Source organism: Bradyrhizobium sp. NDS-1 (genome assembly GCF_032918005.1).
GTDB classification, from domain to species: domain Bacteria; phylum Pseudomonadota; class Alphaproteobacteria; order Rhizobiales; family Xanthobacteraceae; genus Bradyrhizobium; species Bradyrhizobium tunisiense.
Window position 1 is genome coordinate 5,911,002 of sequence record NZ_CP136628.1, and the last position, 55,858, is coordinate 5,966,859.

Annotated in this window: 54 protein-coding genes (1 of these 54 running past the window's edge); 30 read left to right on the forward strand and 24 right to left on the reverse strand. The window is 64.1% G+C overall.

The window, feature by feature from the left end:
• From RX330_RS27530 to RX330_RS27540, 3 genes are all read left to right on the forward strand, one after another.
• A protein-coding gene (locus tag RX330_RS27530; protein ID WP_317240554.1) for an SDR family NAD(P)-dependent oxidoreductase crosses the window boundary here: on the forward strand, positions 1-544 show its 3' portion. It extends 200 nt beyond the left edge of the window; only the last 544 of its 744 coding nucleotides appear in the window; its start codon lies beyond the left edge, outside the window; the stop codon is at positions 542-544.
• Positions 545-642: 98 nt separating this feature from the next.
• Positions 643-1,074 (forward strand): pyridoxamine 5'-phosphate oxidase family protein, encoded by a 432-nt coding sequence (locus tag RX330_RS27535; RefSeq protein ID WP_317240555.1) that lies wholly within the window; start codon positions 643-645, stop codon positions 1,072-1,074.
• Positions 1,075-1,085: 11 nt separating this feature from the next.
• Entirely contained in the window at positions 1,086-1,361 is a 276-nt protein-coding gene (locus tag RX330_RS27540; protein WP_212081032.1) for a hypothetical protein, read from the forward strand.
• A 54-nt stretch (positions 1,362-1,415) separates the two neighbouring features.
• Here RX330_RS27540 and cax read toward each other — a convergent pair whose 3' ends face one another.
• Entirely contained in the window at positions 1,416-2,519 is a 1,104-nt protein-coding gene (gene cax, locus RX330_RS27545; RefSeq protein ID WP_317240556.1) for a calcium/proton exchanger, read from the reverse strand.
• A gap of 411 nt (positions 2,520-2,930) precedes the next feature.
• Between cax and RX330_RS27550 the strand changes: the two genes are divergently transcribed.
• Positions 2,931-4,319, forward strand: coding sequence for an MFS transporter (locus tag RX330_RS27550; protein ID WP_317240557.1), 1,389 nt, complete (start codon positions 2,931-2,933; stop codon positions 4,317-4,319).
• A gap of 16 nt (positions 4,320-4,335) precedes the next feature.
• Here the strand turns inward: RX330_RS27550 and RX330_RS27555 are convergent, their stop codons facing one another.
• Entirely contained in the window at positions 4,336-5,937 is a 1,602-nt protein-coding gene (locus RX330_RS27555) for a B12-binding domain-containing radical SAM protein (protein WP_317240558.1), read from the reverse strand.
• Between the two features lie 302 nt (positions 5,938-6,239).
• Here RX330_RS27555 and RX330_RS27560 point away from each other — a divergent pair, with 302 nt between their 5' ends.
• The 7 genes from RX330_RS27560 (at position 6,240) to soxA (ending at position 12,408) form a co-directional block, all read left to right on the forward strand.
• A complete protein-coding gene (locus RX330_RS27560; RefSeq protein WP_317240559.1) occupies positions 6,240-6,689 on the forward strand; it encodes a (2Fe-2S)-binding protein in 450 nt (149 codons plus the stop codon).
• An 11-nt stretch (positions 6,690-6,700) separates the two neighbouring features.
• Positions 6,701-8,887 carry a xanthine dehydrogenase family protein molybdopterin-binding subunit gene (locus RX330_RS27565; RefSeq protein WP_317240560.1) on the forward strand — a complete coding sequence of 729 codons (2,187 nt, stop codon included), beginning with the start codon at positions 6,701-6,703 and terminating at the stop codon, positions 8,885-8,887.
• Positions 8,888-8,941: 54 nt separating this feature from the next.
• Positions 8,942-10,213 carry an NAD(P)/FAD-dependent oxidoreductase gene (locus RX330_RS27570; protein WP_212081026.1) on the forward strand — a complete coding sequence of 424 codons (1,272 nt, stop codon included), beginning with the start codon at positions 8,942-8,944 and terminating at the stop codon, positions 10,211-10,213.
• Positions 10,214-10,424: 211 nt separating this feature from the next.
• Positions 10,425-10,844 carry a sulfur oxidation c-type cytochrome SoxX gene (soxX, locus tag RX330_RS27575; RefSeq protein WP_249153031.1) on the forward strand — a complete coding sequence of 140 codons (420 nt, stop codon included), beginning with the start codon at positions 10,425-10,427 and terminating at the stop codon, positions 10,842-10,844.
• A gap of 3 nt (positions 10,845-10,847) precedes the next feature.
• Positions 10,848-11,315: a SoxY-related AACIE arm protein gene (locus RX330_RS27580; RefSeq protein ID WP_212081025.1), complete on the forward strand. Its 468-nt coding sequence runs from the start codon at positions 10,848-10,850 to the stop codon at positions 11,313-11,315.
• Positions 11,315-11,632 carry a thiosulfate oxidation carrier complex protein SoxZ gene (soxZ, locus tag RX330_RS27585; protein WP_212081024.1) on the forward strand — a complete coding sequence of 106 codons (318 nt, stop codon included), beginning with the start codon at positions 11,315-11,317 and terminating at the stop codon, positions 11,630-11,632. Before RX330_RS27580 ends, soxZ begins: the two co-directional genes overlap by 1 nt.
• Positions 11,629-12,408 (forward strand): sulfur oxidation c-type cytochrome SoxA, encoded by a 780-nt coding sequence (soxA, locus tag RX330_RS27590; protein WP_317240561.1) that lies wholly within the window; start codon positions 11,629-11,631, stop codon positions 12,406-12,408. Before soxZ ends, soxA begins: the two co-directional genes overlap by 4 nt.
• Positions 12,409-12,461: 53 nt before the next feature.
• On the opposite strand, the gene RX330_RS27595 is transcribed toward soxA, so the two are convergent.
• From RX330_RS27595 to RX330_RS27605, 3 genes are all read right to left on the reverse strand, one after another.
• Entirely contained in the window at positions 12,462-14,129 is a 1,668-nt protein-coding gene (locus RX330_RS27595) for a regulator (protein WP_212081022.1), read from the reverse strand.
• 10 nt (positions 14,130-14,139) lie between these two features.
• On the reverse strand, positions 14,140-14,838 hold the full coding sequence (locus RX330_RS27600; protein WP_317240562.1) for a cysteine hydrolase family protein: 699 nt from the start codon (positions 14,836-14,838) through the stop codon (positions 14,140-14,142).
• 311 nt (positions 14,839-15,149) lie between these two features.
• Positions 15,150-16,103, reverse strand: a complete 954-nt coding sequence (locus tag RX330_RS27605) for a hypothetical protein (RefSeq protein WP_317240563.1) — start codon at positions 16,101-16,103, stop codon at positions 15,150-15,152.
• A 162-nt stretch (positions 16,104-16,265) separates the two neighbouring features.
• Between RX330_RS27605 and RX330_RS27610 the strand changes: the two genes are divergently transcribed.
• Positions 16,266-19,742: an indolepyruvate ferredoxin oxidoreductase family protein gene (locus RX330_RS27610; RefSeq protein ID WP_317240564.1), complete on the forward strand. Its 3,477-nt coding sequence runs from the start codon at positions 16,266-16,268 to the stop codon at positions 19,740-19,742.
• A gap of 62 nt (positions 19,743-19,804) precedes the next feature.
• On the opposite strand, the gene RX330_RS27615 is transcribed toward RX330_RS27610, so the two are convergent.
• The 4 genes from RX330_RS27615 to RX330_RS27630 all read right to left on the reverse strand — a co-directional run bounded on the left by RX330_RS27615 (position 19,805) and on the right by RX330_RS27630 (position 24,817).
• Complete coding sequence (locus RX330_RS27615) at positions 19,805-21,532, reverse strand: FAD-dependent oxidoreductase (protein WP_317240565.1); 1,728 nt, start codon at positions 21,530-21,532, stop codon at positions 19,805-19,807.
• 111 nt (positions 21,533-21,643) lie between these two features.
• Complete coding sequence (locus RX330_RS27620; protein WP_212081017.1) at positions 21,644-22,669, reverse strand: S1C family serine protease; 1,026 nt, start codon at positions 22,667-22,669, stop codon at positions 21,644-21,646.
• Between the two features lie 92 nt (positions 22,670-22,761).
• Complete coding sequence (locus RX330_RS27625) at positions 22,762-23,211, reverse strand: hypothetical protein (RefSeq protein ID WP_317240566.1); 450 nt, start codon at positions 23,209-23,211, stop codon at positions 22,762-22,764.
• Positions 23,212-23,218: 7 nt separating this feature from the next.
• A complete protein-coding gene (locus RX330_RS27630; protein WP_317240567.1) occupies positions 23,219-24,817 on the reverse strand; it encodes a GMC family oxidoreductase in 1,599 nt (532 codons plus the stop codon).
• Positions 24,818-25,017: 200 nt separating this feature from the next.
• Here RX330_RS27630 and RX330_RS27635 point away from each other — a divergent pair, with 200 nt between their 5' ends.
• Positions 25,018-25,806, forward strand: a complete 789-nt coding sequence (locus RX330_RS27635) for a thermonuclease family protein (protein WP_317240568.1) — start codon at positions 25,018-25,020, stop codon at positions 25,804-25,806.
• A 247-nt stretch (positions 25,807-26,053) separates the two neighbouring features.
• On the opposite strand, the gene cyoD is transcribed toward RX330_RS27635, so the two are convergent.
• The 4 genes from cyoD to RX330_RS27655 are packed head-to-tail and all read right to left on the reverse strand — an operon-like array spanning position 26,054 to position 29,901.
• Entirely contained in the window at positions 26,054-26,440 is a 387-nt protein-coding gene (gene cyoD / locus RX330_RS27640; RefSeq protein WP_317240569.1) for a cytochrome o ubiquinol oxidase subunit IV, read from the reverse strand.
• Entirely contained in the window at positions 26,437-27,078 is a 642-nt protein-coding gene (locus RX330_RS27645; RefSeq protein WP_317240570.1) for a cytochrome (ubi)quinol oxidase subunit III, read from the reverse strand. The genes cyoD and RX330_RS27645 overlap by 4 nt, the downstream gene beginning before the upstream one ends.
• Complete coding sequence (gene cyoB / locus RX330_RS27650) at positions 27,078-29,078, reverse strand: cytochrome o ubiquinol oxidase subunit I (RefSeq protein WP_317240571.1); 2,001 nt, start codon at positions 29,076-29,078, stop codon at positions 27,078-27,080. The genes RX330_RS27645 and cyoB overlap by 1 nt, the downstream gene beginning before the upstream one ends.
• On the reverse strand, positions 29,068-29,901 hold the full coding sequence (locus RX330_RS27655) for a cytochrome ubiquinol oxidase subunit II (RefSeq protein WP_317240572.1): 834 nt from the start codon (positions 29,899-29,901) through the stop codon (positions 29,068-29,070). The genes cyoB and RX330_RS27655 overlap by 11 nt, the downstream gene beginning before the upstream one ends.
• A 256-nt stretch (positions 29,902-30,157) precedes the next feature.
• Here RX330_RS27655 and RX330_RS27660 point away from each other — a divergent pair, with 256 nt between their 5' ends.
• On the forward strand, positions 30,158-30,958 hold the full coding sequence (locus RX330_RS27660; protein ID WP_317240573.1) for an SDR family NAD(P)-dependent oxidoreductase: 801 nt from the start codon (positions 30,158-30,160) through the stop codon (positions 30,956-30,958).
• 174 nt (positions 30,959-31,132) lie between these two features.
• Here the strand turns inward: RX330_RS27660 and RX330_RS27665 are convergent, their stop codons facing one another.
• Positions 31,133-31,492, reverse strand: a complete 360-nt coding sequence (locus RX330_RS27665) for a hypothetical protein (RefSeq protein ID WP_212081008.1) — start codon at positions 31,490-31,492, stop codon at positions 31,133-31,135.
• 87 nt (positions 31,493-31,579) lie between these two features.
• Between RX330_RS27665 and RX330_RS27670 the strand changes: the two genes are divergently transcribed.
• The 4 genes from RX330_RS27670 to RX330_RS27685 are packed head-to-tail and all read left to right on the forward strand — an operon-like array spanning position 31,580 to position 34,417.
• A complete protein-coding gene (locus tag RX330_RS27670; protein ID WP_317240574.1) occupies positions 31,580-32,578 on the forward strand; it encodes an ABC transporter substrate-binding protein in 999 nt (332 codons plus the stop codon).
• A gap of 1 nt (position 32,579) precedes the next feature.
• Positions 32,580-33,317 (forward strand): ABC transporter permease, encoded by a 738-nt coding sequence (locus RX330_RS27675; protein WP_317240575.1) that lies wholly within the window; start codon positions 32,580-32,582, stop codon positions 33,315-33,317.
• Positions 33,307-34,017 (forward strand): ABC transporter ATP-binding protein, encoded by a 711-nt coding sequence (locus RX330_RS27680; protein WP_317240576.1) that lies wholly within the window; start codon positions 33,307-33,309, stop codon positions 34,015-34,017. Before RX330_RS27675 ends, RX330_RS27680 begins: the two co-directional genes overlap by 11 nt.
• A 46-nt stretch (positions 34,018-34,063) precedes the next feature.
• Entirely contained in the window at positions 34,064-34,417 is a 354-nt protein-coding gene (locus RX330_RS27685; RefSeq protein ID WP_317240577.1) for a hypothetical protein, read from the forward strand.
• Positions 34,418-34,445: 28 nt separating this feature from the next.
• On the opposite strand, the gene RX330_RS27690 is transcribed toward RX330_RS27685, so the two are convergent.
• From RX330_RS27690 to RX330_RS27710, 5 genes are all read right to left on the reverse strand, one after another.
• Positions 34,446-34,655 (reverse strand): hypothetical protein, encoded by a 210-nt coding sequence (locus RX330_RS27690; RefSeq protein ID WP_212081003.1) that lies wholly within the window; start codon positions 34,653-34,655, stop codon positions 34,446-34,448.
• 185 nt (positions 34,656-34,840) lie between these two features.
• Positions 34,841-35,743: a hypothetical protein gene (locus tag RX330_RS27695; protein WP_317240578.1), complete on the reverse strand. Its 903-nt coding sequence runs from the start codon at positions 35,741-35,743 to the stop codon at positions 34,841-34,843.
• Positions 35,744-35,767: 24 nt separating this feature from the next.
• Complete coding sequence (gene pqqA, locus RX330_RS27700; RefSeq protein WP_008562446.1) at positions 35,768-35,848, reverse strand: pyrroloquinoline quinone precursor peptide PqqA; 81 nt, start codon at positions 35,846-35,848, stop codon at positions 35,768-35,770.
• A gap of 236 nt (positions 35,849-36,084) precedes the next feature.
• A complete protein-coding gene (locus RX330_RS27705) occupies positions 36,085-36,414 on the reverse strand; it encodes a hypothetical protein (RefSeq protein WP_317240579.1) in 330 nt (109 codons plus the stop codon).
• Between the two features lie 140 nt (positions 36,415-36,554).
• Positions 36,555-36,947 carry a calcium-binding protein gene (locus tag RX330_RS27710; protein WP_317240580.1) on the reverse strand — a complete coding sequence of 131 codons (393 nt, stop codon included), beginning with the start codon at positions 36,945-36,947 and terminating at the stop codon, positions 36,555-36,557.
• A 330-nt stretch (positions 36,948-37,277) separates the two neighbouring features.
• On the opposite strand from RX330_RS27710, the gene RX330_RS27715 reads away from it, so the two are divergent.
• The 5 genes from RX330_RS27715 (at position 37,278) to RX330_RS27735 (ending at position 42,022) form a co-directional block, all read left to right on the forward strand.
• On the forward strand, positions 37,278-38,942 hold the full coding sequence (locus RX330_RS27715; protein ID WP_212080999.1) for a methanol/ethanol family PQQ-dependent dehydrogenase: 1,665 nt from the start codon (positions 37,278-37,280) through the stop codon (positions 38,940-38,942).
• Between the two features lie 11 nt (positions 38,943-38,953).
• On the forward strand, positions 38,954-39,310 hold the full coding sequence (locus RX330_RS27720; protein WP_212081841.1) for a c-type cytochrome: 357 nt from the start codon (positions 38,954-38,956) through the stop codon (positions 39,308-39,310).
• A complete protein-coding gene (locus RX330_RS27725) occupies positions 39,307-40,236 on the forward strand; it encodes a substrate-binding periplasmic protein (protein WP_317240581.1) in 930 nt (309 codons plus the stop codon). The genes RX330_RS27720 and RX330_RS27725 overlap by 4 nt, the downstream gene beginning before the upstream one ends.
• A 229-nt stretch (positions 40,237-40,465) precedes the next feature.
• Positions 40,466-41,467, forward strand: coding sequence for a Bug family tripartite tricarboxylate transporter substrate binding protein (locus tag RX330_RS27730; protein WP_317240582.1), 1,002 nt, complete (start codon positions 40,466-40,468; stop codon positions 41,465-41,467).
• Between the two features lie 129 nt (positions 41,468-41,596).
• Positions 41,597-42,022: a hypothetical protein gene (locus RX330_RS27735; RefSeq protein WP_317240583.1), complete on the forward strand. Its 426-nt coding sequence runs from the start codon at positions 41,597-41,599 to the stop codon at positions 42,020-42,022.
• Positions 42,023-42,083: 61 nt separating this feature from the next.
• Here the strand turns inward: RX330_RS27735 and RX330_RS27740 are convergent, their stop codons facing one another.
• A complete protein-coding gene (locus RX330_RS27740; RefSeq protein WP_212080995.1) occupies positions 42,084-43,052 on the reverse strand; it encodes a helix-turn-helix domain-containing protein in 969 nt (322 codons plus the stop codon).
• Positions 43,053-43,566: 514 nt separating this feature from the next.
• On the opposite strand from RX330_RS27740, the gene xoxF5 reads away from it, so the two are divergent.
• The 7 genes from xoxF5 (at position 43,567) to RX330_RS27775 (ending at position 51,458) form a co-directional block, all read left to right on the forward strand.
• The gene (xoxF5, locus tag RX330_RS27745) at positions 43,567-45,375 is read left to right on the forward strand and encodes a lanthanide-dependent methanol dehydrogenase XoxF5 (RefSeq protein WP_212080994.1); all 1,809 of its coding nucleotides are present in this window, start codon (positions 43,567-43,569) and stop codon (positions 45,373-45,375) included.
• A 71-nt stretch (positions 45,376-45,446) separates the two neighbouring features.
• The gene (locus tag RX330_RS27750) at positions 45,447-45,977 is read left to right on the forward strand and encodes a c-type cytochrome, methanol metabolism-related (RefSeq protein WP_249153027.1); all 531 of its coding nucleotides are present in this window, start codon (positions 45,447-45,449) and stop codon (positions 45,975-45,977) included.
• Positions 45,978-46,037: 60 nt separating this feature from the next.
• A complete protein-coding gene (locus RX330_RS27755; RefSeq protein ID WP_317240584.1) occupies positions 46,038-47,147 on the forward strand; it encodes an S-(hydroxymethyl)glutathione dehydrogenase/class III alcohol dehydrogenase in 1,110 nt (369 codons plus the stop codon).
• 34 nt (positions 47,148-47,181) lie between these two features.
• Positions 47,182-47,745, forward strand: coding sequence for an S-(hydroxymethyl)glutathione synthase (gfa, locus tag RX330_RS27760; RefSeq protein WP_212080992.1), 564 nt, complete (start codon positions 47,182-47,184; stop codon positions 47,743-47,745).
• Positions 47,746-48,376: 631 nt separating this feature from the next.
• On the forward strand, positions 48,377-48,829 hold the full coding sequence (locus tag RX330_RS27765) for a (2Fe-2S)-binding protein (RefSeq protein WP_212081837.1): 453 nt from the start codon (positions 48,377-48,379) through the stop codon (positions 48,827-48,829).
• 1 nt (position 48,830) lies between these two features.
• Entirely contained in the window at positions 48,831-51,143 is a 2,313-nt protein-coding gene (locus RX330_RS27770; protein ID WP_317240585.1) for a xanthine dehydrogenase family protein molybdopterin-binding subunit, read from the forward strand.
• Positions 51,144-51,197: 54 nt separating this feature from the next.
• On the forward strand, positions 51,198-51,458 hold the full coding sequence (locus tag RX330_RS27775) for a hypothetical protein (protein ID WP_212080990.1): 261 nt from the start codon (positions 51,198-51,200) through the stop codon (positions 51,456-51,458).
• Between the two features lie 107 nt (positions 51,459-51,565).
• Here the strand turns inward: RX330_RS27775 and RX330_RS27780 are convergent, their stop codons facing one another.
• The 4 genes from RX330_RS27780 to RX330_RS27795 form a co-directional block, all read right to left on the reverse strand.
• The gene (locus tag RX330_RS27780; RefSeq protein WP_317240586.1) at positions 51,566-53,290 is read right to left on the reverse strand and encodes a methanol/ethanol family PQQ-dependent dehydrogenase; all 1,725 of its coding nucleotides are present in this window, start codon (positions 53,288-53,290) and stop codon (positions 51,566-51,568) included.
• Positions 53,291-53,420: 130 nt separating this feature from the next.
• The gene (locus RX330_RS27785) at positions 53,421-54,074 is read right to left on the reverse strand and encodes a ubiquinol-cytochrome c reductase iron-sulfur subunit (protein ID WP_317240587.1); all 654 of its coding nucleotides are present in this window, start codon (positions 54,072-54,074) and stop codon (positions 53,421-53,423) included.
• A 253-nt stretch (positions 54,075-54,327) separates the two neighbouring features.
• Positions 54,328-54,792, reverse strand: a complete 465-nt coding sequence (locus tag RX330_RS27790; protein WP_317240588.1) for a group III truncated hemoglobin — start codon at positions 54,790-54,792, stop codon at positions 54,328-54,330.
• A 137-nt stretch (positions 54,793-54,929) separates the two neighbouring features.
• On the reverse strand, positions 54,930-55,781 hold the full coding sequence (locus RX330_RS27795; protein WP_212080986.1) for a 3-hydroxybutyryl-CoA dehydrogenase: 852 nt from the start codon (positions 55,779-55,781) through the stop codon (positions 54,930-54,932).
• Positions 55,782-55,858: the final 77 nt, after the last annotated feature.

A 55,858-nucleotide genomic window follows, 5' to 3' on the forward strand; every position in this document is an offset into this window, starting at 1 on the left:
CGCCGCCGAGACCATCGCAGCGTTCGCGCTCAAGGAGTTCGGCCATGTCGACATCCTCGTCAACAATGCCGGCGGCAGCCGTCCCCTGCCCGTCGATGCGCCCGACGGCAAATGGGACGAGGCGATCGCGCTCAACTTCACCAGCTACCGCCGGATCGCCCATGCGCTGCTGCCGCAGATGATCGCGCGCAAATGGGGTCGCATAGTCAACATCACCGGCAAGTCCGAGCCGGAGGGCCTCAACGCCGCCTTCGCCGCCAAAGCCGCCGTACACGCCTGGGCCAAGGGTCTGTCACGCGAGATCGGCAAGCACGGCATCACCATCAATTGCATCCCGCCCGGCCGCATCATGAGCGAGCAGATCCGCCGCAATTACCCTCCGGATTATCGGGAGCGCTTTGCCGAGGAGGAGATCCCGGTCGGCTATTGGGGCGAGCCGGAAGATCTGGCCGCCCTCGCGGTGTTTCTGGCCTCGCCGGTGGCACGGTACATCACGGGCACGGTGATCCCGGTGGATGGCGGCCTGCGGAGGTATCAGTTCTAGGAGTTCATGCGATGCGTTCGGCGGCGCGGACTTCGTCCTCAGCTTCAGGGAACATGGGCCCAATCCAGTCGTTGCCTCCACTCACTGGAGGAAAGTTCATGCCAAAGACATCGCGCGCTGAGATCGCAAAGGCGATGGCCGGCATCGACATCGCCATTTTGTCGACCCATACCGAGAATGGCGAGATTGCCAACCGTCCCATGAGCAACAACGGCGACGTCGCCTACGACGGCACCTCGTACTACTTCACCTACGAACAGGCACGAACGGTATCGGACATCCAACGAAATCCCAAGGTAGCGCTCGGATTCTCCTCGGAAGCTGGCCTTTTCTCTGAGGGTATCTACGTCGCCGTAGAAGGGACTGCGGAACTGATCCGGGACAAGGCGGCCTTCCAGCAGCACTGGACCAGCGATCTCGACAAGTGGTTCGACCGCGGCATCGATACGCCAAGCATCGTTCTGATCAAGGTGAAGGCCAACCGCGTGACCTACTGGAAGGGCCGCGAAGAAGGCGAGGTCGCGCTCTGATCGGCTGGGTCGTGCGGCGCCTGTTCGATTGCCTCTTCCGTAACCGCGAAACCGGCGCGATCACCATCGCTCAGTGGCCCAACCTCGTTCTTTGGACCGTGATCTTCGCGGCAGTTCTGCTTTGGATCTGGCCGTCCGCGGGCAAGGCCAGCCTCGGCCTGACGATCATCGTGAAAGGCGGGCTCATCATCTGGGGCGCCGACGAGATCATCCGCGGCGTGAATCCCTGGCGGCGCTGTCTGGGCGCCGCCGTCATCGTCTATCAGGTTGTGACCCTCCTGCCCTGAAAGCGGGAAGTCATCGCTGGGCGGCGCCTCTCGCCTATGACGGTCGAGCGAACATCATCCCTGGCCCGCCGGCGGGACGACATACAGCGTCAACGCAAAGACCGCGTAGATGAGAATCATCAGCGCGCCGACGAACCAGGCCGAGCGCCCGCTGGACGTGATGAAGGCCGATGTCACCGTCGCGATCATTATCATGGTGACGGCGCCCGGCCAGAACTGCAGGTCCATCGGCTTCGGCCCCACGACATAGCTGAGCAGCACCAGCGCTGGTGCGACGAACAGCGCGATCTGCGAGGCGCTGCCGAGCGCGATGCTGACGGCCATGTCGAGCCGGTCCTTGCGGGCCGCGGCGAAGGCCACCGCGAATTCGGCGGCGGCGCCGACCAGCGAGACGACGATGAAGCCGACGAAGGCCGGGCTCATTCCGAAGGTTTCCGCCGCCTTCTGCACCGATTCAACGAAGATCTCGCTGACCAGCGCGACCAGCACGGTGACGACCAGCAGCGTGCCGACGGCTATTCCGATCGGCCAGTGCACCTCCTTGTTGTCGTCGCCGTGACCGGCGCTGGCGAACAATTCCTTATGCGTTCGCAGCGAAAACAACAGGCCGAGCCCGTAAGCAACGATGAGCAGGACCGAAATGCCAAGGCTGAGCTTGTTGAGGGTGCCCCCGCCCTGCGGCAGGTGGTCGAGATCGGCGACCGCCGAGGGCGCAAGCAGGGCGACGGTCGCCATGAGCAGCAGGCCGGACGAAAGCCGCGCACCAGCGCGGTTGTATTGCTGCACGTGATAGCGCAGGCCGCCGAGCAGCAGGCAGGCGCCCAGCATGAACACCGCGTTGGTGACGATCGCACCCGCGATCGAGGCCTTCACCAGCATGTACTGGCCGGCCCGCAGGGCCGTAATGGCGATGATCAGTTCGGTCAGATTGCCGAGGGTAGCATTGAGCAATCCGCCCACGGCATCGCCGGTCTTGGCGGCGACCGCCTCGGTGGCGTGGCTGAGCAGCGCCGCCAGCGGGACGATGGCCAGCACCGCGAGCACGAACAGCAGCGTGTGGGAATGCGGCACCACCGCCTCGGCTATCAGCACGATGGGCACGAAGCCCAGCATCCAGAGCAATGGGGTATTGCGGATTTCCCTGAGCAGAGTCTGCATGTGGCCCCTTCCAACGATGCGCTGATGGAAAGGTCGGGCGGCCGCACAGGTCGAGTGTTGATCTGTCTCAACGTCGGCGTGGTGGAGACGGCGCGCGCAGGCGCGCATGCGGTCTGCTGCCGGCCGATCGCCGGCACGTTCGAATCCTGCCAGTGTTTTGCCCGACGTGTCAATTTGATTGCGACCGCGCTCGACGTTGCGACCCGGCGGGAAAATGCTTTATCGATCAAAGGGCCTCCTACTGTGCATGGGGTTGTTTTTCGATTTTTGTTTTGGCCTCGCCCTGCACTCGCAGCGCCGCAGCATCGCCTGACCTTCGCGCATACACAGCATGCAAGCGTGCGCCTGTGGAAGCCGGCGCCGCCGTAGTACATGCCGAACGTCCCGCCGCCGGAGCAGCGCGCCAACGAAATGACAATCACGTTACCTGCCGCCGCGCGCGAGCCCAATCCTCCCAGCACCGATGGCCTCCCGGCCGCGCAGCGGCGCTGGGCGATCGCCGCGATCTTCACTGCGCTGGCGATGGCCTCGCTCGACACCGCGATCGCCAACATCGCCCTGCCCGCGATTGCCGCCGACCTGCACGTCACGCCGGAGCAGTCGGTCTGGGTGGTCAACGTCTACCAGATCGCGTTGGTGGCGACGCTGCTGCCGCTCGGGGCGCTCGGCGAGATCGTCGGGCACCAGCGCATCTATCTCGGCGGCCTCATCCTGTTCACCATCGCCTCGCTGTTCTGCGCGGTGGCATGGTCGCTGGACAGCCTGCTCGTCGCGCGCACCCTGCAGGGCTTGGGGGCGAGCGGCATCATGAGCGTCAACACGGCGCTGGTACGCTTCGTCTATCCCGGAAGGATGCAGGGCCGCGGCTTCGGCTATAATGCGCTGGTGGTCGCGACCGCCTTCACCTTCGGACCCTCGATCGCCTCGGCGATCCTGGCGCTCGGCCCGTGGCCGTGGCTGTTCGCCGTCAACATCCCGTTCGGCCTGGTCGCGATCGGCATCGGCTTTGCGATGCTGCCGAAGACACCGCGCGCGGATCACGGTTTTGACTTTCTCGGCGCGATTCTCGCCTCGGCCTGCCTCGGCCTGTTCATCACCGGCATCGGCAGCGCCGCGCATAATCTGTCGCCGGTGGTCGTGGGCATCGAGCTGGTCACGGCACTCGTGCTCGGAATCATCCTGACGCGCCGCCATGCCGACCATCCCGCGCCGATGCTGCCGATCGATCTGTTCAGCCGGCCGATGTTCGCGCTGTCGGCGGCGACGGCGGTGTGCTCCTTCGCGGTGCAGGGTCTCGCCTTCGTCTCGCTGCCGTTCTATTTCGAGGACGTGCTTGGCCGCTCCCAGGTCGAGACCGGCTTCTTCATGACACCATGGCCGCTGGTGGTCGGCATCATGGCGCCGATCGCCGGACGCCTGTCCGATCGCCACTCAGTCGGCCTGCTCGGCGGCATCGGGCTCGTGCTGCTCGGCCTCGGCATGGCGCTGCTCGCGACGCTGCCGGCCAATCCCGCCATCCTCGACATCATCTGGCGAATGATGATCTGCGGCATGGGATTCGGCTTCTTCCAGGCGCCGAACATGAAGGCGGTGATGGGAAGCGCGCCGCCGCATCGCAGCGGCAGCGCCTCCGGCATCGTCGCCACCGCGCGCTTGACCGGGCAGACCACGGGCGCCGCGCTCGCGGCGGCCTGTTTCGCGCTCGCGGGCCACGAGGGCGCGACATTGGCGCTGGCCCTCGGCGCGGGCTTTGCCGCGCTCGGCAGCGTGATGAGCTTTTTGCGGCTGGCGGTGAAGTAAGCTCTCGAGCCAGGTATCAAGCCGCCGTCACATCGACCGTCGCCGGCGCGGTTTCGTCGTCCAGCGCCGCCAGGCGCTCATCGATGGCAGCGATGACCTTGCGCGAGAACGGTCCGAGATGGGCGTAGGCGGCGATCATCTGCACGGCAATGCGCGCGGATGTCGTGTCGCGCTTGGCGCAGTTCATGAAGGTCTGCCACAGCGGTGCACGCGCCTCGGGAAGGGCGGTGACCACCTTGTGCACCGTCTCCATCGCACCGATCTTGGCGCGGATATCGCCTTCGGCGAGCTCGTGACGCTGCCTGGAACGGTCGAGCAGCGTCATCAGGCGGTCGACCCGTCCTGCATAGGCCGCCGGGCTGTAGACGTGCTCCAGCACCCGCTTGTAGTCCGTCAGGATGTCGCGCAGTGGGCGCACTGGATCGAAGTTGATCCCGGCCGTGCACTGATCCGCGCCGATTGTCGGCGCCACATCGTGGCCCGGATGCAGCCGGCCTTCGCGCTCCAGACGGCGCGTCAGCTGCGTGTTCGGCAGGGCATAGAGCAGTCCGACCATGCTGACGGGGATCGCCGCCTCTTCGATGAAGTCGATCATGGCGTCCGCCATCGAGACTTTCTCATTGTCGAATCCGACGATGAAGCCCGCGGTGACGAGCATGCCGGCGGCGTAGATTTTGTGGATGCTCTCGGCAATGTTGCGCCGCGTGTTCTGCTTCTTGCGCATCGCGATCAGCGTCGCCGGATCCGGACTCTCGATGCCGACGAAGATGGCGAAGAAATTCGCCGCCCCCATCAACTCCAATAGCTCGGGATCATCGGCCAGATTGACCGAGGCTTCGGTCGATAATTCGAACGGATAGCCATGGGTGCGCTGCCATTCGGCAAGCTTGGGCAGGAATTGCCGCAACGACTTCTTGTTGCCGATGAAATTGTCGTCGACGAAATCGAGATGGCCGCGATAGCCCATCTTGTAAAGCCTCTCGAGCTCCACGAACATCTGCTCGACCGTCTTGGTGCGCGGAACGCGTCCGTACAACTCGATGATGTCGCAGAACTCGCAGGTGAACGGGCATCCGCGGGAATATTGCACACCGAGATAGAGGTAGTCCTCGAACTTGAGCAGGTCGAAGCGCGGCACCGGCGTCTTGGTGACGTCGGCCTGGAACTTCGGCGCGGTGAAGGTGCCGGAGCGTGCCCCGCCCTCCCAGGCCGCGATGAAGTCGTCGATGACACTCTCGGCCTCGCCGAGCACCCGGAAGTCGGCCCGCTCATAGAGGTGGGGGCTGGAGGTGGGATCGGGACCGCCGACGACCACCGGCTTGCCGGCCGCGCGGCAGAGCTCGATCAGACGCAGCGTATCGGCTTGCTGCGGCATCATTCCGCCGGTGAAGACGACGTCGGCCCAGGCGATATCTTCGTCGCCGAAGGAGGCCGTGTTGCAGTCGATCAACCGGACCGTCCAGCTCTCGGGCAGCATGGCGGCAACGGTGATCAGGCCCAAAGGGGCCGCAGGGCGCTTCACGCCCAACACTTTGCAGGATTCACCGAAGGTCCAGAAGGACTCTGCTGAGAACAGCGGATAGAGCATCAGCACGTTGCAGGGGGTCGGCACCTTCATGGAACTCCTTTTGGCGTCAGCCCTAGTGTACCAAAGCGCCCAGATCTTGCACCCCGGCAAAAGGGACAAACTGTCGCCTGTCGGAACCGTCGCGCCAAGCCGCATGATCGGCGTTCAGGGAGGGGGGTCGCCGCCAGCCGCAATTTCCGGCAGCATGCGACGCCATCCGATCCAAAATCCTCTCGCGGCCGCGACAATCTTCGCCGGCCAACCCTCGGACTGTTGATTTGAACGGTTCCAGTTGGCCGGACAAAGTGCGCCCTGAGTTCAATCGGTGGATTGGGCCAATCAGGGGACTTGCGATGGCAAATCTAACAATCAACGGAAAAACCTTCACCCTCGACGTCGAGCCGGATACGCCGCTGCTCTGGGCGATTCGCGAGAATGCCGGCCTGACCGGCACTAAATATGGCTGCGGCATCGCACAATGCGGCGCCTGCACTGTTCACATCGACGGCGTGGCAATGCGTTCCTGCGGCATATCGGTCAGCGAGGCCGCAGACAAGAAGATCACCACGATCGAAGGGCTCGCCTCGGGCGATTCCCTGCACAAGGTGCAGGAAGCCTGGATCGCCCAGGACGTGCCGCAATGCGGTTATTGCCAGAGCGGCATGATCATGGCGGTGGCAGCGCTGCTGAGCGAAAAGCCGAAGCCGACCGATGCCGACATCGACGAGGCCATCACCAATATCTGCCGCTGCGGCACCTTCGCGCAGGTGCGCGAAGCGATCCACACGATCGCAAGCGCGTAAGGAAATCCCACATGAACAAGCATGTTTCGCCGCGGCTCAACCGCCGCGCCTTCGTCATCGGCACGGCCGCAGTCGGCGCCGGCCTGGCCATCGGCCTCGACATTCCCTTCGGCGGCCCCGCCGTGGTCCGCGCCGCCGACGGCTCGCCCGAGATCGGGGCCTGGGTCGTGGTCAGGCCCGATGACACCGTCGTGATTCGCATCGCCCGCTCCGAAATGGGCCAGGGCTCACTGACAGGCCTCGCCCAACTCGTCGCCGAGGAACTCGAATGCGACTGGACCAAGGTCACGACTGAATATCCGACGCCCGGCCAGAGCGTCGCGCGCAAGCGCGTTTGGGGCGATTTCTCGACCGGCGGCAGCCGTGGCATCCGCTCCTCGCAGGACTATGTCCGCAAGGGTGGCGCCACCGCGCGCGTGATGCTGATCCAGGCCGCCGCCGACGCATGGAAGGTGCCGGTCTCCGAATGCAAGGCTGCCAACAGCGTCATCACCCATACGCCATCGGGCAGGACCACGACTTACGGCAAGGTCGCCGAGGCTGCGGCGAAGCTGACGCCGCCGGCCGAGGTCAAGCTGAAGGATCCGAAGGACTGGCAGCTGATCGGCAAGGGCGTGAAGCGGCTCGACACCGTCGACAAGACCACCGGCGCCATGATCTACGGCGCCGACGTCAAGCTACCGGGCATGCTGAATGCCGCGATCAAGGACTGCCCCGTCTTCGGCGGCAAGCTGAAGAGCTTCGACGAAGCCAAGATCGCAAGCATGAAAGGCGTCAAGAAGGTCGTCAAGGTCGGCGATACCGCCGTCGCGGTCGTTGCCGACACCTGGTGGCACGCCAAGACCGCGTTGGAGGCGCTGCCGATCGTCTGGGACGAAGGCGACAACGCCAAGGTTTCCAGCGAGTCGATTGCGAAGTGGCTGGCCGAAGGCCTCGATGACAAGCAGCCGGCCTATGTCGGCAACAAGAACGGTGATGCCAAGGCGGCAATTGCCGGTGCCGCCAAGAAGGTCGAGGCCGTCTATTCCTATCCCTACCAGAACCACGCCACCATGGAGCCGATGAACGCCACCGCGCTCTACACCGCGGACAGATGCGAGGTCTGGTGCGGCACGCAGAATGGTGAGGCGGCGTTTGCCGCGGTGCTGGAGGCATCCGGCCTGCCGGCTGAGAAGTGCGACGTGCACAAGGTGATGCTCGGCGGCGGCTTCGGCCGGCGCGGCCAGACCGACTATGTCCGTCAGGCGGTCCTGATCGCCAAAGAGATGCCGGGCACGCCGGTCAAGCTGTTGTGGTCGCGCGAAGAGGATATGGCGCATGGCCGTTATCACCCGATCACCCAGTGCAAGATGACCGGCGCGTTCGACGCCAACAACAACCTGGTCGCGCTGCACTACCGGCTGTCCGGGCAGTCCATCCTGTTCTCGCTTCGCCCCGAAGCGTTGCAGAACGGCATGGATCCGGCGGCGTTCCAGGGCGTCGCCCAATCCGGCGAGGCCGCGTTCGGCTATTCGGTGCCGAACCTGTTAGTCGAGCACGCGATGCGCAACCCGCACGTTCCTCCGGGCTTCTGGCGCGGCGTCAACGTCAATCACAACGCGATCTACATGGAATGCTTCATGGACGAGCTGGCCCAGGCCGCAGGCCAGGACCCGCTCGAATTCCGCCGCAAGCTGATGGGCAATCATCCCAAGCATCTGGCGGTGCTCAATGCGGTCGCCGAGAAGATCGGCTGGACCACGCCAGCACCGCAGGGCATCTACCGTGGCATTGCCCAGGTCATGGGCTATGGCAGTTATGTCGCCGGCGCCGCCGAAATCTCAGTGACGGACGGCAGCAAGATCAAGGTGCATCGCATCGTCGCCTCCACCGACCCCGGCTACATCGTCAATCCGGCGCAGGTCGAGCGGCAGATCGCGGGCTCCTTCGTCTATGGCCTCTCTGCGCTGTTCTATGGCGGCTGCACCGTCAAGGACGGCAAGATCGAGCAGACCAACTTCGACACCTACAACTCGATGCGCATCAACGAGATGCCGAAGGTGGAATCGGTGATGGTGCCGAGCGGCGGGTTCTGGGGCGGCGTCGGCGAGCCGACCATCGGCGTTGCCGCGCCGGCCGTGCTCAACGCCTACTTCGCCGCGACCGGCAAGCGCGTCCGTTCGGTGCCGCTGCGCGACCAGAACATCACCTTTGCGTAAATGAGCGCTGCGGCTGCCAAGACGGCAGCCGCAGCATTTTTCCGGACAAGACTCATGAATGTGCCGGTGACACGACGGAATGCCGTCCTCGGCATTACCGGCGCGGCCACATCGCTCGTCGTACCGTCGTTCCTGCACGCGCAATCGGCGGGCCGCATCGTCGTGGTCGGCGGCGGCTTCGGCGGCGCCGCCTGCGCACGGGCGCTCAAACGCGCCGATGCGAGATTGCAGATCACGTTGATAGAGCCGAACAAGACCTTCATCTCCTGCCCGCTCAGCAACGCCGTGATTGCAGGCCTGCGGGAGATGGAGGCGCAGCATTTCGGCTATGACAAGCTTGCCGCCGACGGAATCGCCGTCGTCGCACAGGCTGCAACGGGCATCGACACGCAAAAGCGTAGCGTGACGACGGCCGATGGATCTGCGTTTGGCTATGACCGTCTCGTGCTATCGCCCGGCATCGACTTCCATCTCGAAGCCCTACCCGGCTATGACGACGCCGCATCGGAAAGGATGCCGCACGCCTGGAAGGCCGGCGCACAGACCCTTTTGCTGCGCAGGCAATTGGAGGCGATGGCCGACGGCGGCACGGTCGCCATTGCAATCCCGGCCAATCCCTCGCGCTGCCCGCCTGCGCCTTACGAACGCGCCAGCCTGATCGCGCATTACCTGAAGACGAACAAGCCGCGCTCGAAAGTGCTGATCCTCGACGCCAAGGACAGTTTCTCCCAGCAGCGGCTGTTCGAAACGGCCTGGAAGGAGCTTTATGGCGACATGATCGAGCGCATTGCGCTGTCGCAAGGCGGCCGCATGACTTCGGTTGATCCGGCGACCATGACCATCGTCACCGAGTTCGGCAACTACACGCCCGACGTCGCCAATGTCATCCCGCCGCAACGTGCGGGACGCATCGCCGAGATCGCGGGTGCTACGGATGCGACCGGCTGGTGCCCGATCGATCCCGTGTCCTTTGAATCAAAGCTCGCCCGGAACGTCCACATCGTCGGCGATGCATGCCTCGGCGGTGGCATTCCCAAATCGGCGTCGGCCGCAAGCGGACAAGGCAAGGCCTGCGCCGCCGCGATCGTCGCTTTGCTCGCGGGCCGAGCGCCGGAGGCACCACGGCTCACGGGCGTCTGCTACAACACCGTCGCCCCCGGTTACGGTTTTTCACTCGCCGGCAACTACCAGCCAAAGGGCGACATCTTCGCCGAGGTCGAGGGCGGCGCGACCAGCCCGGTCGATGCACCGCGCGAACTGCGGGCACGCGAGGCCGCGGAGACGGAGCGCTGGTTCGAAACCATCACGGCGGACACCTTTGGCTAGAGCAATGATGGGATCAGGCTGTCGCCATGCACGCAGTGCGCTCCCTTCCCCGCCTGCGGGGGAGGGTTTGGAAGAGGGTGTCACCACTCGCGAGAACCTCCCAGAGCAAAGAGCCCTCACCCGCGTCTTCGGCGCGGCCTCTCCCGCAAGCGGGAGAGGTAAGAGGAGCCCGCGGCTCGATCTCTCGTCTCACGCCCCTGTCGCTGCGCTGTTGGCCCTCAGTCTTGCACTTGCCACGAGCGCCACGGCGGACACGCTCGCGCCCTACAAAATCGTCGGCGACGGCATTCCGGCCTCGCTCACCGGCTCGCCCGGTGATGCCGCCCGCGGGCGCGCACTGGTACTCGCGCGCACGACGACCTGCATCCTCTGTCATTCCGGACCGTTTCCGGAGACGCGGTTCCAGGGAGACCTCGCGCCCGACCTCGCCGGCGCCGGGAACCGATGGACAGTGAGCCAGTTGCGGCTTCGACTGGTCGATGCGTCGCGTTTCAACGCACAGACCATCATGCCGTCCTATTATCGCAACGACGGCCTCGCGCGAGTCGGACGAAATTTCGCCGGCAAGCCGATCTTGTCGGCCACGGAGATCGAGGACATCGTGGCTTTTCTTGCAACGCTTCGGGACTAATTCATGCCAACCACGCGACGACAATTCCTGAACCTCGCCGGAGGCGTGACGGTCGCCGGGACCATCCCGATCGCGACGCTGCGACCGCTCGACGCCACGCCGGCCATGCTCACCACCGCGATCCGCAATGTCGTCGGCGAAGCGCAATTGCGCACCGGCAAGGTCAAGCTCGACATTCCGCCGCTGGTCGAAAACGGCAACACCGTGCCGATGACGGTCAGCGTCGCAAGCCCCATGACCGCGGATGACCACGTCAAGAGCATCCACGTTTTCAACGAGAAGAACCCGCAGCCGAACATCGGCAATTTCTATTTCGGTCCCTTCGCCGGCCGTCCCCAGGTCTCGACCCGAATCCGGCTCGCCGACACCCAGAAGGTGGTCGCGATCGCCCGCCTCTCCGACGACACTTTCTGGCAGGTTGCCGCAGAGGTCGTCGTGACGCTGGCCGCCTGCACCGAGGAGATGAACTGATGCCCGCGCTCATCAACGTTCCCGCAAAGGCCAAACGCGGCGACGTCATCGAGATCCGCACGCTGACCTCGCACATCATGGAAACCGGCTTCCGCCACACGGTGGACGGCAAGCTCGTGCCGCGCGACATCATCACGAGCTTTACCTGCCGCTACAACGGCGCCGAGGTTTTTCGCGCCGATCTGTTTCCGGCGATCGCGGCCAATCCTTATTTGTCGTTCTTCACGACCGCCAGGGAGAGCGGCAAGTTCGAATTCGAATGGATCGGCGACAACGGCTTTTCGTCCACCGCGTCGGCATCGATCATTGTCGAATGAGCGGTTGGCGCGCGATAGCAGCGGCAGCATTGTTCTCCGCGGCGCCTGGCCTGCTCGCCGGTGAACTCCCGCCCGAGGCGCGCCGGTCCGGTTATTCGTTCATGGGGCCGGAGACGCGCGCCATGCAGGATGACGACACGGCCAATCCGGGTATGCTGTTCGTGCTCGACGGCGAGGCGCTGTGGGGAAAGAAGACCGGCAATGCCGAGAAGGCCTGCGCAGATTGCCATGGCGATGCGCGCAGCAGCATGAAGGGCGTCGCCGCGCGCTACCCCGCCATCGACAAGGCGCTGGCGCGCCCGGTCACGCTCGACCAGCGCGTCAATCTGTGCCGCACCAATCACCAGCAGGCTACACCTCTGCCTTACGAAAGCCGCGACCTCCTGGCGCTGTCCGCTTTCGTCGCCCATCAATCGCGCGGCGCTCCGATCACCGCCGGCGATGATCCGGACCTCAAGCCCTACGTGGACCAGGGCCGTGACCTCTTCATGCAGCGCGAGGGACAGCTCAACCTCGCCTGCACCAATTGCCACGACGACAATTTCGACAAGCGCCTCGCGGGCGCGCCGATCACGCAAGGACAGCCGACCGGCTATCCGATTTACCGGCTGGAATGGCAGACGCTGGGATCGCTGGAGCGGCGCTTACGCAGTTGCATGAGCGGCGTGCGCGCCCAGGCCTATGATTACGGCTCGCCCGAGCTGGTTGCGCTCGAGCTCTATCTGATGTCGCGGGCGCATGGCCTGCCGATGGAGACGCCGGCGGTGCGGCCCTGAACGAGAACGGCTGGGATCACCCAGCCGTTCCGCAAGGAGCTTGACCTCGTTGACTACTCCGCCGGCGCGGCCGACATCTCCGTATGCGCGGCATAGTGTTCGCTGGCGCCGAGCTTGCTGGCCGCGAAAAGTCCGGCAGCCATCACGGCATAGGCCAGCGCGACAGCGGGCGTCACGCCAAATCCGCCGCCGATGCCGACGGCCTCGCCGTGCATGAAGCCGAAATAGGTCAGGACCGCACCGACCAACGCGAAGGCCGATGCCTTCTCGAAGTCACGCTCGATGATGAAGACACCGATCGCTCCCAGGATGAGGCCACCGAGGATGGAGCCGCCGCCCATCACCTCCAACCCGTGGTAGAACACACCCTGCTGCGGCAGCGCCGCGATCGCGGCGGCCTTGACCGCGTCCGCCTTGTCGGCAGCGAGCCCGCCGACAGTTGTCGCCGCCATCATGGTCGAGCCCAGCATGGTGTCGATCTGCAGCTTGGCCCAGGCGGCGAGATGCGGCGTCAGCGCCAGCACAACCGCGGGCGCGTGCTTGACCGGCGTGGTCTGGAACGCCTGCGCGCCGATCAGCATGCCGATATAGAGCAGGATCGGCGAAATCGCGACGACAGGCACCAGCGCCAGCAGCACCGAGATGATGCCGAACCAGGACAGCAGGACGACCATGACCCCGGTCGCGGCCGAATAGCCGATCCGGCCGCCCATGGCCTTCCAGCCGGGATGGCCGATATAAACCGCGTTGATGAAGGGATTGCCCATCAGGCAGCCGATCAGGCTGACGACACCGTCGGCCGTGAGCACCCGCGTGGTCGGATATTCGTCGCCGGCGGCTTCCGCGCTCTCGACATTGTCCATGGCCTCGACGAGGTCGTAGATGCCGAACGGAATGGCGGTGACGAGAATGATGCCGAGGAATTCGAAGCCGGAGAAGACGTAGCCCAAGGCGGGAATCGGCACCGAGAAGCCGAAGTTTGCGAAGGCGTCACCAACGCCCTTGATGCTCAGCCCGCCGAGACCGAGGCCGAACAGGTTCGAGCCCCAGGCGATGACCATGCCGACGGCGATCGCAACGAGGCCGGCCGGAATGCCGCGCCAATACTTCACGCCACCGAACCAGCTCACCAGGATAATGGCGAAGCAGACGAGACCGATCTGCGGCGTCATGTACATCTCCAGCGCCGGCCGCATCGAGATGAAGGTGACGGAGACGCCGGCGAGCGTGCCGAGCAGCGCCGCCCGCGGCGTGATCTTGCGGATGAACGGCGCGATGAAGCCGCCGATCATGAGAATGAAGCTCTGGAAGAACACCCAGACCAAGCCGGCCGACCAACCCTTGAGGGGGTCACCGGTCTTGATCGTGATCGGCAGCATGATCACGAAGGTGACGATGAACATGTGCGGCACGCTGACGCCTGACGGCAACGCGCAGACGTCGCTGCGGCCGGTCTTCTGCGCCAGACGATAGGCGAGGTACGCATAGTAGAAGGTGGAGAGACACATCATCAGCCCAAGCGCGGGCAGGATGCGACCGAACACAAGGCTGTCCGGCATCTTCAAGACGAAGCGCAGCAAGCCCGTGAGCACCAGCATGTTGACGAGGATGTTGGTGCCGAAGCCGAAAAACGCATTCCAGTCGCCCGAGGTCCATAGTGCCGGCTTGAACCCGGACCGATCGATTTCAGATTTGCCGGCCATCCCCGTCAATGCGCTCATGATACTGCCCCTATGTTGTCGAAATCCTCATTGCTTCCAACACTGCGGCGGAGTCCGTAACCCAGCCGAAGATGCCGCCCTGGGCCTTGATCATCTTCAGGCCCATCTCGTGAAACTCGGGAAAGTAGGACGCGCAACCGTCCGACATGACGACGCAGCGATAGCCGCGGTCGTTGGCCTCGCGCACCGTGGTGTTGACGCACACTTCGGTGGTGACGCCGCACACCAGCAGGTTCTCGATGCCGTATTTCTCCAGCACGTCAGTTAGCTCGGTGGCGTAGAACGCGCCCTTGCCGGGCTTGTCGATCACGATTTCGCTGTCGAGCGGATAGAGCTCGGGAATGATGTCGTGACCGGCCTCGCCGCGAATGAGAATGCGGCCCATCGGGCCGGGATCGCCGATACGCAAGGACGGCGCGCCGCGCTCGACTTTCGCCGACGGCGCATCGGAGAGATCGGGCAGATGGCCCTCGCGGGTGTGGATCACCAGCATGCCGGTGTCGCGCGCCGCCTGCAGCACGGCACCGATCGGCTTCACCGCGCGCGCAAGCTGGCTGACATCGTTGCCGAGAGTCTCGCCGAACCCCCCGGACTCCATGAAGTCGCGCTGCATGTCGATGATCAGGAGCGCGGTGGCGGGCCAGTCGAGCGTGATCGGCTCAGGCTCGGCGCTGATGACACCCAATGTCGGCTTGCTCGAACTCAGCATGACGGCCGCCCCTCGCGAGAACTGCGCCGGGAGTTCTGCAAGCGGCGTGCCATTGTGTACAATTGCGGTGGAGCGTGGGCGGCGAGAGAATTCGCTGCATGCTCAGAAACTTACGCGGGCGACCGATACCTGCTTATTCCCTGTGCGACGGCTTTGCGACGTGCATCTGCTCAAAGGATGAGCGGCAATCCGCGGTCATTCCGGGGCGACCCTTGAGCGTCGAACCCGGAAATCCATCCGGCCGCAGAACGTGAGGCGAAATGGATTCCGGCCTCGCGCTACGCGCCCCGAAATGACCGCAGAGTGTGATGCTACCGCCCCGCCCCATACAGCTGCCGATACTCGTCCTCATACGGCGCGTAGGAATCCTTCAGCGTCGCCATGTTCAGCAGCATGGTCGCCACCAACGTGCCCGCCTTGTCGAACACGCGCGTCCTGGCCCAGGCGCTTTCGGTACGGCGGCTGCCGGAGAGCGCGACCACCTCGCGCTCGACCTCGTAGTCCTCGTCGACGAAGAGCGGCCCCTTCACCAGCCTGATTTCCTGATCGGCGAACAGGCCGACGGCCGGTCCCTTGGCCGGCAGCGGATCGTCCTTGGAGCGGTACTGGAACAGCACGCTCAGCATCTCCATCGGAATGATGGGCTTGCGCCACGGATTATCGGCGCCGGAATAATATGGCGAGCCCTCGGTGATCACGGCGAGCTTCTGCCGGAGGGTGAATGGATAGAGATCGCCCATGTTCTGGTCGAAGGCCATGCGGACCGACTGCCGCCTTCCGGTGTGGGCCACCTTCACGTCGCGGAGGATCACGGGGTCCGTGAGCGGCTTGAGCTCGGCGAGACGCGCCTCGAGCGCGGTCGCTGCGTGCGGCTCTCCGACCGAGGCGGTGCCGCGCAGCACCTCGGTGCCGTCGCGCTTGAGCATCTGGACCTGGCACTGGCTTGTGCCGGGCAGCGGCTTCGACAAGATCGCCTGCACCTCCTCGCCTTCGTAGCAGACGCTGCGGTAATGCGCGGAGAGACACCCCGTCTCGAACCAGTCGCGTCCCCAGAGCCGTTCGCCGAGCGGCGCGAACTGGCTGAAATGGGTCGGCCCCTCGATGGTGCCGCCCTTGAAGCCAAGCTTCTGCGCGGTGGCGTCGTCATGGATGGAGGCGTGCGCGTCGTAGGTTTGCGCCTGAAGCATCTGGCGCGGCCCACGCCACGGCCCGATCAGGGCCTCGGCCGTCTCCGTGATCTCGGTGTCGAATGCGTTTGCCATCATGGTTCTCTCCACAGGCAGCCATGACTAGCAGGACCGCCACGGATGCGGCCAGCGATATTGACTTCGCTGGCGCATGCTTTTGACTGTCACAATTCGCGTCGCGCAGCCGTAATCCCTCCCGCAGCGCAAACCCACGCTCGAACGTAAACCGAGGACTTCCGAATGACGCTGTTGCAGGTCGAGCTGGACGACAAATACCGGCTCGAATCGAAGCGGATCTTCCTGTCCGGCACGCAGGCCCTGGTCCGCCTGCCCATGTTGCAGCGCGAACGCGACCGGCTGCAGGGGCTCAACACCGGCGGCTTCATCTCGGGCTATCGTGGTTCGCCGCTCGGCATGTACGACCACGCGCTGTGGCGCGCGAAGTCGCACCTCCAGCAGCACGACATCGCCTTCGTCCCCGGTCTGAACGAGGATCTGGCGGCAACCGCCGTCTGGGGCAGCCAGCAGGTCGGCCTGTTTCCCGGAGCCAAGGTCGATGGCGTGTTCGGCATCTGGTACGGCAAGGGGCCCGGCGTCGACCGTTCGGTCGATGCGCTCAAGCATGCCAATGCGGCCGGCACCTCCCTCAATGGCGGCGTGCTGGCGCTGGCCGGCGACGATCATGGCTGCCAGTCCTCGACGCTGGCTCATCAGAGCGAGCAGGTGTTCGCGGCGGCGCTGATTCCCGTGATCAATCCAGCGACGCTGCAGGACTATCTCGATCTCGGCCTCTACGGCTTCGCCCTATCACGCTTCTCCGGCTGCTGGGTCGGCTTCAAGGCGATCAGCGAGACCGTCGAGAGCTCGGCGTCCATCTACAGCGATCCCGAGCGTATCCAGATCAGGCTTCCCGACGATTTCGAGATGCCGCCCGGCGGCCTCAATATCCGCTGGCCGGATCCGCCGCTGGAGGCTGAGAAGCGCCTGTTCGGCCCGAAGATGGCGGCGGTGCAGGCCTTCGCCCGCGCCAACCAGCTTGACCGCATCGTGCTCGATTCCAAACCGGCACGCCTTGGCATCGTCGCGACCGGCAAGGCCTATCTCGACCTGCGCCAGGCCCTCGCCGACTTAGGCATCACCGACAAGGACGCGCAGGATCTGGGCCTTCGCATCTACAAGGTCGCGATGACCTGGCCGCTGGAGGAGAGCGGCGCGAAACGTTTCGCCGAAGGTCTTCAGGACGTGCTGGTGGTCGAGGAGAAGCGCGGCTTCATCGAAGACCAGTTGATGCGCATCCTCTACAATATCGATGCGTCCAGGCGCCCGACCGTCACCGGCAAGCGTGACGAGCGCGGCGCGCCGCTACTGCCGAGCGAGGGTGAGCTGACGCCGACGATCGTTGCCTCCGCCCTCGTCGCACGACTGCGCAAGCTCGGTCATCACAGCCCGGTGCTTGAGCAGCGGCTGGCGCGGCTCGAGGCTTTCGACAATCCCGTCACCACCAGCGCGCCGATCAAGCTCGCGCGCACGCCGTTTTTCTGCTCGGGCTGTCCGCACAACACGTCGACGCGCGTGCCGGAGGGCAGCCGCGCCATGGCCGGCATCGGCTGCCACGGCATGGCCCTGAGCATGCCCACCCGCCGCACCGATCTGATCTCGCATATGGGCGCCGAGGGCGTGAACTGGATCGGCCAGTCTCCCTTCACGACCGAGACCCACATCTTCCAGAATCTCGGCGACGGGACTTATACTCATTCCGGTCTTCTGGCACTGCGCGCCGCCTCCGCCGCCGGCATCAACATCACGTACAAGATCCTCTACAACGACGCGGTCGCCATGACCGGCGGCCAGCCGGCCGAAGGCGCCTTCAACGTCGCGCAGATCGCCCATCAAGTCTGGGCCGAAGGCGTCAAGCGGCTCGCGATCGTCTCCGACGATCCGAGCAAATACCCGCAAGGCAATTACTTCCCGCAAGGCGCGACCATCCATCATCGCCGCGAACTCGATGCCGTGCAGTGCGAGCTGCGCGATATCAAGGGTCTCACGGCCATCATCTACGACCAGACCTGCGCCGCGGAAAAGCGCCGCCGCCGCAAGCGCGGGCTCTATCCCGATCCTGCCAAGCGCGCCTTCATCAACGAACTGGTCTGCGAAGGCTGCGGCGATTGCTCGCAGGCCTCCAATTGCGTCTCAGTGCAGCCGCTGGAGACCGAGTTCGGCCGCAAGCGCCAGATCGACCAGTCGAACTGCAACAAGGACTTTTCCTGCGTCGAGGGCTTCTGCCCGAGCTTCGTCACCGTCCATGGCGGCACGCTCAAACGCATGAAGACCTCAGGGGTCGATTCCGGTCAGCTGTTCGCCGACCTGCCGCTGCCGCCGGTACGCGAGCTGGACGGCCCCTACAACATCCTCGTCACCGGCATCGGCGGCACCGGCGTCATCACCATCGGCGCCCTGCTCGGCATGGCCGCCCATGTCGACGGCCGTGGCTGCTCGGCGCTCGATTTCACCGGCCTGTCGCAGAAGAACGGCGCAGTGATGAGCCACGTCCGCATCGCGCCGAAGCCCGAGGACATCTCCGCGGTCCGCATCACCACCGGCGGCGCCGACGTCATCCTCGGCTGCGACATGATCGTCTCGGCGGGCCCCTCCGCGCTCAGCCGCGCCGAGCGCGGCGTGACGAAGGCCTACGTCAACGCCGATTTGCAGCCGACCGCGAGCTTCGTGCAGAATCCCGATCTCGACTTCGAGATGGGCACGATGCAGACCGTGCTGCGCGACGCGGTCGGCGACAAGAACCTCGACATCATCGATGCGACGGGCATTGCTTCAGCGCTGATGGGCGATTCCATCGCGACCAATCCCTTCATGCTCGGCTTCGCCTTCCAGAAGGGCGCCATCCCGCTGTCGCTCGACGCCCTGCTCCGCGCCATCGAGATCAACGGCGCCGCGATCGAGATGAACAAGCTCGCCTTCACCTGGGGCCGTCTCGCCGCCCACGACATGTCGCGCGTGCGCAGCGTGCTTCAATTCAAGAGCCGGGCATCGGCACCGACGAAGTCGCTCGACGATATCATCGCGACCCGCGCCGAATTCCTGTCCGGCTATCAGGACAAGGCCTACGCCGACCGCTACCTCGCGGCCGTTGCCAAGGTGCGCAAGGCCGAGACATCGGCCTCGCCCGCGTCCACGGAGCTGACCGAGGCTATCGCGAAAAACCTGTTCAAGCTGATGTCCTACAAGGACGAATATGAGGTCGCCCGGCTTTATACCGAGGGCAGCTTTGCCAAGAAGGTGTCGGAAAAGTTCGACGGGGACTTCACGCTGAAGTACCATCTCGCTCCGCCGATCTTCGCGAAACGCGACAAGGCGACCGGACGTCTCCGGAAGCAGGAGTTCGGCGGCTGGATGATCCACGCCTTCCGCGTGCTGGCCCGGCTGAAATTTCTGCGTGGCGGCGCGTTCGATCCGTTCGGCCGCACAGAGGAGCGCCGGACCGAGCGCAAGCTGGTCGGGGACTATCTTGGGATGATCGACCAGCGGATCGTAGGGCTGCAAGCGGCGCAGATTCCGCTGCTGACGCGGCTGGCCCGCGTGCCCGAGACGATCCGCGGCTTCGGCCACGTCAAGGAAGCCAACATCAAGCTGGCCTCGGCCGAGACGGCACGGTTGGAAGCGGAGCTCGACAACAGCCGCTTTGCGGCCGCCGCCGAGTAGCCGTTAGGCGCGAGCGTCTCTCCACGTCATTGGGAATGACGTGGATGTAGCAGAGACGAAAATCAGAAAGACGCCTTCGCGGCACTCGACGACGCTGCCACCGCCGTCCCCTCCGCCAGATGCCGGCCTGCGATATATCCGAACGTCAGCGCCGGGCCGAGCATGATCCCCGGTCCCGGACAGTTTCCGTTCATGATCGAGCCCATGTCGTTGCCGCAGGCATAGAGGCCGGCAACCGGCGTGCCGTCCTCGCGCAGCACGCGGGCCAGCGCATCGACCTTCATGCCGATCGCGGTGCCGAGGTCCGCCGGATGGATACGCATCGCGAAGAACGGCGCGCGGGTGATCGGCGCGACGCAGGGGTTGGGCTTGTGCCTGATATCGCCGAGGTGGCGCTGGTAGACGGTGCTGCCGCGGCCGAATTCGCCGTCGCGGCCCTCCTTTGCATCGGCGTTGTAGCTCGCGATCGTCGCCGTGAGAACGGACGGCTTGACGCCGATCCTGGTCGCGAGCTCTACGATATCAGGAGCCTCGATCAACTCGCCGCTCGCCACAAAACGCCGATAGCGGCGCGTGAACGGCTTGATGCGACCGAGGCCGTAAGCCCACAGGAACGCGCGGTCGCAGATCAGGTAGAACGGCAGGGCCGGCTCGCGATTGCCATCACGGAGCATGGCGAGAACGAATTCGTGGTACGACAGCGCCTCGTTGACGAAACGCCGGCCCGCGGCATTGACCGCGATCACGCCGGGCTTGGCGCGGTCGGTCGCCATATGCGGATACACGCCGCGGCTGCCGTCGGCGCGGAGGAACAGCGAGGCCGGCGCCCAATAGGCCGGGCTGGTCGCGTCCGTGTTGAGGGCGGCGCCGACTGTGGCCGCAAGCCGAAGTCCGTCGCCCCTCGCTGATGAGTTCGTCGCCGAAACAAATCCGGCTGCCGCCGGGAAGAAACGCTTGCGCAACACGGCGTCGTGCGAGAAGCCGCCGGTCGCGAGAACCACGCCGCGACGCGCTGCAATTGGGCGGTCACGGGAGCCATGACAGATCACCACGCCCGCGACACGATCGCCCTGCATCAACAGGTCTTCGACGTCGGCGCCGAAGAGAATCTCAACCCGCCGCGCCAGCAGCGACGCGTACAGTCGCCCAGCAAGCGCATTGCCGAGATGCAGCGTCGTGCCGCGCTGGCTGCGCAGCCGCTGCAATGCATATTCGGAAACCAGCCGTGCCGCGCGCAGGGTCGAACGCAGCGATCTTCCCGCCTTCCGCAGGTGTGGAATGTCGATCGGGTTGACCATCATCCCGCCCAACAATGTGAACTCCGGCAGCGGCGGCCGCAATCGCGCAAAAGCCTTGCCGAGCCGCGCACCATCGAACGCGATCGGCTCAAGCACGCGGCCCGCGGTCGCTCCCAGCCGTTCCGGATAATAGTCCGGACAGGCCTTCACCGGCTGGAGCCGCAGTTCGGTGTTGGCTTCGAGCCAGGCGACCGCCTCCGGCCCGCGCGCGAGGAAGGCGGCGCGCAGGCCGGCATTGGCGGGCTCGGGCACCGTGCTCGACAAATATTGAACGGCATCAGCGACGCTGTCGGAGAGCCCTGCCTCCTTCATCTTGGCATTGGCGGGGATCCAGACCATCCCGCCGGACCAGGCGGTGGTGCCGCCGACGAACGCGGTCTTCTCGATCACCAGCACGCGCAGGCCTTCGGCAGCGGCCACGGCCGCCGCCGTCATGCCACCGGCACCGGCGCCGATGACAATGACGTCGTAGGTCTCATGCGCCGGCATCATGCGGCAAGGCTCGACAGGCGAGGCATGACACCGTCATACCCTGCCGCGACCGTGGAACGCTCTATTTTTTGCACATGATCTTAACGGAAAACCGTTTCGGACTTTTCCGGATCATGTGCTGCGTCGCGGCTTGCGCTCGATCGGGTCGATCTCGATCGCCCGCAGTCGGCCGAGCCGCAGCACGTCCATGGCAAGCCGCCGGCCGATCCGGTCGCGGTCGAGCACACGGATCAGATCGTCGACGCCGTTGATCTCGACGCCGTCGAGCCTGATCACGACGTCGCCGGGCAACAGGCCGGCATTGGCCGCCGGACCGTCCGGCTCGATCTGCGCGAGCAGCGCGCCCATCTTGTTGTCGATGCCGGCCAGCACGGCATGCCGTCGCGGGATCGGTGCGGTCTGCCCGGCGACGCCGATATAGGCGCGGCGAACATAGCCGTGGCGGATGATCTCCGACAGCACGAATTGCGCGGTGTTGCTGGCGACTGCGAAGCAGATGCCTTGGGCGCCGTTGATGATGGCCGTGTTGATGCCGATCACCTCGGCATTCGAGGACAGCAGCGGGCCGCCGGAATTACCAGGGTTGAGCGCGGCATCGGTCTGGATCACGTCCTCGATGGTGCGACCACTGACCGAGCGGATCGAACGTCCGAGCGCCGAGACCACGCCAGCCGTGACGGTCGATTCGAAGCCGAGCGGGTTGCCGATCGCGATCACGAGCTGGCCGCGCCGCAAGGTCTTGGAGTTGCCGAGCGCGGCATAGGGCAAATGGCGCACGCCGTCAGCGCGCAGCAGCGCAAGATCGGTGTCAGGATCAACGCCGAGCACCTGCGCCTCGCCCACGTGGCCCTCGACGTCCCGCAGCCGGATCTCCCTGGAAGAGCCGACCACATGGCTGTTGGTGAGAACGAGTCCGTCCGGCGAGATCACGATGCCGGAGCCGAGCCCGCCGCGCTCGCGTCTATCAGGCACTTTCGGCCCGGTCTCCACCCGCACGACAGCAGGTCCGACGCGGTCGGTCACGTCGATCACGGCATTGGAATAGGCGTCCAGCAAGACCCGATCATCGGCCGGCACAGACGCTGTCGTTCGCGATGACGAAGCGTCATCGACGATATCTGAGGTGAAATCCAGCATGGCAAAAGTCCTTGGAGGCTCACACAGATGGTGGCCTGCTCCCTGCCGCGCAAGGTGCGCATCTTGCGCGCAGGGCTGGACTGCCCAGATGGCTAGGGCGCCCGCCTCAGCGAGCCGCCTCTTGCCTTGACCGGGTCGAGCAGGGACCAGTCTCCATCCGGGAGCACATGGCCCTTGGGGAACGGCGCGCGCAGCTCGATCCCGAGCGAACCCAGCACGCGGTCGTCGCGGTAGTAGCATTGCAGCACGACGCGCACGAGCGTCACCGCGGCGGCACCGCCACTCTTGCGGAACTCCTGGGCCACCGCATCGCGTCTCGTGGCATCGAGCTCGGCCAGCGGCGCGCCGGCGAGCCGCGCCAGATGATCCAGCGCCGCCGCCACCAATTTGGTGTCGCGGCCGAGCGTTGCGAGCATGTCGGCCTGGATCGCGGGATCGTCGGCTCCGGGCACCTTGTACTCGTCGCTGGCCGGAACGATCAACGCGGCTATGGTGCGCAGATCGTCGCGCTGCCTGCCTGTCAGTTGGTTGTCTGCGGACATCACAGCCTCAATCGAACAAATTGGCGAGGCGCTGCTTCATCTGATCGGCGATGTAGAGCGCGAGGGCCTGGATGGTCGAGGTCGGGTTGACCCCGCCCGAGGTGACAAAGATGCTGCCATCGACGATGAACAGATTCTTCACGTCGTGCGTGCGGCCCCATTCGTTGACGACGGAGCGTTCGGGGTCGGCGCCCATCCGCGCGGTGCCGAGCAGATGCCAGCCGCCCCAGGGGATCGGCGAGTTGACGCAGATGTCGGTCGCACCTGCGGTCTCGAGAATCTCTCGGCCGCGCGCGAGCGCATAATCCATCATCCTTTGACTGTTCTCGCTGATCGTGTAGTCGATCTTCGGCGCGGGAATGCCGTGGCTGTCCTTCAGCACCGGATCGAGCGTGACGCGATTGTGCTCCTCCGGCAGGTCCTCGCAGATCGCGGAGAATCCCAAGCGATGACCGTTGAGCTTGCGGAAGACGCGGTGATGATCTTCGCCCCATGGCAGAATGCCCTTCTGCTCGCTGACGACGGCCTCGAACACCGGCCCGGCCCCGCGCACGAACTGGACGCCGAAGCCCCGGACGAAGCCGCGCGAGAGATCCGTGTCATACCATTCCTTGCTCCACAGGCAGGTCGGCGGCGCGCGGTTGCTGTCGGTCGGCTCCTTCACATAGCCGTAGATCTGCGCATAGGGGTGAAACATCAGGTTCTTGCCGACGAGGCCGGACGAATTTGCCAGCCCGTTCGGAAAGCGGCCTGAGGCCGAGTTCAAGAGCAGCCGCGGCGTGCCGACGCCGTTGCAGGCGATGATGACGACATGCGCGGGCTGGAACTGCTCGACGCCGTCCTTGTCGTAATAGACCACGCCCGAAGCCATGCCGTTCTCGTCGGTGGTGATCTCGCGCACCCGGCAATGTGTGCGCAGCTCGACGCCCGCGCGGATCGCATGCGGCCAATAGGTGATGTCGGTGGACGACTTTGCCCCTTGCGCGCAGGCCGGCGTGCAATGGCCGAGATTGATGCAGCGCGCGCGGCCCTCATAGTCCATCGTCGCGACCGTGGTGTCGGACGGCCACCAGTGCCAGCCGAGCTTGTTCATGGCTTTGCCGATGATGGCGCCGGACAATCCGAGCGGCTGCTGCGGCATCGGCGGATGCGTCAGCGGCGAGAGCGGATCGCCTGACAAGCCGGATGTGCCCATCATGCGGTCGTTCTCTTCGAAAAACGGGCTCAGTGCGTCATAGTCGATCGGCCAGTCGTCGGCGATGCCGTCGAGCGTCTTCGCCTTGAAGTCGGAGGGATGCAGCCGCGGCCAGTGCGCGGTGTACATCACCGTGGAGCCGCCGACCGCGTTGTAGTTGACGACCTTGATCGGGGAATTGTCGTCGTTAACGGGATAGTCCTCGGGCCGGCCACGCACGTTGGGGCTTGACGACCATTCGCCGTAGAACTTCGCCTCCCAGTCGCGGCCCGTGCTTGGATATTCCGCCGGGTTCATCCAGCCGCCCTGCTCCAGGCAGAGAATGTGCATCTTGGTCTCGGCCAGCGACCACGCTACCGCAGCGCCCGAAGCGCCGGCGCCGATGATCAGGACGTCCACGGGGTCTTTCATCGAAACCTTTTCCTCCCGCCCTCGCCGCTTTCCGGGCGATTCGGCCTGCACGGTTCGCAAGGCCCGCGAACGATAGGATCAGAGCGGGCGGGGAGTAAAGCCGCGAGGCCGGAATGTCGCACTTCGCGGGGTGCAGACCATTGGTATCGCCACGTCCGAATGCTAGGAACAGGCGCCCGAGCCATCCATAGCGAGACCGTATGTCCTTCCGAAATGTCTTTGCCGCAGCCCGCGCTTTTGCGCTCGTTGGGTTTTTCGTCTTGTCCGGATTCCTGGCCTCCTCCGAGCCGGCTTCCGCGCTGACTGGGACCGCGACCGTCCGCGACGGCAACTCCATCCAGCTTGGCGACGCCACCTATCGGCTCGACGGCGTCGACGCGCCCGAGCTGGACCAGGTCTGTATCGACGATCACGCCGATCCCTGGACCTGCGGCATCGAGGCGCGCGACCAGTTGGCCAAGCTGATCGGCAAGCGGACGGTGCGCTGTGACGATGTCGGGCCGGAGAAGAGTTTTGGCAAGCGGCACCGGGCGATCTGCACGGCCGAGGGCGACAAATCGACTTTGAACGAACAGCTGATCAAGCTCGGCTTTGCCGTCGCGCGGGAGCCGATCAAGGCGAACGTCAAGCCGGTTGCGGCCGAAGCCAAGACAGCCGCCGTCGGGATCTGGAAGGGCTGCTTTGTTGCGCCGCAAGACTTCCGCGCCGGCAAGAAGGACGGCGCGCTGCTGGGCGCTGCCTGCCGCCAGGACCGAGACAAGGAAATCCGCGCCGTGCTGTTCCCCGAGGAGCTGACGATGCCGCCGAGCTGCAGCATCAAGGGCAAGCTTGCAGTGCGCGCCCGCGTCACCGGCAATATCGGCATCTATCACCTGCGGGGCTGCCCGAGCTACCCGGCGACGACCAAGCCGGACCGCTGGTTCTGCTCCGAGGACGACGCCCAGGCAGCCGGCTTTCGCAAGGCCTATAATTGCCGCCGGCCAAAGTGAGAAAATCGTTCACGCATCCGTGAGTGGTAGTCCGGGTCCGTATTGATCCGGAATTGAACTTCATCGGGAGTTGCCGCATTTGTATGCGTACGCAAGCGCTTGCGCATGCGTTCCTTGGCAGCAATCCGGCTCCGGCCCGATTGCCTTGCTTGGGCGTTTCCTCCCTAGACTTGGACCGCTTGTCATCACAAGCGGCTCTTCTTTTTTGTGCGTCGCTCCAGAACCGAGCCCGTCATGCCCGGGCGCGTCAGTGCACCCGCATGATGTGGTCCATCGGCGCCATGTTGGCATTCAGATTAGCCATGATCCAGACGCTCCCTCCGATCACGAGGAAAACGACGAAAAGGCCGAAGGCGAGCGCCAGCACGTTGTTGGTGTTGTCGGGGCCGGTGGTGATGTGCAGGAAGAACACCAAATGCACCCCCATCTGCGCGATCGCGAGCACGATCAGCGCGACAGGGATGGAGGGTTGCCAGACGAGATCCGTGCCCGCGATGAAGAACGACGTCGCGGTGAGCAGCAACGCCAGGACGAGGCCGACGACATAGCCGAGGATGCGGGTGCCGATGCTGTGCTGCTCTTCCTCGCCTGGCGCGAGGTCATGGTCGGTGCGCACGTGGGTCTGATCGCTCATACGCCACTCCCAAGCAAGTAAACGACGGAGAACACCGCCACCCAGATGATGTCGAGCGCGTGCCAGAACAGCGCAAAGCACAGCATCCGGCGCAGGATGTCGGCTCGAAAGCCCTTTGCGAAGACCTGGGCCATCATGGTGAGCAGCCACAGCACACCGGCGGAAACGTGCAGGCCGTGGCAGCCGACCAGCGAAAAGAACGCAGTCAGGAACGCGCTGCGCGACGGGCCGTAGCCGCGCTCGATGAGATCGGCGAACTCGCGGAACTCGAGGACGAGAAAGATCAACCCGAGCACACAGGTCGCGGTCATGCTGAGATAGAACCAGAACCGGTTGCGCACATCGGCGGCGATGCTGGCCATGCCGCAGGTGAAGCTCGACAAGAGCAGGCAGACCGTCTCGATCGCGACGTTCTTCTGCTCGAATATCTCAGAGCCCTTCGGGCCGCCTGCAGTCTGGCCAGACAGCACGGCATAGGCGGCGAAGAAGCAGGAGAACATCACGATGTCCGAGAGCAGGAATATCCAGAACCCGTAGGCGGTCACGATCCGCTTCGACGCAGGTCCGGGATGCTCGATGACGAGCCCGACATGATGGGGATCGGCATGCGCGTGGCCGGCAGTCGCGGTGAGCGCCATCAGATTGCCCCCGCCATGCTGACGAGGCTGCGCCGCTCCTCGATATTGACGCGGTCTATCGCCGCAACCTGCTCGGCCGGGATGACGTATTCGTCGTGATCCCGCCAGGCGAACACGACGAAGGTCGCCCACGCGCCCAAGCCGCCGAGGATCACCATCCACCAGATGTGCCAGATCAACGCAAAGCCCATGATCGTGGCGAAGAAAGCGCAGACGAAGCCGGTCGGGGAATTCCGGGGCATCTCGATGTCCTGATACTCCGGTCGGTCAGCATCGAGCGATTGCTCTTTGGCACGGGCCTTCATCTCCCAATAGGTGTCCTCGCCTCGCACGTCGGGATTGAACGCGAAATTGAACACCGGCGGCGGCGATGAGGTCGCCCATTCCAGCGAGCGCCCGTCCCAGGGATCGCCGGTACGATCGCGCAAGGCCTCGCGGTTGCGGACGCTGACGACGAGCTGCACGACCTGACAGATCACGCCGATCGTCAGCACCGCCACGCCGACCGCCGCAACGATCATCCAGGGCCGCCACGCAGCGACGTCGTAATGCTGCATCCGCCGCGTCATGCCGAGCAAGCCGACGATGTAGAGCGGCATGAAGGTGATGAAAAAGCCGACGAAAGTGAACCAGAACCCGGCCTTGCCCCAGCGTTCGTCGAGGCGGAAACCGAATGCCTTCGGAAACCAGTATTCGAGGCCGGCGAAGACCCCGAACAGCACGCCGCCGATGATGACGTTGTGGAAATGCGCCACCAGGAACATGCTGTTGTGGAGGATGAAGTCGGCCGGCGGCACCGCGAGCAGCACGCCCGTCAATCCGCCGATGATGAACGTCACCATGAACCCGATTGCCCACAGCATCGGGGTCGCAAAGCGGATGCGGCCGCCATACATCGTGAACAGCCAATTGTAGATCTTCACGCCTGTCGGCACCGCGATGATCATGCTGGCGATGCCGAAGATGGCGTTGACGTTTGGCCCCGCCCCCATCGTGAAGAAGTGATGCAGCCAGACCATGAAGGAGATGACGCAGATCGCCATGGTGGCGAGCACCATCGAGCGATAGCCGAACAGCGCCTTGCCGGAGAAGGTCGAGACCACTTCGGAGAAGATGCCGAAGGCGGGCAGCACGAGGATGTAGACCTCCGGATGCCCCCAGGCCCAGATCAGGTTCATGAACATCATGACGTTGCCGCCGGCCTCGTTGGTGAAGAAATGGAAGCCGAGGTAGCGGTCGAGCAAGAGCATCGCCAACGTGGCAGTGAGGATCGGAAAAGCTGCGACGATGAGAAGGTTCGAGGCCAGCGTGGTCCAGCAGAACATCGGCATGCGCAGATAATTCATGCCCCTGGTGCGCAGCTTCAGCACCGTCGTGACCAGATTGATGCCGGCCACCAGTGTCCCGACGCCGGAGATTTGAAGCGACCAGGCGTAATAGTCGACGCCGACGCCGGGCGAGTAGGACAACTCCGACAGCGGCGGAAAGGCGAGCCAGCCGGTGCGGGCGAACTCGCCGACCACGAGCGAGATATTGACCAGCAGCGCGCCCGTCGCCGTCAGCCAGAAGCCGACCGAATTCAGCGTCGGAAACGCGACGTCGCGCACCCCGAGTTGCAGTGGCACGATCAGGTTCATCAGTCCGATCACGAACGGCATGGCCACGAAGAAGATCATGATGGTGCCGTGCGCCGAGAAGATCTGATTGTAGTGCTCGGGCGGCAGATAGCCCTGCGACTGGTAGGCGACGGCCTGCTGGATCCGCATCATGATGGCGTCGCTGCCGCCGCGCAGCAGCATCACTGAGGCCAGCAGCACATACATGACGCCGATGCGCTTGTGATCGACGCTGGTGATCCATTCGTTCCAGAGGTAGGGCAGATGGCCCTTCACCACGACCCAGGCCAGCACGCCCAGGATTGCGACCAGCACCACCGCGCCTGCGATGAGCGGTATCGGTTGATCGAATGGAATGGCCGACCAATCGAGCTTACCGAGCATCGTGGCCTCCGCTGTGCGGACGGCCGGCATCGGAGATCAACTCCGGCCCTGGCCCCGGTGGAATGTGCTGCGTCGCGATCAGGTCGAACAGGCGCGGGTCTTCGAGACGATAGGTCGGCCTGCCCTTCTCGATGCCCTGCTGCATCAGCTTCTTGTAGCTGTCCTCATTCAGCACGGCGTCAGACTTTGCCGTGGCCGCGACCCAATCGGGAAACGCGAGCGGCGAGACTACGTTGACGTCGAACATCATGTCCGGAAAACCGTCGCCGGAGAAATGCGCCGACAATCCCTGCAGCTTGCCTTCGTTGTCGGCGCGCAGGTTCAGCTTCGTCACCATGCCGTTCATGGTGTAGATCATGCTGCCGAGCTGCGGGATGAAGAACGTGTTCATCACGCTCGATGACGTCAGCTGGAAATTCAGCTCGGCACCGGCCGGCACCGTCAGCGAGTTGACGGTGGCGATGCGCTGATCCGGATAGATGAACAGCCATTTCCAGTCGAGAGAGACAGCCTGGATTCGCACCGGGCTGCCGGTGCCCGGCACGGGCGCGGCGGGATCGAGCTGGTGCGAGCCGATCCAGGCGACGCCGCCGAGCAGGATGACGGTGAGCGCCGGAATAGCCCACACCACCATCTCGATACGGCCGGAATAGACGAAGTCAGGCTGGTAGCGCGCCCTGGTATTGGAAGCGCGAAACCAGAACGCAAAGGCCAAAATCGCGAAAATGGTCGGCACCACGATCACGAGCATGATGAAGACGGAGTCGACCAGGATGGTGCTGTTGGCCGCAGCTACGGGTCCTTGCGGATCGAGCAGATTCATCGGCAAGCTACTGGCGGTTGGGAAGCCCCGGGACACAGCCTAGCGCGGGAAAGGCTCCGCAACAAACGCGGCGACTTCGGAACGGTTCCTGAACCACTGGGGTCGACGACGCACGGCGGACCGGCTGCATTATGCAATTCCACGTGATGTCAATGACATGAACGCAGGAGCGGCGCCCTTCTCGCCGCTGAGGGCCGTTGCTAGTCTGCACGAAATTAATGGGATGAACAGGACGAGAGCCGGGGAGTGAAATGAGATGCGCTTGAAGGACAAGGTCGCGATCGTCGTCGGAGCCGGCCAGAGCCCCGGCGAAGGGATGGGCAACGGCCGCGCCACCGCGCTGACCTTCGCGCGCGAAGGCGCGAGGGTCCTGTGCGTCGATCATCATCTGGAGTCGGCCCAGGAAACGGTTGCGATGATCACGGCAAAGCAAGGAACGGCCGCGACGTTCAAAGCCGATGTGACCAAAGCTGCCGACATCAAGGCAATGGTGGCGGACGCGCAGTCGCGCTGGGGCCGCATCGACGTGCTGCACAACAATGTCGGCGTCAGCCTGTCCGGCGGCGATGCGGAGCTGCTTCAACTGACCGAAGAGGCGTTCGACCGCGTGGTCGCCATCAATCTCAAGAGCTGCATTCTCGCGGCAAAAGAAGTTGTCCCGATCATGCGGACGCAGCGCAGTGGCGCCATCATCAACATCTCTTCGATGGCCGCGATTACGACCTATCCTTACGTCGCCTACAAGGCGACGAAATCGGCGATGATTGCGTTTACCGAACAGCTCGCCTACCAGAACGCCGAGTACGGCATCCGGGCCAACGTCATCCTGCCCGGCCTGATGAATACGCCGATGGCGGTCGATACCCGTGCCCGCGAATGGTCCAAGACCCGCGCCGAGGTCGAAGCCGAACGAGACAGCAAGGTGCCGCTGCGCAAGAAAATGGGCACCGGATGGGATGTCGCCAATGCCGCACTATTCCTGGCGTCGGACGAAGCGGGCTTCATCACCGGCGTGACATTGCCGGTGGACGGCGGGGCGAGCGTGAGGCGGGGGTAGGCGGAGACGAACTCAGTGCCCCTTCCCGTCTCCCCCTTGTGGAAGAAGGTGGCGTGCGCCGAATGAGGGGGCTGGCTCCGCGCGTCCCGATGCGCATGAAGGCGGGAGACGGACCCCTGCCCCCAGTCTGAAAATCAACCGGCGGCGATGCCCTCCACGAGGGACGGTCGCAAACTAGAAACACCTCACCTCAGCCTCCGCCTGCGCCCGCCTCAAATCATTCACCGCCGTGTTCGCCTGCTCCGAGGTGCGGAACTGAACGCCAAGATTGCCGCGGACCTGAGACATGCTGAGCGCGGTCTCCGCGGTAACATAGCGCTCATAAGGGACGATTGAGGCCACCACGTCGATCGAGCAGGAACATTGCTCGATCGACTGCCGGCTCTCGCCATTGGCCTTCATGCAGCCATAAACGTACTCCGCGCGCGCCGACGTGGGATAATCATTGGCTTCCTCGGCCCGCGCCACGCACACCGTCGCCGCCAGCACCGTCAATGCGGCGACAATCGGTCGTAGCTGTCCGGCCAGTTTCATGCGCATCCTCCCGCTGGTTGCGACCAAAGCTATGCTATGCGTATTGTCCTGAAAAGCACTCTGTCAGAGGAAACGGCTCACAAGGTGATGAGAGCACTCGGTGTGACAAGGGCACTTGGTCGAACATTGGCGCTCGCAACGGCGCTGGCGCTGACGCTGGCCGCGCCCGGGCGCGCCGCTGATACCATTCGCCTTGCGGTGCAGAAAACCGGAACATTCTCCTGGGAGCTGGCTGCGATCCGCGCGAACGGTCTCGACAAGGAAGCGGACCTCTCGCTGGAAGTCTCCGAGCTCGCGAGCACCGAGGCCGGCAAGATCGCCATGCGCGCAGGCGGCGCCGACATCATCCTGTCGGACTGGCTGTGGGTGTCGCGCGAGCGGGCGCTCGGCGCCAAGCTCACCTTCTATCCCTATTCCAGCGCGCTTGGCGCGGTGATGGTCCCAGCCTCGTCGCCGATCAAGTCGCTCGCCGACCTGAAGGGGCGCAAGCTCGCGGTTGCCGGCGGAGCCATCGACAAGAGCTGGCTGCTGCTCCAGGCGCGCATGAAGCAGGACGGCATCGACCTGAAGACGGAGGCAACTATCGCCTATGGCGCTCCGCCCTTGATCGCCGCCAAATCCCTGGACGGCGAGATGGATGCAAGCCTCAATTTCTGGAATTTCTGCGCCCAGCTCGAAGCCAAGGGTTTTAGGCGCCTCGCCGGCATCGAGGACATCTTGCCGAAGCTTGGAGCCAAGGGCGCTGTCTCGGCGGTCGGCTATGTCTTTGACGAGCGTTGGGCCGCCAGCCATCGCGAAGCGGTGGCGCGCTTCATCGCCATGACCCGCAAGGCCAAGCAGCTGCTGGTGAGCTCGGATGCGGCCTGGGACAAGATCGCGCCACTGACAGGCACCAGCGATGCCACCCTGCTCAAGACCTATCGCGACCGCTATCGCGACGGCATTCCGCGCCGGAGCATCGAGGACGAAGAAAAGGATGCGCGCGTGCTCTACCGCGTGCTGGCCGAGATCGGCGGCCGCGACCTCGTCGGCCCCGCCGCCGAGCTCGATCCCGGCACCTTCTATCACGCCGTGCCCGGAGACTGAGGTGCTGCGTCTTCTATCGTTCGCCCTGTTCCTCGTGACCTGGTGGATTGCCGCACTGTTCGTCGGTGGCGCAAAGCTGCCCTCCCCGCCGGCCGTGCTCGAGGTGATGATCGCGGAAGCCTCATCGGGCGCGCTGTTCCTGCATCTCGGCGCCACGCTGGCGCGGGTCACGCTCGCCTTCGTGCTGGCGATGTCGCTCGGCAGCGCGATCGGCTATCTGATGGGACGGGTCAGGCTCGCCGACCGGCTCGGCGATCCCTGGCTGATCCTGCTGCTCAACCTGCCTGCGCTGGTCGTGATCGTGCTGGCCTATATCTGGGCCGGACTGACCGAGACCGCCGCAATCGCAGCGATCGCCATCAACAAGCTGCCGACGGCGGTCGTCACCTTGCGCGAGGGCACCCGCGCGCTCGACCGCTCGCTCGACGAGATGGCGAGCGTGTTCGCGATGCCGCGTTGGCGCGCATTCCGCCATGTCGTGTTGCCGCAGCTTGCGCCCTATATCGCCGCCGCGGCCCGCTCCGGACTGTCGCTGGTGTGGAAGATCGTACTGGTCGCCGAGCTGCTTGGGCGTCCGAACGGCGTCGGCTTCGAGATCGGCGTCGCCTTTCAGCTGTTCGACACGCCGCGGCTGCTCGCTTATTCGCTGACATTCGCCGCGGTCGTGCTCGTGATCGAAACCTTGCTGGTGCAGCCGTTCGAAGCCCGCGCAACACGGTGGCGGCCCCGTGCGGCTTGAGGTCGAAATTACCGGCAAGACGTTCAAAAGTGCCGCCGGCGGGATGCACGAGGTGCTGGCGCCGCTCAAATTCGTGCTTAACCCTGGCGAGGTCGGCGTGCTCATTGGCCCCTCGGGCTGCGGCAAGAGCACGATGCTGCGTATCATCCTGGGGCTCGATGGCGATTTCAGGGGCCATGTCGCCCGTCCACCGCAGGCGCGGATCGGAATGGTGTTCCAGGAGCCGCGACTGTTGCCGTGGCGCTCGGTCGAGCAGAATGTGCGGCTGGCGGCGCCAAACGTGACCGAGGCAAAGCTGTCGGAGCTTTTCCGAATTCTCGAGCTGGACGCGCACCGCAGCCACTTTCCCGGCGAGTTGTCGCTTGGCCTTGCCCGGCGCGTCGCGCTCGCCCGCGCCTTTGCAGTCGAGCCCGATCTGCTGGTGCTCGACGAGCCCCTCGCCTCGCTCGACGACGCGCTCGCCGGCCGCTTGCGCGACGAGATCGCAACGCTGGTGGCGAGCCGCCCGGTGATGACGCTGCTCGTCACCCACAGTCTCGACGATGCGATCCGGCTCGGCGACCGCCTGTTCTTCTTGTCGCCGCGCCCCGCGCGCATCGTGCAGGAAGTCCCGATTGCCATTCCGCGCGCGATGCGCAGTGAGGCCGAACTCGGCAGGATCAGGGCGGAGCTCCCAACCTTGCAGCTTGAATCGAAATGAAAACTCGTGGTCAACTGAAGCAAACGTTGTCGAGGGAGGTTCACCAATGCGGCTTAGGCTGATTGCGATCGGCATCCTCTTGGTCGCAGTGCCGGGTGCGGCGCTGGCGCAAGCCAAGGGCAAGGGCATCAGGCTCTGGAACCTGACGACGGAAACGATCTCCGGCTTCCAGCTCTCACCCGCCGGCAAGGCGGACTGGGGCCCGAACCTGTGTTTGAATGACAAGGACAAGGAGGTCGACCACGACGAGCGGCTGCGCATTACCGGCGTCGAGCCGGGCCGCTACGACGCCAAGGTCAGCTATCCCAGCGCGCGGCAGTGCGTCGTTCGCAACATCGAGATCAGGGCGGACGCAGTGTTCTCGATCGCCGACAAGGACCTGAAGGACTGCACCAAATAGGTCAAACGCTCGAACAGGCCGTTGCGCCTTACGCCTTGTCGTTCGGGCGGGGGTATTCGCAGCGCCACCGCACCGCCTGCCACTTCGGGTGTTCTTCGACCCATTGCGCGATATAAGGCGGCGCGGCCATGGCGCATTGCTGCGGCGACCCACTATAGTTGAACATCAGATGCTGCTCCTCGCAGGTCGCGGGCGAGAGCACCGCACACACGGTCACCACCAGGTCAATCGGGTTCATGCCGGGATCCTCTCGCAAGGGCGAACAAGTTTAGCACGAAAGGTTACGTTCCACGGAGGGGGAAGTTTCAGGTCTGGGCGAGCGATTACAGGCCGGGAACTGAACGTGGATGCCTGGCCCTTCGCCGCGGCGAAGCGGCTTCGGCCGTGCAGGCGGGACAGGCCCGGGCATGACGATTTCCCGAGCTAAAAATTCACCCCGAACACCATCCGGGCCTGGTGACGCTCGAAATTGACGAGGTCGAGATTTGCGGATGAACCGGCCGGACGCCCCCAGGCCTGCATGCTCCAGCTCAGGGTAAGCCGTGAGCGCTCGGATAGCTGGAAATAGGCGGTCGGGCCGACGAACAGCGCCTGGCCGGAAAACTCCCCAAGGCCGATGCCTTCATATTGCCGGAAGTAGCGCAGCTCCCCGCCGAGCAGCACATTGGGCCGCAGGCGCACCAGGCCGGCAAACGCCGCCCCGATCGTCGAGCTCTTCTCGGACACTCCGGCCATCTCGAAGCGCGCCCATTCCGGCTGATAGATCAGGTTGAGGGCGCCGATGGCGAAGTTCGGGATGAGCTCGCGGTCGATGGCGAGAGTGAGTTCGGTGCCGTACATCCGCCCTTTCGCACCGCTGGTCTCGTCGATGCGGTCACCATGGAGCTCGGCGGCGATGGTGAGACCGAACGGCGCGCGCTCGCGGTCGAGCAGGCGATAACGCAGGTCGAGCGAAGCGCCCTGGAAGTTGAGCTGGCGGCGGTCGTCGATATCGGGGACGCCGGTGATGTCGTGGAAGCTGGCGGTGCCGCCGACTTCGACGCGAAAGTTCGGCAGCGGCACGACCTCGATCTCGAACTCGTGCTCGAGGGCGCGATATGTGCCGCCCTTGCCGAGGCGGCCAGTCGTCTGGGTCTGGAATTCGCGTTCGCCGGGATTGCCGACATCGGTGCCGATCATGAAGCCGAAGATGTGCTCGGTATCGAAGCCTTCCTCGGCGCTGACGCATACGGGTAAAAGCGCGACCGTACAGGCAGCAATAGTGCAGAAGCTATTGGCTCTCGCGCGCATTCCTGACACTACCACGGCTCCGACGGCGTTTGCCATCGAAGCCGCGGCAGGTCGTCAGTCTTACTTGCGCGAAGCGCAGGCGTACATGTTGATTTCCATGCCGACCGGCACTTCCACGATCTTCGGAGCTTTCCAAGCCATTCGGGGTCTCCCAAGGTATTGAGCGCGACATCGCGCGGCGCAAAACCTAGGGCTGCGTCAATTGCAGTTCAAGCCTCGATTCGGCTGTCGAGCGCGTCTGTGTCGATTCTTCGCGACGGCATTTCTCTCTGGGACAAAGCCAGTTCTCTCTTGGTCAAACACGACCTGCAAGACGCTGCCAAGTGACTGCCTTGTGCGACGCACCGCGTCGAATCGACACCGACGACACTGCGCCGTCAGCAGCCCTTGTCGGCCATCGAGGCGTCCGGCTTCGCACCGTCGGCCCGCTGAGCCGCCGTCGGCTGGCTCTGCATTTGCCGCTGCGCATCTTCGGATGATGCCGGCGTTTCACCGCTCGCGCGATTCATCGTGCTGGTCGGCGGATGCTGGCTGCTGTCGCTCGCCGGGCTGGACGAGTGCGACTGCGCCGAGCCTACGGTGACCGGACCAGAACCGGCATCCTTGTCGGTGCTGGCGCTGCCCGTGTTGCACGGGCCTGCGATGGCAGCGCCGGCGCTCAACATCAGGATCGCGCAGGCGGCAAGAACGGAACGTTTCGTGTTCATCTGCATCTCCTCTTCTCCCGCCGCGCCGCCCCGGCGCCAGGCAGGACATCGCGAAGAGAACAGGCCGAGCTGCCCGATGTTCCGAGTTTCGGAGCGGAAATGCTCGCAAAAGCCACCCGCCCCGTCCTGTTCCGTTGCACTCACTGCAACAATCGCAGCAGCGTTCGGCCCGGGCGCGCGTTCAGCTCCTTCCCATCCAGCGTTCCATCCTTGTCCGGATTGGCCGCATTGAAGCGCTGCTCGACCACCGACAGATATTCGTCGAGCGTCAGCGTCCCATCGCGGTCGGGATCGGCGGCGGCGAGTTGTTTCGCCGTCAATCGTCCGCGCAATTCGCGCGCGTCAAGCGTGCCATCGCGATCGGGATCGAGCTTTGCGAACAATGCGGCACCCGCCTTCTTCACCTCGGCAAGATCGAGCGTGCCGTCATTGTCGGTATCGAACAACTTGACCGCGTTGCCGGAGGCCGACCAAGCCGGACCGGACAACAATGCAATCGTGAGCGCAAGCGCAATCGAGTGGCGCGAAATCATCAAGTCCTCCCAGACAAAGCCCCCCGGTGCAAGCCGGGGCAGCAACGAGATAAATCCCCAAGCGGCTCCCGGTTCAAGTCCGAAATGCAACTTGCGCGCGCTGCAACTCGCGGAAACGGAACGCTCGCCCTGACCAGTTCAATCGGAGGTGCTTCGTGGTGCGGAATTTCCCAGCGTCTCCACGCAAGCGGAGCCGGTTTCCGTGAGGTGACCGACAATCGCATTCAACGATATCGGCACGACATCTGCGACTTTCGTATTGACGCGTTTTGGTTTCCGACGGAGATTTGCTTCCGCAGCGTCAAAAGGCGCGCATATTGGGAGGAACGGATGAAACGCTTTGCGATGGCCGCGAGCCTCGTCATGCTTGCATCGACTTGTGCAAGCGCACAGACCACCGAGCAACTGGTCAAAGGCGCGACCGATACATCGAACGTTCTCAATTACGGGATGGGTTACCATCTGCAGCGCTTCTCGACGCTGAACCAGATCAACAAGGACAGCGTCAAGAACCTTGTCCCGATCTGGAATTACTCTTTCAACGACGATCGCAGCGAGGAATCCCAGCCCATAGTCTATCAGGGCGTGATCTATGTGACCTCGCACAATGCGACCATGGCGGTGGACGCCAAGACCGGCAAGCAGATCTGGAAGAGCAAGATCGAATATCCCGCCGAGACGCCCCGAATCGTCTGCTGCGGCATCATCAATCGCGGCGTCGCAATCCACGAGGGCAAGTTGTTTCGCACGACGCTCGATGCCAACGTGGTTGCGATTGACGCAAAGACAGGCAAGGAGCTGTGGCGTCAGAAGGCCGCCGACATCAAGGAAGGCTATTCGATGACGGTGGCCCCGCTGGTCGCCGATGGCGTCGTCATCACCGGTGTCTCCGGCGCCGAGTTCGGCACCAGGGGCTTCATCGACGGCTGGGATCCGGCGACAGGCAAGCACCTGTGGCGCACCCATTCGATCCCGTCACCGGAAGAGCCCGGCGGCGACACCTGGAAGGGCGACACCTGGAAGCTCGGCGGCGGCTCGACCTGGATCACGGGCTCTTATGACCCCGAGCTGAACACCGTGTATTGGGGCATCGGCAATCCCGGCCCGTTCAATTCAGCGGTGCGCCCGGGCGACAATCTCTACACCTGCTCCGTGCTGGCGATGGACCCCAAGACCGGCAAGATCAAGTGGCACTACCAGTTCTCACCGAACAATCCGTTCGATTACGATGCGGTCGCCGAGATGGTGCTCGCGGATGTGAACGTCGAGGGCAAGCCGACCAAGACGCTGATGAATGCCAACCGCAACGGCTTCTTCTACGTGCTCGACCGCACCAACGGCAAGCTGCTGGCGGCCAACCCTTACGTGAAGGTGAATTGGGCGACCGGCGTCGACATGAAGACGGGCCGTCCGATCGAGACCGACGTCGCCAAGGAGGCGCGCGAGGGCAAGAAGGTGACGGTCTATCCCTCGATCCTCGGCGGCAAGAACTGGGAGCCGATGTCGTTCAATCCGCAGACCGGCCTCGCTTATGCCAACACGCTCAACTTCGGCGGCAAGTACAAGGCCGAGCCCGTCACCTTCAAGCAGGGTGAATGGTATCTCGGCATGGACCTGACCGATCCCTGGGAGTTCGGGGACGGACCGCGCGGTCACCTCAAGGCCATCGACCCGATGACGGGTAAGTCGAAGTGGGAAGCGCCGAGCGACATTCCACGCTTCTCAGGCGTGCTGTCGACCGCGGGCGGCGTTGTGTTCTCGGGCGCCCTGACCGGGGAGTTCGAGGCCTTCGACGCCGACACCGGCAAGAAGCTCTGGCAGTTCCAGACCGGGTCCGGCATCGAGGGCCAGCCGGTGACCTGGCAGCAGGACGGCGTGCAGTATGTCGCGGTGACCAGCGGTTATGGCGGCGTCTACTCACTGTTCTCCGGCGACGAGCGGCTTGCCAAAGTGCCGCCCGGCGGGTCGCTTTGGGTCTTTGCGGTCAAGCAGTAATCCCCGGCATGATGCTGAGAGACATTTTTGACAGGACGGCGGCGACCTTCGCCGCCGCCCTGGTGCTGACGGTCGCGCTTGCGGCGATCGTTCGTGCCGCCGACGAGCCGACCGGCAATCCCATGCAGGCGCAGATCGACCACGGCAAGTCGACCTATGCCGAGAAATGCTCGCACTGCCACGGGCCGAACCTGATGAACTCCGGCACCATCACGCCGGATCTGCGCGCCATCCCCGACGACAGGACGCGCTTCGTCACCACGGTAAAGAACGGCAAGAACAACAAGATGCCGCCCTGGGGCGACATCCTCAGCGACGATCAGATCGGGGATCTCTGGGCCTTCATCTCGAGCCGGAGAAAGCCATGAGGGGCCGGCATATCGCATGGAGTCTCTCGGCTGTTCTGTCGATGATGGCATCGGTCGCTCTTGCGGCCGACGATCCTCTGAAAATCTGCCTCGACGAGGACCGGCCGCCGCTCTCGATGCATCAGCGCGACAAGCCGGATGCCGGCTTCGACGTGCTCCTGGCTCAGGCGATCGCGGAGCGGCTCGGACGGCCGCTGACGATCCAGTGGTTCGAGAGCAAGCTGGACGAGGATGCGAGCCCACAGCTCGAAGCCAACGCGCTGCTCTCCGATGGGCGCTGCTCGCTCGTCGGCGGCTATGCGCTGACCCAGGATTCGCTCGTCGTCCCAGGAATGAAGACGGCGCGCTTGCCGGGTTTCGCCGGGGCCAAACGCGACGATCGCCGGCGCCGCGTCACGCTCGGCGTGCTCGCGCCGAGCCAGCCTTACGTCTATTCGCCGATGACGGTGGTACTCGGGCCGAAGGCAAGCGGCCGCAAGATCGGCGACATCGGCGATCTCGCCGGGCTCCGTCTGGTCGTCGAAAGCGGCTCGCTCGGCGACGCCATCCTGATGACCTTCGAGAAGGGGCGGCTGATCGACAGCATCACCCATCTCGTCCCCGGCCGCGACGATCTCTTGGGCGCGCTCCAGCGCGGCGACCATGACGCGACACTGATTGATCTCGCGCGCTTCGACGCTCATCGCGCCGCACACCCCGACAGTACGCTGAAGGCCTCCGGCTATTACTATCCGATCGGCGCCAATCGCGGCTATGTCGGGCTTGCCGGCGATGGCGCACTGATCGACGCCGTCAACAAGGCGCTGAGCGCCCTCGCGGCCGAGGGCAGGATCGCCGAACTCGGCAGGCAGGCCGGCCTCACCTACCTGCCACCGCGCGAGCCCGCGATTCTGGGCGACGTCTGGACGAAGATCATTCAGCGGTGAGGCTCTCTGGTGCCGGACGCGCAGCAAACACCCTTTTGGCGTTGCGGCGCAGAGCGTGACCCATGCGGTATTGCTCGCAACCGAGGCTGCGCTCTAATGGATTCGGGTCCGCGTGCCGCACCCATCCCGTGAATGACGGATGATGCAGCGAATGCGCCAATCTGTCTCGCCTGAGGCCCGTGGCAGCACCAGCCTGGTGCAGTACCCTGCCCAAAACCGGGAGAGAATCATGTCCACAAAAATCGATCGCCGCCACTTCATCGCCGCCGGAGCCGGCGCATTCGCAATGCCTTTCATCTCGCGCAGCGTCTCTGCGCAAGCTGCATCACAAGGCACATGGCCGGCGCGGCAGATTCGCATGATTTGCAGCTATCCCGCCGGCGGGCAGACCGACCTGCTCGCGCGCGCCTACGGCGAATTCATCTCCAAGCAGGTCGGCAAGCCTGTGGTCGTCGAGAACAAGCCGGGCGCCTCCGGCGCGATCGGCACGGCGGAGGTCGCCCGCGCCGAGCCCGACGGCCACACCATCCTGTGCTCAATCTCGACCACCTACATCATGAACCGGGTGGTGATGAAGAATCCCGGCTACGAGATGGACAAGGACTTGACGCTCGTCAGCGTCATTCCGGGCGCCGGCCTGTTGCTGGTGGCGAACCCGAAGACCGGGGTCAAGACGCTGGAGGATTTCGTCGCATTCGCCCGCAAGAGCGGCAGGGTGAACTTCGGGACCTACAGCGCGGGCTCGGCCCCGCACATGACGATCAACGAACTCAACAAGCAGTACGGCCTCAACATCGAGCCGGTCCATTACCGCGGCGAGGCTCCGATGTGGACGGGGATGCTCGAGGGCACGCTCGATGCCGCGATGGGAAGCTACACCGCAGCACAGTCGGTGCTGCAAAGCGACCGCGGCACCGTGTTCGCGGTGCATTCGAAGAAGGTCAACGCGATCCCTGCCATCAAGACCCTCCCGGAGCAGGGCGCCTCCTCGAAATTCTTCACCGTGAGCGGCTTTTCGGGCTGGGCCTTGCCCAAGGCAACGCCGCAGCCGATCGTCGACCGCCTGGCGGAGCTCTGCGTCGCGGCCAACAACGATCCGAAAGTGAAGGAGGTTCTCACGACCTTCGTGCTCGAGCCCGCGATCGGCTTCAAGGAGACCAACGAACTGTATCAGCGCGAACTGCCGATCTGGATCGAGAGCGCAAAGTCGCTCGGCCTCGAGCCGGCCTGAGTCTCGGGGCGAAGCGTAACGCGCCGCGCCGGCGCCCTTCGAGGTCGCGACTTCCGACCAAAAGCCTAGTGTCGGAAGCGCGTTTTCCCGCTATGATTGCACACCTCTGCGGACAGGAAGGCCGATCGCATGACACCGGATGCAGTCGCCGTCGCCGTTATGATCATCCTGCTGTTTCCGATGAGCTATTTCACGCTGGCCTCGCCCGCTTTCCTGCTGGTGAAGCTCGATATCCAGCCCGTCGCCCAGTTGCTGCGCGGAATGTTCAACGCCCATTTTCTGGTGATGCGCGTCGCCGGCATCATTGGAACCGTGGCGCTCCTCCTCGACGGCCGCCTGCTTGCCGCGCTGGGCGTTGGCATGATCGCTGCCGTGGCGATCTGGGGACGCCGCTGGTTCATGCAAAGAGTGGACGACCAGCTCAGCGCAAGGGAGGCCGGGGATGCCGATGCGCCGCGTCGGTTGCGCCGGCTGCATTGGAGCGGAATGCTGGGGAACGCGGTGGCGCTCGTCGCCCTCGTGGCCGGCATTCCCTATGTCGCCTCGTCCGCGTGAAACGTCGCCGTCCGCGCGACCGGCCCGACGATTGTCGCGTGGAGCATTCGCTGGAAAGCGGCTAGTGTTCGCCCGAACTCGCCGTGCCCTGCTGCGCCTTGTGGATCGAGGACGGCACCACGCCAAAGTATTTCCTGAACACCCGGCTGAAATGCGATGAGCTGGAGAAGCCCCAGGAGAACGCGACGTCGGTGATGGTCTTGCCGGCGTGAGCCTCGAGTTCCTGGCGGCAGTTCTGCAAGCGCGCTTGCCAGATGTAGTCGCTCACCGTGGTGCCACGCTCCGAGAACAGCATGTGCAGATAGCGCTTGGAGCAGCCGAGCTCGGCGGAGATCTGGTCGATGCACAGATCCGGGTCGCGCAGATGCTCGCGGATGAAGAATTGCGCGCGCACATACATCGCTTCGGGGCCGACCCGGTCGAACATCGTGTCCGCTTCGCGCAACGGCAGCAGTAGCAGGTCGATCAGCGAATCAGCGACGCCGACCGCGCTGTTCGCCGACAGCTTGGCCGCCTCGTCGAACGTGGCATGGACGAACTCGTGTGCGATCCGCCCCGTGCCCGTCTTCGACGTCAGCTTGCAGGCGGGCATCCGCTGCGACGGGAATCCGCGGTCGCGCAGCAGCGCCTTCGGCACGATCACCACGTCGTGACGCGTGAAGGCAGGGCTGATGATCGAATGCGGGCAGGAGACGTCATAGGCGATGATATCGCCGGGATTGATTTCGATGTGGCGGCCTTCCTGCTCGAAATAGGACACGCCATAGGTCTGGAAGTGGATCTTGATGTAGGGGTGTTCATTGGCCTTGGCGCGTGCCAGCGTGTGCGCGATGCGATGCTGGCTCACCTCGATCTGGCAGAGCTTCAGGCGCGAGACGCTCGTGTAGTCGATGCGGCCTTCGAGCGAGGACGCCTCCAGCGGGTCGACGTCGAAATGCCCACACAGGCTCGTCAGCCCGTCGATCCAGCTCTGGATCTGGCGCTTCGGCGTCATACCGGTCGTCGAGAGCGTGTGAATGGTGTCGGACATTAATCCAGCCACTGGTTTGATCCGGAGATTCGACGCGAATCGCGACCAGCGCTGCCGGAGCCCTCAGCCATGATTGCGAGACGTTTACCTCGAATTTGAGCGGTCTATTGGCACGAGCGCCATCGTTCCATTGCCACCCTAGAAACGTAATCCTCCGCCTTAGTTGCAGCGCCGTCAAGGGGAACCTGATCGCTGGAAGCGGCCTGGATGCCGCGCGGAAGCCGCTGAATTCGCTACTGCAAAATCAAAATCTTTCCCTCCGTGCGCTGTCGAGCAAACCGGCTTCTCTCTTGGGCAAGTTTCCCGATTGCGAAGTCGTTAGGGATTGCGGCAGGAACAACAAGAACGGGCCGCTCCTGCACGTGGACCCGTGGCTCTCATCAGGAGGAGGAAACAGCACAGCATCGTTTCTGGTCCCAATCGTGACCGCCCTGCACGAGCAGACGCCGGACGAGAAGCCCGGCGATTGAGCATTGCTTCGGAAACAATAAACGAGACCAACGGAGGAATAACTATGCGCAAGGTGCTACTGGCGACCTTTCTTGGCTCAGCGGCGGCTCTCGCCGTCGGGAGCGCCTCAGCCAATGACGAGCTGATCAAGATGTCGCAGAACCCGAAAGACTGGGTAATGCCGGCGGGCGACTACGCCAACACCCGCTATTCCAAGCTCAACCAGATCACCGCACAGAATGTAGGCAAGCTCCAGGTTGCCTGGACCTTCTCCACCGGCGTGCTGCGCGGCCACGAAGGCGGTCCGCTGATCATCGGCAACATCATGTACGTCCATACGCCGTTCCCGAACAAGGTCTACGCTCTTGACCTTTCGCAGGAGAACAAGATCATCTGGAAGTACGAGCCGAAGCAGGATCCGAACGTCATTCCGGTGATGTGCTGCGACACCGTTAACCGTGGCCTGGCCTACGGCGACGGCAAGATCTTCCTGCATCAGGCCGACACCACCCTCGTCGCGCTCGATGCCAAGACTGGTCAGGTTGCATGGTCCGCCAAGAACGGCGATCCCGGCAAAGGCGAGACCGGCACATCGGCAGCGCTGGTCGTAAAGGACAAGGTGCTGGTCGGCATCTCCGGCGGCGAGTTCGGCGTTCAGGCCCATATGACCGCCTACGACATCAAGACCGGCAAGCAGGTCTGGCGCGGATACTCGGGAGGCCCGGATGACCAGATCCTGGTCGACCCCGAGAAGACCACTGCGCTCGGTAAGCCCATCGGCAAGGACTCGAGCCTCAAGACCTGGCAAGGCGATCAGTGGAAGATCGGCGGCGGCGCCACCTGGGGCTGGATCTCCTACGATCCGGAGCTGAACCTTGTCTATTACGGATCGGGCAATCCCTCGACCTGGAATCCCAAGCAGCGTCCTGGTGACAACAAATGGTCAATGACGATCTTCGCGCGCAATCCGGACACCGGAATGGCCAAGTGGGTCTACCAGATGACGCCTCATGACGAATGGGACTATGACGGCGTCAACGAAATGATCCTCTCGGATCAGTCGATCAACGGCCAGCCGCGCAAGCTGCTGACGCATTTCGACCGAAACGGCCTCGCCTACACCATGGACCGCGCGACGGGCGAACTGCTGGTCGCCGAAAAGTACGATCCGAAGGTGAACTGGACCTCTGGCGTCGACATGGACAAGAACTCCCCGACCTACGGCCGTCCGAAGGTGGTCACCCAGTACTCGACGGAAGCTGGCGGAGAGGACAAGAACACGAAGGGCATCTGCCCGGCCGCGCTCGGCACCAAGGACGAGCAGCCGGCGGCCTACTCGCCGGACACGCAGCTGTTCTACGTTCCGACCAACCACGTCTGCATGGACTACGAGCCGTTCAAGGTGAGCTACACCGCGGGCCAGCCCTATGTGGGTGCGACGCTCTCGATGTATCCGCCGCAGGGTGAAACCCACATGGGCAACTTCATCGCCTGGGACGGCAAGACCGGCAAGATCGTCTGGTCGAACAAGGAGCAGTTCTCGGTCTGGTCGGGTGCGCTCGCTACCGCCGGTGGCGTGGTGTTCTACGGCACGCTCGAAGGCTACCTGAAGGCGGTCGACGCCAAGACCGGCAAGGAGCTCTACAAGTTCAAGACTCCCTCCGGCATCATCGGCAACGTCACGACCTATGAGAACGGCGGCAAGCAGTATGTCGCAGTACTCTCCGGCGTCGGCGGCTGGGCCGGCATCGGTCTGGCGGCGGGTCTGACCGATCCGACCGCAGGTCTCGGCGCAGTCGGTGGCTATGCGGCTCTCAGCAACTACACGGCACTCGGCGGTACGCTGACCGTGTTCTCGCTGCCGAACAACTAGGCCCCATCAGCATCGCTCCGGCGCGTGGATTAACTCCACGCGCCGGCTCGTCCCCCCGGGCTCCTTCGAGGATGAATCTCTTGCGTAAAATCTGCTCTGTCATTGCTGCGACGATTCTGGTTGCGTCCGGAGGATTTGCGGTCGCGGACGGTCCGGGCGACCCGACCGCCGTGAAGAAGGAAGACGACGGAAAGTGGCTCGATAAGGAAGGAACACCGACCTACAAGATTTCGGCCGACGGCACCGTGGACTGGTTCACCTATTCCGGATACCGCCGCTATCACTCCGACTGCCATGTCTGCCATGGCCCCGACGGCATGGGCTCGACCTACGCGCCGGCGCTCAAGGATTCCGTCAAGTCGATGAGCTATGGCGACTTCATCGGCGTAATCGCCTCCGGTCGCAAGAACATCTCGACCGCGCAGGAGAACGTCATGCCTGCCTTCGGCGACAACCCGAACGTCGCCTGCTACATGGACGATCTCTACGTCTATCTGCGCGCCCGCTCCACCGAAGCTTGGGGCCGGCAGCGTCCCGCCAAGAAGGAAGACAAGACACCGGAGTACACCAAGGCGGAAGACGCCTGCATGGGCAATAAGTGAACGTTGCCGGGATTGCCGAGACGACGTCCTGGCGTCCTATGAGAATTTGAGGAGCTTACGATGAAGACACGTGCCGCCGTTGCTTTCGAAGCCAAGAAGCCGCTCGAGATCGTCGAGGTCGACCTGGAAGGACCGAAGGCCGGCGAAGTCCTGGTCGAGATCAAGGCAACGGGCATCTGCCATACCGACGCCTATACGCTCGATGGGTTCGACAGCGAGGGAATCTTCCCGTCGATCCTGGGACATGAGGGTGCAGGCATTATCCGCGAGATCGGTCCCGGCGTGAGCTCGGTGAAGCCGGGCGACCACGTCATCCCGCTCTACACGCCGGAATGCCGGCAGTGCAAAAGCTGCCTCAGCCAGAAGACCAATCTCTGCACCGCGATCCGCGCGACGCAAGGCAAGGGCGTGATGCCCGACGGCACCAGCCGCTTTTCCTACAAGGGCAAGCCGGTCTACCACTACATGGGCTGCTCGACCTTCTCGAACTTCACCGTGCTGCCGGAGATCGCGGTCGCCAAGATCCGCGAGGACGCCCCCTTCGACAAGAGCTGCTACATCGGCTGTGGCGTCACCACGGGCGTCGGCGCCGTCGTCAACACCGCGAAGGTCACGCCGGGCTCCAACGTGGTCGTGTTCGGCCTCGGCGGCATCGGCCTCAACGTGATCCAGGGCGCCAAGATGGCCGGCGCCGACAAGATCATCGGCGTCGACATCAACGACGCCAAGGAGGATTGGGGCCGCAGGTTCGGCATGACCGAATTCGTCAACCCCAAGAAGGTCACCGGCGACATCGTCCAGCATCTCGTCGGCCTCACCGACGGCGGTGCCGACTACACTTTCGATTGCACGGGCAACACCACGGTGATGCGCCAGGCGCTGGAAGCCTGCCATCGCGGCTGGGGCACCTCGATCATCATCGGCGTTGCCGAGTCAGGCAAGGAGATCGCCACCCGCCCGTTCCAGCTCGTCACCGGACGCAACTGGCGCGGCACCGCCTTCGGCGGCGCGCGCGGCCGCACCGACGTGCCGAAGATCGTCGACTGGTACATGAACGGAAAGATCCAGATCGATCCGATGATCACCCACGTGCTCAAGCTCGAGGAGATCAACAAGGGCTTTGACCTCATGCACGAGGGCAAATCCATCCGTTCAGTCGTCGTGTTCTAGCTCGAAAGCGTCACCCCCCAAGGAGGATCGACCCATGACTGTTGCACTCCATCCCTCGATCGACAATGGCCTCAAACAGGGCAGCGGCAGCTTCGCCGGCGGCACGCTGGTCTGCAAATGCAAGGACCACCAAGTCAAGGTCGGCATCAAGGGCGATGTCGCGCATAACCACGCCTGCGGCTGCACCAAGTGCTGGAAGCCGCAGGGCGCGACGTTCTCCGTCGTCGCCGTGGTGCCGCGCCAGAACGTCACGGTGCTCGAGAACGGCGACAAGCTCCAGGTTGTCGATGCCTCCGCGGTGATCCAGCGCCACGCGTGCAAGGCATGCGGCACGCACATGTATGGCCGCATCGAGAACACGGGCCATCCGTTCTACGGCCTCGACTTCATCCATCCCGAGCTGTTCCAGGAACAGGGCTCGCAGGCGCCACAATTCGCCGCCTTCGTCTCCTCGGTGATCGAAGCCGGCGTGAAGCCGGAGCAGATGACGGGCATCCGTTCGCGGCTGAAGGAAATCGGGCTCGAGCCCTATGATTGCCTGTCGCCAGCGCTCATGGATGCGATCGCGACCCACGTCGCCAAGGCCAAAGCCGCCTGAGCAAGGCTGCCTGACGTTCGCCGACCCCGTCCGATCGCCGGCCTCGACCAGCGCCAGCGAACCGGACGGGCCCCGGCCCCGGGGGCGATTGCAGCGATGCCGCCGCCTCCGCAACTTGCGCGTATACGAGGGTGACGAGCTCCCTCAGTCCTGGTCTTCTGAATGACTGCGCAGCGCCGCCACCTTCCGTCTTGAAGACCCGGCCCTGTGTTTCTCCCTCCCTCGACTGAGGCATCCTGCTTCGTCCGCGCAATCTTCTGGCGGACGAAGCTTTTTTCGTCCCCCTGGCTGCGACGAGCGCGGACGAGCGGCGCGATCACGCGCCCTGCTTTTGACAAATCATCGATGCAATCTTTTCCCGCTGAGAACACCCGGCTGTGAACGCCGGGACGGCGCGACCTCTGTTACGATCGCGTCGTCACGATGCCGCGCGAAATACAATCAATTAAGAACAAAAACGGGAGGTATCGAACACCCATCTGAACATCGAGATTCGCGTTCCTGCCTCGTGCCGGGATCTGCCCGTGCCGGATCGTGGGCCGGAATGTGACGAGACGACGCAACTGGCATTGCGCCGACTGGCGTCGGCCAGTTCTAAATTTGGCATACTTATGAAGAGTGAGGGATGATCATGATCAAGGTGAAGATCAACGGCCAGGAACAGAGCTGGGACGGCGACCCGGATCTCCCGCTACTCTGGTTCCTGCGCGACGAGGCCGGGTTGACCGGCACCAAATACGGCTGTGGCCAGGCCCTGTGCGGCGCCTGCACCGTCATCGTCGACAAGCAGGCGGTGCGCGCCTGCATCACGTCGGTCAACGACGTCGCCGGGCGTGAGATCACCACGATCGAAGGGCTGCATCCGACCGGCGATCATCCGGTGCAGAAAGCCTGGCGGCAGGTCAACGTGCCGCAATGCGGCTTCTGCCAGGCCGGCCAGATCATGCAGGCGGCAGCCCTCCTGATGGACAACCCGAAACCTTCGCACGACCAGATCCGCGAAGGGATGGCCGGCAACATCTGCCGTTGCGGCTGCTACCAGCGCATCGAGAACGCCGTCCATCTCGCATCGACGGGAGTGTGACATGAACTTCATCGACAACCCCAGCAAGCTTCGCGGCTTCGAAAAGAACATCAGGGTCGAGAAGGTCTCGCGCCGCAGCATCCTGAAGGGTCTCGGCATCACCGGCGGCTTCGTGCTCGCAGCCCCCGTGATGTCGCGCCAGGCGCTTGCCTATGAGACCGGTGCGGGAAAGATGCCGCACGGCGTCGTGGTCGATCCGCGCGTATTCGTTTCGGTCGCCCCGGACGGCATCGTGACCATCGTCGGGCATCGTTCGGAAATGGGCACCGGCGTGCGCACCAGCCTGCCGCTGATCGTGGCTGAGGAGATGGAGGCCGACTGGTCCAAGGTCAAGGTTCAGCAGGCCCACGGCGACGAGGTGAAGTTCGGCAATCAGGACACCGACGGCTCGCGCAGCACGCGGCACTATCTGATCCCGATGCGGCAGATCGGCGCCTCTGCCCGCACCATGCTGGAGCAGGCGGCTGCGAAGCGCTGGGGCGTACCGGCGACCGAGGTCAAGGCCGTCAATCACGAGGTCGTCCACAGCGCCAGCGGGCGTAAGCTCGGCTTCGGCGAGCTGGCTGCCGACGCAGCCAAGGAATCGGTGCCCAGCATCGAGGGCCTCAAGCTGAAGGACCCCAAGAACTTCCGCTATCTCGGCAAGGGCCAGATCGGCATCGTCGATCTCCACGACATCACCACCGGCAAGGCGCATTACGGCGCCGACGTGCGGCTGCCCGGCATGAAATATGCCGTGATCGCCCGCCCGCCTGTAACCGGCGGCAAGCTGGTCAAGTTCGAGCCGGAGGCGGCACTGAAAGTGCCCGGCGTCGAGAAGGTGATGCAGGTGCGCGGCTGGCCGTGGCCGTCCAAGTTCCAGCCGCTCGGCGGCGTCGCCGTGATCGCGCGCAACACCGGCGCGGCGATCAAGGGCCGCGATGCGCTGAAGCTGACTTGGGACGACGGTCCCAACGGCAAATACGACTCGGTCGCCTATCGCAAGGAGCTCGAGGAGGCCTCGCGCAAGCCCGGCCTCGTCCTGCGCAAGGAGGGCGATGCGGACGCCGCCTTGAAGAGCGCCGACAAGGTGATCGTCGGCGAATACTATCTTCCCCATCTCGCCCACGTCGCCATGGAGCCGCCGGTCGCAGTCGCCGACGTCAAGGGCGACAAGGCGGAGATCTGGGCGCCGGTGCAGAGTCCGGGCGGCACCCGCGAGGACGTCGCCAAGACGCTCGGCATTCCGGAGGCCAACGTGACGGTCAACGTCACGCTGCTGGGTGGCGGATTCGGGCGCAAGTCGAAATGCGACTTTGCGATCGAGGCCGCGCTGCTCTCGAAAGAGCTCGGAGCACCGGTGAAGGTGCAGTGGACGCGCGAGGACGACCTCCATAACGGCTTCCTGCATACGGTCTCGGTCGAGCGGATCGAGGCAGGTCTGGACAAGAGCGGCAAGGTGATCGCCTGGCGCCATCGCAGCGTGGCCCCCAGCATCGCCTCGACGTTCGCTGCCGGGACCGTACACCAGGCGCCCTTCGAGATCGGCATGGGCCTCGTCGACATGCCGTTCGAGATCGCCAACATCTCCTGCGAGAATCCGGAAGCTGCGGCGTTCACCCGCATCGGCTGGTTCCGCTCGGTCTCGAACATCCCGCGCGCCTTCGCGGTGCAATCGATGGTCAGCGAGATCGCGCAGGCGACCGGCCGCGACCAGAAGGAGACACTCCTCGCCCTGATTGGCAGCCCGCGCATCGTCAAGCCCGAGGTGAAGGATCTCTGGAACTACGGTGAGCCCCAGGACAGCTACCCGATCGATACCGCGCGTCTGCGCAAGGTGGTCGAGTTGGTGGCCGAGAAGGGTGAGTGGGGCCGGAAGGTGCCGAAGGGCCACGGTCTCGGCATCGCCGTGCACCGCAGCTTCGTCAGCTACATCGCGACCATCGTCGAGGTCGCGGTCGATGACAAGGGCAAGTTGACGGTGCCGCGGGTCGACACGGCGATCGATTGCGGTACCTATGTCAACCCCGAGCGAATCGCCTCGCAGATCGAGGGCGCCGCGATCATGGGGCTGAGCCTCGCCAAATACGGCGAGATCACCTTCAAGGACGGCAAGGTCCAACAGAAGAACTTCGACGACTTCCAGGTCGTCAGGATGGATGACTCCCCCGTGGTGACGAACGTCTACATCGTGCCGCCTGGGCCGGACACGCCGCCCAGCGGCGTCGGTGAGCCCGGCGTGCCGCCATTCGCACCCGCGCTGATCAACGCGATCTTCGCCGCGACGGGAAAACGTATCCGCTCGCTTCCGATCGGCAAGCAACTGGAGGCGTGAGACGGAACAGAAGCGGCCTCGCGCCGTTTCCATCGATCTGACAGGAGCAGATCGATGATCAACATCTCCAGGGCGCTCGCAGTCTCGTTGCTGTCGGGCGCCTTTCTTCTGACGGCCTCCGGCGCATTCGCGCAGAGCAATACGACGCCGCCGACCACGGCGACGCGCCCCACCGCGCCGGACCAGAACTCGCTTCCCAATGCCAGCGCCCCGCCCGCCTCGACCACCCAGACCACCGGGCAGCACAATCCGGATCCCAAGATTCGTGAGATGAACCAGAAGGAAAAGGACAAGGTCGAGCGCTCCGGGAAATAGGCTTGGCGCCTGCACGGCAAGGGCACATGCAGAAATGCGGCGGACGTTACCGTCCGCCGCATTCGCCACCCCCCTGCTGCTCCGCCTCTTTCGATCCGCCCGCGGAGCTATTTCTTCAGCGCGAATACCCAGACGACGCCGCCCTGCGGCACGTTGGCCTCGATACCGATATTGTTGGTCACGAGTGCATCCTGGATGCGCTGTGCGTCCACGCCCCAACCCGACTGGATCGCGATGTACTGCGTGCCGTCGATCTCATAGGACACCGGCATGCCAACGATGCCGGAGTTGGTCTTCTGTTCCCACAGAAGCTCGCCGGTCTTGGCGTGGAAGGCTCGGAAGTAGCGGTCGTTGGTGCCGCCGACGAAGACGAGATCGCCCGCCGTCGCCGTGACCGATCCGAACAGCTGCGACTTGGGGAAGTTGTGCTGCCAGACCTTCTTGCCCGTGACGGGGTCCCAGGCCTGGAGCTCGCCGAAATGATCCGCGCCCGGCCTCGTCGTCAGGCCGATGTCTTCCGGCTTGGTGCCAAGCCAGAGCTCGCCCGGCTTGAGCGGGAGCTTCTCGCCGGTGAACCCGCCGCAAAAGTTCTCATTGGCCGGCACGTAGACGAGGCCGGTCCTCTGGCTGTAGGCGGCTGACGGCCAGTCCTTGCCGCCCCACAGCGACGGACAGAACTCGACGCGCTTGCCGATCACCGGCTTGTGCGCGGGATCGACGATCGGCTTGCCGCTCTCGTCGATGCCCTTCCAGACGTCGGTGTAGACGAACGGCCAGCCGGCGACATAGTTGATCTTGGTCGGCGTCCGCTCGAGCACCCAGAAGATCGCGTCGCGTCCCGGATGGACCAGGCTCTTGATGTTGCGACCGTTGCGTTGCAGATCAATCAGCATCGGCGCATCGACCTCGTCCCAATCCCAGGAATCGTTCTGGTGGTATTGGAAATAGGTCTTGATCTTGCCGCTGTCGGGATCGAGCGCGAGCACCGATGCAGTATAGAGATTGTCGCCGGGATGGGTTTCGCCGGGCCATGGCGCCGCGTTGCCGATGCCCCAATAGATCGTCTTGGTCTCCTTGTCGTAATTGCCGGTCATCCAGGCCGACCCGCCGCCGTTCTTCCAGTCGTCGCCCTGCCAGGTATCGTGACCGGGCTCGCCTTCGCCGGGGATGGTGTAGGTCCGCCAAAGCTCCTTGCCGCTCTTTGCATCATAAGCCACGATATAGCCGCGTACGCCGAACTCACCGCCGGAGCCACCGACGATGACCTTGCCATCGACGATCAACGGCATCAGGGTCAAGTACTGACCCTTCCTGTAGTCCTGCACCTTGGTGTCCCACACCACCTTGCCGGTCTTGGCATCGAGCGCGACCACGTGGTCGTCCGTGGTGGCGAGGTAAAGCTTGTCTTCCCACAGGCCGACGCCCCGATTGGTCGGATGCAGCTGGAACAGATCGTCAGGGAGCTGCCGCTTGTAGCGCCAGTATTCGTCGCCGGTCTTCGCGTTCAGCGCGATCACCTGTCCCATCGGAGTCGTCACGAACATCGCGCCATTGTTGACGATCGGTGGCGCCTGATGGCCTTCGACCACACCGGTGGAAAAAGTCCAGACCGGCGTGAGGTTCTTCACGTTCGAGGTGTTGATCTGGTCGAGCGGGCTGTAGCCCTGCCCGTCATAGGTACGCCGATAGAGCATCCAGTTGTTTGGCTCCGGATTTTCCAGGCGCTGCGCCGAGACCGGAGAATAATTCTCGATCGGGCCGCACACGGCGGCGGTCGAGGCAAGACACGTAAAGGCGACGAAGCCGGACAGTAACCATTGCTTCCTGGTCATGGACGTTCCCCTTTTTCATCCGTTCGAATTCTTGTCGTGAATTCTTGTTTTGAATTCTTGTCGCTCGTCCCGTCGTCCGCCCATCGGCGGATGCGGCCTTTCCTGACGCGGGCACGGCCCGCACCGCCCGTCATCCTGGTTGCGCGCCACCTACCTTTCCGATGAAGTTGCCGGCGACGCTGAGCGAACCGTCAGCGAGCGCCAGCGGCAGCGCTGCGAGCCGTCGCGGCGCCGGTCCGAACACGACCTGCGCGCCGGCGCGAGGGTCGAATTCGGAGTTGTGGCACATGCACTTGAACACCTCCTTGTCGCCGACATCGCTCTTCACCCAAGCGGTGACAGGGCAGCCGGCATGAGCGCAGATCGCCGAATAAGCGATGATGCCGTCGACGGCGCGCGCGCGCGTTTTCTCGTCGAGTTCGGCGGGATCGAGCCTGATGATCAGGATCTCGTTGAGCCGCGAGGCGCTGCGCACCACCTGTGTCTTGGGATCCTTCGGCCAGGCATGCACCGGCGGTCCGCCAGCAGGCAGGTCGGCCGCGGTGATGAGCTTTCCTTCCTTGTCGCCTTCAGAGAAGACGAGCACATCGCCTTTCTGGGGCCGTTCGTCGGAGCCAGGCGGCTCCTCATTCGCGCGCGCATGCGCGGAACAACCTAGGCAGGCGGTGGTGGCGATTGCACCGAGCAGGACCGTTCGCCGCGTCTGCTCGTGGCAAGCGCCGGCTTCGGGTTCCGTGATGCTCTCGGATGATGAGGAATGGGTCGTGAGTGATGAGCGAGACATGCCACAAGCAGGCGCTGGAACTCTGCCGAAAAAAAGGCGAGGAGTTGGCGCCGCAGCGCATCAATATGGCTTTGCTCGCTTTGATTGAACAACGATGAACGCATTCAAACGTGTTTTCACAGTTTCAACGTTACGCCGCGCGACCGGCATGATAATTTTGCAGATCAGACCGATAACGCCGGAATTGGTGCAGCGCGCTCTCCGCCGCGCTGCGCAAATTATATCCGCATAGCTTGCGGGGCCGTCCGTCGCGTCAGGACCTGAGCACGTGACGCGGCGCGGCGATAGAACCGGCGACGGTTGCCGATGCCATTTCAAAACTGTCGGCGATGCGACGTGCCTTGTCGATGAACAGCGCAGCCGCCGGCGGTGGGCAGACCTCGCGCGCGGTCTGCTCGAACAGATCGAGCCAGCGGTCGAAATGATCGCCCACCAGGCTCAGCGGCAGATGTGCCCGCATCGGCGAGCCGTGATAACGGCCGCTCATCAGCACGACCGAGGACCAGAAATCCCTGAGCTTGGCCAGATGCTCGTCCCAGTCCTCTACCACCCCAAACACCGGCCCCAGCCGCGCATCTTCGCGCACGCGCCCGTAGAAGCGAGTGACGAGTTCCCCGATCATTTCCTCGGTGATCCCGGTTCGCTCGATCGCATCCTGGGTCAGCACGTTCCGCCGTGCGGCCGCCGCCTCGCGCTCGGCCTTCAATCGATCCGACATGTCCTTCGTTATCCGTTCCGTTGTTTCCGCGGGCCGCCCATTCGACATTGTCGGGCCAATTGCGCGCGGCATCTTTGTCGCAGCGCAAAGTGCGGAATCCGGCGGCGGACGCCAAAGGCCCGCCGCCGACGCCCTGGTCAGGCGCTATAGGTGTAGAAGCCCTGCCCGGTCTTGCGACCGAGATGGCCGGCATCGACCATCTCTTTCAGCAGTGGCGCTGGCCGATATTTAGGGTCGTTGAAGCCCTTGTAGAAGACCTCCATCACCGAAAGCATGGTGTCGAGCCCGACCAGGTCGGCCAGAGCCAGCGGCCCGATCGGATGGTTGCAGCCGAGCTTCATGCCGGCGTCGATTTCTTCCGCCGTCGCGATCCCCTCCTGAAGCGCGAAGATCGCCTCGTTGATCATCGGGCACAGGATGCGGTTGACGGCAAAGCCCGGGCTATTCTTCGCCGTGATCGCCACCTTGCCGACCCGCTGGGCGAAATCGAGCGCCTTGGCGTGAGTGTCGTCCGAGGTCTGCAAGCCGCGGATGAGCTCCAGGAGAGCCATGACCGGCACCGGGTTGAAGAAGTGCATGCCGATGAAACGGTCGGGACGGTCGGTCGCAGCGGCAAGCTTGGTGATCGAGATCGACGAGGTGTTGGTCGCCACCAGCGTGCGCGGCGACAAGGTGGCGCAGAGATCCTTCAGGATCTTGACCTTAAGCTCCTCGTTTTCGGTCGCGGCCTCGATCACCAGGTCGCAACCCGACAGCTTCGCCCGGTCGGTGGTGCCGGTGATGCGCTTGAGCGTCGCTTCGCGATCGGCCGCCGACATCTTCTCCTTCTTGACCAGGCGCTCGAGGCTGCCGCCGACGGTCGAAATCCCGCGATTCACGGCCGCATCGGAAATGTCGACCATCACGACCGAGAGCCCGGCTGCCGCGCAGATTTGCGCGATGCCGTTCCCCATGGTCCCTGCCCCGATGATGCCAACGGTCTGGATCATTGCCTCTTATCCTTCATCCTTGCGGCCCGCGCCGGCACGACACGGCCTGTTGTTCCTGCACCAGGGTCTAGCACCGC

Excerpts from the sequence above, each read along its gene's own strand:
- RX330_RS27775 (WP_212080990.1), top strand. The coding sequence starts at position 51,198 with ATGATCAACATCTCCAGGGCGCTCGCAGTCTCGTTGCTGTCGGGCGCC.
- RX330_RS27795 (WP_212080986.1), bottom strand. The coding sequence starts at position 55,781 with ATGATCCAGACCGTTGGCATCATCGGGGCAGGGACCATGGGGAACGGC.
- cax (WP_317240556.1), bottom strand. The coding sequence starts at position 2,519 with ATGCAGACTCTGCTCAGGGAAATCCGCAATACCCCATTGCTCTGGATG.
- RX330_RS27690 (WP_212081003.1), bottom strand. The coding sequence starts at position 34,655 with ATGAACCCGATTGACCTGGTGGTGACCGTGTGTGCGGTGCTCTCGCCC.
- pqqA (WP_008562446.1), bottom strand. The coding sequence starts at position 35,848 with ATGGCTTGGAAAGCTCCGAAGATCGTGGAAGTGCCGGTCGGCATGGAA.
- RX330_RS27665 (WP_212081008.1), bottom strand. The coding sequence starts at position 31,492 with ATGAAACTGGCCGGACAGCTACGACCGATTGTCGCCGCATTGACGGTG.
- RX330_RS27645 (WP_317240570.1), bottom strand. The coding sequence starts at position 27,078 with ATGGCGCTCACCGCGACTGCCGGCCACGCGCATGCCGATCCCCATCAT.
- RX330_RS27625 (WP_317240566.1), bottom strand. The coding sequence starts at position 23,211 with ATGTCCGCAGACAACCAACTGACAGGCAGGCAGCGCGACGATCTGCGC.
- RX330_RS27535 (WP_317240555.1), top strand. The coding sequence starts at position 643 with ATGCCAAAGACATCGCGCGCTGAGATCGCAAAGGCGATGGCCGGCATC.
- RX330_RS27660 (WP_317240573.1), top strand. The coding sequence starts at position 30,158 with ATGCGCTTGAAGGACAAGGTCGCGATCGTCGTCGGAGCCGGCCAGAGC.
- cyoB (WP_317240571.1), bottom strand. The coding sequence starts at position 29,078 with ATGCTCGGTAAGCTCGATTGGTCGGCCATTCCATTCGATCAACCGATA.
- RX330_RS27555 (WP_317240558.1), bottom strand. The coding sequence starts at position 5,937 with ATGAAGGTGCCGACCCCCTGCAACGTGCTGATGCTCTATCCGCTGTTC.
- RX330_RS27600 (WP_317240562.1), bottom strand. The coding sequence starts at position 14,838 with ATGCTGAGTTCGAGCAAGCCGACATTGGGTGTCATCAGCGCCGAGCCT.
- RX330_RS27705 (WP_317240579.1), bottom strand. The coding sequence starts at position 36,414 with ATGAACACGAAACGTTCCGTTCTTGCCGCCTGCGCGATCCTGATGTTG.
- RX330_RS27655 (WP_317240572.1), bottom strand. The coding sequence starts at position 29,901 with ATGAATCTGCTCGATCCGCAAGGACCCGTAGCTGCGGCCAACAGCACC.
- RX330_RS27570 (WP_212081026.1), top strand. The coding sequence starts at position 8,942 with ATGAATGTGCCGGTGACACGACGGAATGCCGTCCTCGGCATTACCGGC.
- RX330_RS27770 (WP_317240585.1), top strand. The coding sequence starts at position 48,831 with ATGAACTTCATCGACAACCCCAGCAAGCTTCGCGGCTTCGAAAAGAAC.
- RX330_RS27715 (WP_212080999.1), top strand. The coding sequence starts at position 37,278 with ATGAAACGCTTTGCGATGGCCGCGAGCCTCGTCATGCTTGCATCGACT.
- RX330_RS27565 (WP_317240560.1), top strand. The coding sequence starts at position 6,701 with ATGAACAAGCATGTTTCGCCGCGGCTCAACCGCCGCGCCTTCGTCATC.
- RX330_RS27630 (WP_317240567.1), bottom strand. The coding sequence starts at position 24,817 with ATGAAAGACCCCGTGGACGTCCTGATCATCGGCGCCGGCGCTTCGGGC.
- xoxF5 (WP_212080994.1), top strand. The coding sequence starts at position 43,567 with ATGCGCAAGGTGCTACTGGCGACCTTTCTTGGCTCAGCGGCGGCTCTC.
- gfa (WP_212080992.1), top strand. The coding sequence starts at position 47,182 with ATGACTGTTGCACTCCATCCCTCGATCGACAATGGCCTCAAACAGGGC.
- RX330_RS27730 (WP_317240582.1), top strand. The coding sequence starts at position 40,466 with ATGTCCACAAAAATCGATCGCCGCCACTTCATCGCCGCCGGAGCCGGC.
- RX330_RS27750 (WP_249153027.1), top strand. The coding sequence starts at position 45,447 with ATGAATCTCTTGCGTAAAATCTGCTCTGTCATTGCTGCGACGATTCTG.
- RX330_RS27620 (WP_212081017.1), bottom strand. The coding sequence starts at position 22,669 with ATGCTGGATTTCACCTCAGATATCGTCGATGACGCTTCGTCATCGCGA.
- RX330_RS27720 (WP_212081841.1), top strand. The coding sequence starts at position 38,954 with ATGCTGAGAGACATTTTTGACAGGACGGCGGCGACCTTCGCCGCCGCC.
- RX330_RS27735 (WP_317240583.1), top strand. The coding sequence starts at position 41,597 with ATGACACCGGATGCAGTCGCCGTCGCCGTTATGATCATCCTGCTGTTT.
- RX330_RS27605 (WP_317240563.1), bottom strand. The coding sequence starts at position 16,103 with ATGATGGCAAACGCATTCGACACCGAGATCACGGAGACGGCCGAGGCC.
- RX330_RS27725 (WP_317240581.1), top strand. The coding sequence starts at position 39,307 with ATGAGGGGCCGGCATATCGCATGGAGTCTCTCGGCTGTTCTGTCGATG.
- RX330_RS27780 (WP_317240586.1), bottom strand. The coding sequence starts at position 53,290 with ATGACCAGGAAGCAATGGTTACTGTCCGGCTTCGTCGCCTTTACGTGT.
- RX330_RS27785 (WP_317240587.1), bottom strand. The coding sequence starts at position 54,074 with ATGTCTCGCTCATCACTCACGACCCATTCCTCATCATCCGAGAGCATC.
- RX330_RS27790 (WP_317240588.1), bottom strand. The coding sequence starts at position 54,792 with ATGTCGGATCGATTGAAGGCCGAGCGCGAGGCGGCGGCCGCACGGCGG.
- RX330_RS27635 (WP_317240568.1), top strand. The coding sequence starts at position 25,018 with ATGTCCTTCCGAAATGTCTTTGCCGCAGCCCGCGCTTTTGCGCTCGTT.
- cyoD (WP_317240569.1), bottom strand. The coding sequence starts at position 26,440 with ATGAGCGATCAGACCCACGTGCGCACCGACCATGACCTCGCGCCAGGC.
- RX330_RS27580 (WP_212081025.1), top strand. The coding sequence starts at position 10,848 with ATGCCAACCACGCGACGACAATTCCTGAACCTCGCCGGAGGCGTGACG.
- soxZ (WP_212081024.1), top strand. The coding sequence starts at position 11,315 with ATGCCCGCGCTCATCAACGTTCCCGCAAAGGCCAAACGCGGCGACGTC.
- RX330_RS27560 (WP_317240559.1), top strand. The coding sequence starts at position 6,240 with ATGGCAAATCTAACAATCAACGGAAAAACCTTCACCCTCGACGTCGAG.
- RX330_RS27740 (WP_212080995.1), bottom strand. The coding sequence starts at position 43,052 with ATGTCCGACACCATTCACACGCTCTCGACGACCGGTATGACGCCGAAG.
- RX330_RS27595 (WP_212081022.1), bottom strand. The coding sequence starts at position 14,129 with ATGAGCGCATTGACGGGGATGGCCGGCAAATCTGAAATCGATCGGTCC.
- RX330_RS27710 (WP_317240580.1), bottom strand. The coding sequence starts at position 36,947 with ATGATTTCGCGCCACTCGATTGCGCTTGCGCTCACGATTGCATTGTTG.
- soxA (WP_317240561.1), top strand. The coding sequence starts at position 11,629 with ATGAGCGGTTGGCGCGCGATAGCAGCGGCAGCATTGTTCTCCGCGGCG.
- RX330_RS27755 (WP_317240584.1), top strand. The coding sequence starts at position 46,038 with ATGAAGACACGTGCCGCCGTTGCTTTCGAAGCCAAGAAGCCGCTCGAG.
- RX330_RS27695 (WP_317240578.1), bottom strand. The coding sequence starts at position 35,743 with ATGGCAAACGCCGTCGGAGCCGTGGTAGTGTCAGGAATGCGCGCGAGA.
- RX330_RS27765 (WP_212081837.1), top strand. The coding sequence starts at position 48,377 with ATGATCAAGGTGAAGATCAACGGCCAGGAACAGAGCTGGGACGGCGAC.
- RX330_RS27670 (WP_317240574.1), top strand. The coding sequence starts at position 31,580 with ATGAGAGCACTCGGTGTGACAAGGGCACTTGGTCGAACATTGGCGCTC.
- RX330_RS27550 (WP_317240557.1), top strand. The coding sequence starts at position 2,931 with ATGACAATCACGTTACCTGCCGCCGCGCGCGAGCCCAATCCTCCCAGC.
- RX330_RS27685 (WP_317240577.1), top strand. The coding sequence starts at position 34,064 with ATGCGGCTTAGGCTGATTGCGATCGGCATCCTCTTGGTCGCAGTGCCG.
- RX330_RS27615 (WP_317240565.1), bottom strand. The coding sequence starts at position 21,532 with ATGATGCCGGCGCATGAGACCTACGACGTCATTGTCATCGGCGCCGGT.
- RX330_RS27610 (WP_317240564.1), top strand. The coding sequence starts at position 16,266 with ATGACGCTGTTGCAGGTCGAGCTGGACGACAAATACCGGCTCGAATCG.